Annotated in this window: 56 protein-coding genes and 1 pseudogene (2 of these 57 cut by a window edge); 35 read left to right on the top strand and 22 right to left on the bottom strand. The window is 65.8% G+C overall.

The genetic code is table 11. The annotated features are described in order from the left end of the window. The 3 genes from gshB to rsmI form a co-directional block, all read right to left on the bottom strand. Positions 1–301, bottom strand: partial view of a glutathione synthase gene (gene gshB / locus C8D95_RS01705; RefSeq protein WP_109757408.1) — the start only. Its footprint begins 638 nt before the window's first position; only the first 301 of its 939 coding nucleotides appear in the window; the start codon lies at positions 299–301; the stop codon falls past the left edge of the window. A gap of 69 nt (positions 302–370) precedes the next feature. Further along, positions 371–763 carry a YraN family protein gene (locus tag C8D95_RS01700; protein ID WP_109757407.1) on the bottom strand — a complete coding sequence of 131 codons (393 nt, stop codon included), beginning with the start codon at positions 761–763 and terminating at the stop codon, positions 371–373. A 35-nt stretch (positions 764–798) separates the two neighbouring features. Then, a complete protein-coding gene (gene rsmI / locus C8D95_RS01695) occupies positions 799–1659 on the bottom strand; it encodes a 16S rRNA (cytidine(1402)-2'-O)-methyltransferase (RefSeq protein ID WP_164721559.1) in 861 nt (286 codons plus the stop codon). A 79-nt stretch (positions 1660–1738) separates the two neighbouring features. On the opposite strand from rsmI, the gene C8D95_RS01690 reads away from it, so the two are divergent. The 3 genes from C8D95_RS01690 to murJ are packed head-to-tail and all read left to right on the top strand — an operon-like array spanning position 1739 to position 7281. Beyond that, the gene (locus C8D95_RS01690; RefSeq protein ID WP_109757405.1) at positions 1739–2914 is read left to right on the top strand and encodes a penicillin-binding protein activator; all 1176 of its coding nucleotides are present in this window, start codon (positions 1739–1741) and stop codon (positions 2912–2914) included. Next, positions 2874–5687: a [protein-PII] uridylyltransferase gene (locus C8D95_RS01685; protein ID WP_109757404.1), complete on the top strand. Its 2814-nt coding sequence runs from the start codon at positions 2874–2876 to the stop codon at positions 5685–5687. The genes C8D95_RS01690 and C8D95_RS01685 overlap by 41 nt, the downstream gene beginning before the upstream one ends. A 10-nt stretch (positions 5688–5697) precedes the next feature. Further along, complete coding sequence (gene murJ, locus C8D95_RS01680) at positions 5698–7281, top strand: murein biosynthesis integral membrane protein MurJ (protein ID WP_109757403.1); 1584 nt, start codon at positions 5698–5700, stop codon at positions 7279–7281. Here murJ and C8D95_RS01675 read toward each other — a convergent pair. Beyond that, complete coding sequence (locus C8D95_RS01675; protein WP_109757402.1) at positions 7272–7958, bottom strand: rhomboid family intramembrane serine protease; 687 nt, start codon at positions 7956–7958, stop codon at positions 7272–7274. The two genes, murJ and C8D95_RS01675, sit on opposite strands and share 10 nt — an antisense overlap. 88 nt (positions 7959–8046) lie before the next feature. On the opposite strand from C8D95_RS01675, the gene trpS reads away from it, so the two are divergent. The 3 genes from trpS (at position 8047) to trpB (ending at position 11395) form a co-directional block, all read left to right on the top strand. Next, a complete protein-coding gene (gene trpS, locus C8D95_RS01670; RefSeq protein WP_109757401.1) occupies positions 8047–9072 on the top strand; it encodes a tryptophan--tRNA ligase in 1026 nt (341 codons plus the stop codon). A gap of 239 nt (positions 9073–9311) precedes the next feature. Continuing rightward, a complete protein-coding gene (locus C8D95_RS01665) occupies positions 9312–10046 on the top strand; it encodes a VPLPA-CTERM sorting domain-containing protein (RefSeq protein WP_109757400.1) in 735 nt (244 codons plus the stop codon). Positions 10047–10165: 119 nt separating this feature from the next. Beyond that, positions 10166–11395 (top strand): tryptophan synthase subunit beta, encoded by a 1230-nt coding sequence (gene trpB, locus C8D95_RS01660; RefSeq protein WP_109757399.1) that lies wholly within the window; start codon positions 10166–10168, stop codon positions 11393–11395. 15 nt (positions 11396–11410) lie between these two features. On the opposite strand, the gene C8D95_RS01655 is transcribed toward trpB, so the two are convergent. Genes C8D95_RS01655 through C8D95_RS01630 form a run of 6 tightly spaced genes read right to left on the bottom strand, consistent with a single transcriptional unit; the run spans position 11411 to position 19467 of the window. Next, entirely contained in the window at positions 11411–12031 is a 621-nt protein-coding gene (locus C8D95_RS01655; RefSeq protein ID WP_126918481.1) for a hypothetical protein, read from the bottom strand. Positions 12032–12074: 43 nt separating this feature from the next. Then, positions 12075–12695 (bottom strand): DUF4893 domain-containing protein, encoded by a 621-nt coding sequence (locus C8D95_RS01650; protein WP_109757397.1) that lies wholly within the window; start codon positions 12693–12695, stop codon positions 12075–12077. Continuing rightward, positions 12692–14761: a hypothetical protein gene (locus C8D95_RS01645; RefSeq protein WP_109757396.1), complete on the bottom strand. Its 2070-nt coding sequence runs from the start codon at positions 14759–14761 to the stop codon at positions 12692–12694. The genes C8D95_RS01650 and C8D95_RS01645 overlap by 4 nt, the downstream gene beginning before the upstream one ends. Beyond that, a complete protein-coding gene (locus C8D95_RS01640; protein ID WP_109757395.1) occupies positions 14758–17526 on the bottom strand; it encodes a DUF4159 domain-containing protein in 2769 nt (922 codons plus the stop codon). The genes C8D95_RS01645 and C8D95_RS01640 overlap by 4 nt, the downstream gene beginning before the upstream one ends. Positions 17527–17557: 31 nt before the next feature. After that, on the bottom strand, positions 17558–18463 hold the full coding sequence (locus C8D95_RS01635) for a DUF58 domain-containing protein (RefSeq protein WP_420902652.1): 906 nt from the start codon (positions 18461–18463) through the stop codon (positions 17558–17560). Further along, complete coding sequence (locus tag C8D95_RS01630) at positions 18460–19467, bottom strand: AAA family ATPase (protein ID WP_109757394.1); 1008 nt, start codon at positions 19465–19467, stop codon at positions 18460–18462. The genes C8D95_RS01635 and C8D95_RS01630 overlap by 4 nt, the downstream gene beginning before the upstream one ends. A 60-nt stretch (positions 19468–19527) precedes the next feature. Here C8D95_RS01630 and C8D95_RS01625 point away from each other — a divergent pair, with 60 nt between their 5' ends. The 4 genes from C8D95_RS01625 (at position 19528) to C8D95_RS01610 (ending at position 22051) form a co-directional block, all read left to right on the top strand. Beyond that, positions 19528–20127 (top strand): DUF1285 domain-containing protein, encoded by a 600-nt coding sequence (locus C8D95_RS01625; RefSeq protein ID WP_109757393.1) that lies wholly within the window; start codon positions 19528–19530, stop codon positions 20125–20127. Next, positions 20124–20903, top strand: a complete 780-nt coding sequence (locus tag C8D95_RS01620) for a hydroxypyruvate isomerase family protein (protein WP_164721558.1) — start codon at positions 20124–20126, stop codon at positions 20901–20903. The genes C8D95_RS01625 and C8D95_RS01620 overlap by 4 nt, the downstream gene beginning before the upstream one ends. A 61-nt stretch (positions 20904–20964) precedes the next feature. Continuing rightward, the gene (locus tag C8D95_RS01615; RefSeq protein WP_109757391.1) at positions 20965–21342 is read left to right on the top strand and encodes a VOC family protein; all 378 of its coding nucleotides are present in this window, start codon (positions 20965–20967) and stop codon (positions 21340–21342) included. Positions 21343–21346: 4 nt separating this feature from the next. Then, on the top strand, positions 21347–22051 hold the full coding sequence (locus tag C8D95_RS01610) for a helix-turn-helix transcriptional regulator (protein WP_109757390.1): 705 nt from the start codon (positions 21347–21349) through the stop codon (positions 22049–22051). Here C8D95_RS01610 and C8D95_RS01605 read toward each other — a convergent pair whose 3' ends face one another. The 9 genes from C8D95_RS01605 to coxB form a co-directional block, all read right to left on the bottom strand. Further along, a complete protein-coding gene (locus C8D95_RS01605) occupies positions 22052–22633 on the bottom strand; it encodes a GNAT family N-acetyltransferase (protein ID WP_109757389.1) in 582 nt (193 codons plus the stop codon). It abuts the gene before it with no gap. Then, positions 22633–23895: a M16 family metallopeptidase gene (locus C8D95_RS01600; protein ID WP_109757388.1), complete on the bottom strand. Its 1263-nt coding sequence runs from the start codon at positions 23893–23895 to the stop codon at positions 22633–22635. The genes C8D95_RS01605 and C8D95_RS01600 overlap by 1 nt, the downstream gene beginning before the upstream one ends. Then, on the bottom strand, positions 23892–25283 hold the full coding sequence (thrC, locus tag C8D95_RS01595) for a threonine synthase (RefSeq protein ID WP_109757387.1): 1392 nt from the start codon (positions 25281–25283) through the stop codon (positions 23892–23894). Before thrC ends, C8D95_RS01600 begins: the two co-directional genes overlap by 4 nt. A 9-nt stretch (positions 25284–25292) precedes the next feature. Continuing rightward, positions 25293–25970 carry an SURF1 family protein gene (locus C8D95_RS01590; RefSeq protein ID WP_109757386.1) on the bottom strand — a complete coding sequence of 226 codons (678 nt, stop codon included), beginning with the start codon at positions 25968–25970 and terminating at the stop codon, positions 25293–25295. Positions 25971–26064: 94 nt separating this feature from the next. Beyond that, positions 26065–26892 carry a cytochrome c oxidase subunit 3 gene (locus C8D95_RS01585; RefSeq protein WP_109757385.1) on the bottom strand — a complete coding sequence of 276 codons (828 nt, stop codon included), beginning with the start codon at positions 26890–26892 and terminating at the stop codon, positions 26065–26067. Between the two features lie 22 nt (positions 26893–26914). After that, entirely contained in the window at positions 26915–27505 is a 591-nt protein-coding gene (locus C8D95_RS01580) for a cytochrome c oxidase assembly protein (RefSeq protein ID WP_109757384.1), read from the bottom strand. Further along, positions 27502–27687: a hypothetical protein gene (locus C8D95_RS01575; RefSeq protein WP_109757383.1), complete on the bottom strand. Its 186-nt coding sequence runs from the start codon at positions 27685–27687 to the stop codon at positions 27502–27504. The genes C8D95_RS01580 and C8D95_RS01575 overlap by 4 nt, the downstream gene beginning before the upstream one ends. Further along, a complete protein-coding gene (gene cyoE / locus C8D95_RS01570) occupies positions 27687–28610 on the bottom strand; it encodes a heme o synthase (protein WP_109757382.1) in 924 nt (307 codons plus the stop codon). Before cyoE ends, C8D95_RS01575 begins: the two co-directional genes overlap by 1 nt. Positions 28611–28613: 3 nt before the next feature. Beyond that, complete coding sequence (gene coxB / locus C8D95_RS01565) at positions 28614–29507, bottom strand: cytochrome c oxidase subunit II (RefSeq protein ID WP_109757381.1); 894 nt, start codon at positions 29505–29507, stop codon at positions 28614–28616. Positions 29508–29666: 159 nt separating this feature from the next. Between coxB and tldD the strand changes: the two genes are divergently transcribed. From tldD to C8D95_RS01540, 4 genes are all read left to right on the top strand, one after another. Continuing rightward, positions 29667–31094: a metalloprotease TldD gene (gene tldD, locus C8D95_RS01560; RefSeq protein ID WP_109757931.1), complete on the top strand. Its 1428-nt coding sequence runs from the start codon at positions 29667–29669 to the stop codon at positions 31092–31094. A gap of 14 nt (positions 31095–31108) precedes the next feature. Then, complete coding sequence (locus C8D95_RS01555; protein ID WP_126918480.1) at positions 31109–31567, top strand: hypothetical protein; 459 nt, start codon at positions 31109–31111, stop codon at positions 31565–31567. 299 nt (positions 31568–31866) lie between these two features. Continuing rightward, positions 31867–32244: a hypothetical protein gene (locus C8D95_RS01545; RefSeq protein ID WP_126918479.1), complete on the top strand. Its 378-nt coding sequence runs from the start codon at positions 31867–31869 to the stop codon at positions 32242–32244. A gap of 337 nt (positions 32245–32581) precedes the next feature. Then, entirely contained in the window at positions 32582–32797 is a 216-nt protein-coding gene (locus tag C8D95_RS01540) for a hypothetical protein (protein WP_109757377.1), read from the top strand. Between the two features lie 167 nt (positions 32798–32964). On the opposite strand, the gene C8D95_RS21650 is transcribed toward C8D95_RS01540, so the two are convergent. Next, on the bottom strand, positions 32965–33486 hold the full coding sequence (locus C8D95_RS21650) for a hypothetical protein (RefSeq protein WP_146202975.1): 522 nt from the start codon (positions 33484–33486) through the stop codon (positions 32965–32967). A gap of 157 nt (positions 33487–33643) precedes the next feature. Here C8D95_RS21650 and C8D95_RS01535 point away from each other — a divergent pair, with 157 nt between their 5' ends. The 9 genes and pseudogenes from C8D95_RS01535 to C8D95_RS01495 all read left to right on the top strand — a co-directional run bounded on the left by C8D95_RS01535 (position 33644) and on the right by C8D95_RS01495 (position 43329). Next, positions 33644–34111 carry a GNAT family N-acetyltransferase gene (locus C8D95_RS01535; protein WP_109757376.1) on the top strand — a complete coding sequence of 156 codons (468 nt, stop codon included), beginning with the start codon at positions 33644–33646 and terminating at the stop codon, positions 34109–34111. Between the two features lie 169 nt (positions 34112–34280). Continuing rightward, a pseudogene (dprA, locus tag C8D95_RS01530) lies at positions 34281–35422 on the top strand (DNA-processing protein DprA). Positions 35423–35529: 107 nt separating this feature from the next. Next, a complete protein-coding gene (gene topA, locus C8D95_RS01525) occupies positions 35530–38064 on the top strand; it encodes a type I DNA topoisomerase (protein ID WP_109757375.1) in 2535 nt (844 codons plus the stop codon). A gap of 115 nt (positions 38065–38179) precedes the next feature. Next, a complete protein-coding gene (locus C8D95_RS01520; protein WP_109757374.1) occupies positions 38180–38731 on the top strand; it encodes a L,D-transpeptidase in 552 nt (183 codons plus the stop codon). A 91-nt stretch (positions 38732–38822) separates the two neighbouring features. Further along, a complete protein-coding gene (locus C8D95_RS01515; protein ID WP_109757373.1) occupies positions 38823–39527 on the top strand; it encodes a CoA transferase subunit A in 705 nt (234 codons plus the stop codon). A 3-nt stretch (positions 39528–39530) separates the two neighbouring features. After that, positions 39531–40169, top strand: a complete 639-nt coding sequence (locus tag C8D95_RS01510; RefSeq protein ID WP_109757372.1) for a 3-oxoacid CoA-transferase subunit B — start codon at positions 39531–39533, stop codon at positions 40167–40169. Positions 40170–40287: 118 nt separating this feature from the next. After that, positions 40288–41298, top strand: a complete 1011-nt coding sequence (locus tag C8D95_RS01505; RefSeq protein WP_109757930.1) for a lysylphosphatidylglycerol synthase transmembrane domain-containing protein — start codon at positions 40288–40290, stop codon at positions 41296–41298. Further along, positions 41282–42595 (top strand): FAD-binding oxidoreductase, encoded by a 1314-nt coding sequence (locus C8D95_RS01500; protein WP_109757371.1) that lies wholly within the window; start codon positions 41282–41284, stop codon positions 42593–42595. The genes C8D95_RS01505 and C8D95_RS01500 overlap by 17 nt, the downstream gene beginning before the upstream one ends. After that, complete coding sequence (locus C8D95_RS01495) at positions 42592–43329, top strand: SDR family NAD(P)-dependent oxidoreductase (RefSeq protein WP_109757370.1); 738 nt, start codon at positions 42592–42594, stop codon at positions 43327–43329. The genes C8D95_RS01500 and C8D95_RS01495 overlap by 4 nt, the downstream gene beginning before the upstream one ends. On the opposite strand, the gene C8D95_RS01490 is transcribed toward C8D95_RS01495, so the two are convergent. Next, on the bottom strand, positions 43326–44273 hold the full coding sequence (locus tag C8D95_RS01490; RefSeq protein ID WP_109757369.1) for a lytic transglycosylase domain-containing protein: 948 nt from the start codon (positions 44271–44273) through the stop codon (positions 43326–43328). The two genes, C8D95_RS01495 and C8D95_RS01490, sit on opposite strands and share 4 nt — an antisense overlap. A 345-nt stretch (positions 44274–44618) precedes the next feature. Here C8D95_RS01490 and C8D95_RS01485 point away from each other — a divergent pair, with 345 nt between their 5' ends. The 12 genes from C8D95_RS01485 (at position 44619) to C8D95_RS01430 (ending at position 55140) form a co-directional block, all read left to right on the top strand. Beyond that, positions 44619–44810, top strand: coding sequence for a Flp family type IVb pilin (locus C8D95_RS01485; protein WP_109757929.1), 192 nt, complete (start codon positions 44619–44621; stop codon positions 44808–44810). A 208-nt stretch (positions 44811–45018) separates the two neighbouring features. Further along, the gene (locus C8D95_RS01480; protein WP_109757368.1) at positions 45019–45207 is read left to right on the top strand and encodes a Flp family type IVb pilin; all 189 of its coding nucleotides are present in this window, start codon (positions 45019–45021) and stop codon (positions 45205–45207) included. A gap of 154 nt (positions 45208–45361) precedes the next feature. After that, positions 45362–46201, top strand: a complete 840-nt coding sequence (gene cpaB, locus C8D95_RS01475) for a Flp pilus assembly protein CpaB (RefSeq protein ID WP_109757367.1) — start codon at positions 45362–45364, stop codon at positions 46199–46201. Positions 46202–46417: 216 nt separating this feature from the next. Continuing rightward, on the top strand, positions 46418–47842 hold the full coding sequence (locus tag C8D95_RS01470; RefSeq protein WP_109757366.1) for a type II and III secretion system protein family protein: 1425 nt from the start codon (positions 46418–46420) through the stop codon (positions 47840–47842). Positions 47843–47847: 5 nt separating this feature from the next. Then, complete coding sequence (locus tag C8D95_RS01465) at positions 47848–48237, top strand: hypothetical protein (RefSeq protein ID WP_109757365.1); 390 nt, start codon at positions 47848–47850, stop codon at positions 48235–48237. 220 nt (positions 48238–48457) lie between these two features. Beyond that, complete coding sequence (locus C8D95_RS01460; protein WP_109757364.1) at positions 48458–49705, top strand: CpaE/TadZ family protein; 1248 nt, start codon at positions 48458–48460, stop codon at positions 49703–49705. 20 nt (positions 49706–49725) lie between these two features. Next, positions 49726–51177, top strand: coding sequence for a TadA family conjugal transfer-associated ATPase (locus tag C8D95_RS01455; RefSeq protein ID WP_206508416.1), 1452 nt, complete (start codon positions 49726–49728; stop codon positions 51175–51177). A gap of 6 nt (positions 51178–51183) precedes the next feature. Next, positions 51184–52152 carry a type II secretion system F family protein gene (locus C8D95_RS01450; RefSeq protein WP_206508414.1) on the top strand — a complete coding sequence of 323 codons (969 nt, stop codon included), beginning with the start codon at positions 51184–51186 and terminating at the stop codon, positions 52150–52152. A 4-nt stretch (positions 52153–52156) separates the two neighbouring features. Continuing rightward, positions 52157–53158 (top strand): type II secretion system F family protein, encoded by a 1002-nt coding sequence (locus tag C8D95_RS01445; protein WP_109757363.1) that lies wholly within the window; start codon positions 52157–52159, stop codon positions 53156–53158. An 8-nt stretch (positions 53159–53166) separates the two neighbouring features. Next, positions 53167–53739 carry a tetratricopeptide repeat protein gene (locus tag C8D95_RS01440; RefSeq protein WP_241239780.1) on the top strand — a complete coding sequence of 191 codons (573 nt, stop codon included), beginning with the start codon at positions 53167–53169 and terminating at the stop codon, positions 53737–53739. A 44-nt stretch (positions 53740–53783) separates the two neighbouring features. After that, positions 53784–54641, top strand: a complete 858-nt coding sequence (locus C8D95_RS01435; protein WP_109757362.1) for a tetratricopeptide repeat protein — start codon at positions 53784–53786, stop codon at positions 54639–54641. 10 nt (positions 54642–54651) lie between these two features. Continuing rightward, positions 54652–55140 (top strand): A24 family peptidase, encoded by a 489-nt coding sequence (locus C8D95_RS01430; RefSeq protein WP_109757361.1) that lies wholly within the window; start codon positions 54652–54654, stop codon positions 55138–55140. Here C8D95_RS01430 and C8D95_RS01425 read toward each other — a convergent pair. Next, positions 55130–56693 carry the 3' portion of a hypothetical protein gene (locus C8D95_RS01425; protein WP_109757360.1) on the bottom strand. 50 nt of this gene lie beyond the right edge of the window, so only the last 1564 of its 1614 coding nucleotides appear in the window; its start codon lies beyond the right edge, outside the window; it ends in the stop codon at positions 55130–55132. The two genes, C8D95_RS01430 and C8D95_RS01425, sit on opposite strands and share 11 nt — an antisense overlap.

Here is a 56693-nt window from a genome sequence, read left to right as displayed (position 1 = left end):
GGATGTGGGTCGTCGTGATGTACCCCATGTCGAAAGGCGGGTCCTGGCGCAGCCAGACCACGTCGAACGTTGCAAGGTCGACCGTCGCGTCCTGGCCGAGAGTGAAGTGGTTTCCCTTCTCCCGACGGACCGTCAGGGGCCAGCCGCGCGCGGTCACACGGCCTTCGTTCCACGCAAGCTTGTCGGGATGGTAATAGAACAGGTCCGCCCCCCGCGACTGAGCTTCCTCGGCAAGACGGAACGTGGAATCGGCGTCGATGTTGATCGAGCCGATCGGGTCCATCTGGATGGCGACCTTCATGGCGTGTCCCCCTTGGTGCGCGGCTGTTTTCGCGCAGGACGTGACGAAGGGCAATCGGGGATTGATCGATCAGACCAGGGAGACGTTTTCGATCACGGCGATCCGGCCAGCACCATCGACAAGCGCAAGATCGACGCGAGCGCAGGCAAGGCCGCTGTCATGGTCGGCGAGCCAGGCTTCGGCCGATGCGCAGATGCGGGCGAGCTGGGTCCCAGAAAGACGCATTGCGGCTTCGTCATGCGTCTCCGCCTTCTTGACCTCGACGAAGACGATGTCGACGCCCTGCACGCAGACGAGGTCGATCTCGCCACCCGGACCCCTCCACCGTCGGGCGACAACCCGGGCCCCCAGCCCTTCGTAGTGCCGCGCGACGCCGTCTTCGGCGGCAACCCCGTCCTCATAGCTGGCGCGCCCGGTCTGGCGTCGTGCATCAAGCGCGGGGGGAAGGATTTCGGTCGACATGCGTGCACCCTGGCGCGCAAGGGCTTAACGCCCCGCTAATTCGAGTTGAACCCGAGACCCATCTGGTAGAGATCGCGCCGCGACACGCCGAAACGATCTGCCACCTCGCGCGCCGCCTCTTTCAGAGGCTTCGATGCCAGCGCTTCCTTCAGGGCGTCCGCAAGCTCCTGCTCTGACGCCTCGTTCGTTCCCTCTCCGATGCAGAGCACGATCTCGCCTCGCGGCGGGTCGGCCACGGCACCTTCCGCCAGGCTCTCGAGCGTTCCGCGCCGCGTCTCCTCGAACTTCTTAGTGATCTCGCGGCAGAGCGCGGCCGGCCGGCTGCCGCCCAGCACCTCTACCGCGGCCGCAAGGGTCGCGGCGACGCGCTTGGGGCTTTCGTAGAGGACGAGCGTCCCCGGCGCCTCCGCCAATTCCGCAAGGAATCGGCGACGGGGTCCGGCGGCGTTCGGCGGAAACCCCGCGAAGGTGAAACGATCCGACGGCAGGCCCGCGATGGTCAAGGCCGCCACCACCGCTGAAGGGCCCGGCGCCGTCGTAACGGGCAGACCTTCCGCGATGGCGGCGCGCGCAAGCACGAATCCCGGATCGGCGACCAGTGGCGTTCCCGCCTCGGAGGCGTAGGCGACAGAGCGGCCCTCCCGAAGAAAGGCCAGGAGCCTCGGTCGCGCTTCGGGACCGTTGTGATCGTGGTAGGCGACGATCCGCCGCCCGCCAAGCGGGATGCCGTGGATCTCCATCAGGTGGCGAAGGGTCCGCGTATCCTCGGCGGCAAGCACGTCGGCGTCGCGCAGGATGTCCAGCGCCCGCAGGGTGATGTCACGCGCATTGCCAAGGGGGGTCGCGACGAAGTAGAGACCCGGCGCAAGGACGGCCCGCCCGTCACCCGCACTCACCGCCTTGCCCGCGATTTACTTGGCCCTGGGTTTTGCATAGGGTCGCGCCGTCCTGTATCCGCCCGAGGAGAGAAAGCCGATGGTCGCCCTTTTGACGCTCCGCCGCAAGGTTCTGGCCGCGCTCGGCGCCTTCGCCGCGCTTGCAGTTCTGTCCGCCTGCGACGTCAACATGTCTGGTGGCGGCGGCGGTCCGATCCTCAACAACACGCGTGCCGTCCCGGTGGCGCTGCTGATTCCCAAGTCGTCGCCGAATGGCGCGGCCGTGGCGCAGTCGCTGGAAAACGCGGCCAGGCTTGCCGTTCAGGATCTGGGCGACCGCGTCGACATCGACCTCAAGGTCTATGACACGGCCGGCACGCCCGCGGGCGCGGCTGCGGCTGCCAGGCAAGCGCTGGACGACGGCGCGCAGATCTTCCTCGGCCCCCTCTTCGCCGAGGCGGCAAATGCCGCAGGTCAGGTCGCGGCGTCGAGAGGCATCAACGTCCTGAGTTTCTCGAACAACGCCACGATTGCGGGGGGCAACGTCTACATCCTCGGCACGACCTTCCAGAATACGGCGGACCGGTTGGTCAGCCATGCCGCGCGCCAGGGCAAGGGCTCGATCTTCGTCGTGCATGCGCAGGACCCGGCCGAAGTGCAGGGCGCCGACGCCATCCGCCGCGCCGCTTCGGCAAGCGGGGCGCGCATCGCGGGCGTGGCGTCCTTCCCGCTGTCGCAACAGGGCGTCATCGACACCATCCCATCCATCGCCTCCCAGTACCGCTCGTCGGGCGCGAACTCGGTCTTCCTCACGTCCGGGAACTCCGGCGCCCTGCCATTCCTTGCGGAGCTTCTGCCCGAGAACGGCATGGACGCAGCCTCGGCGCAGCTCATCGGCCTCCAGCGCCTCGACGTGCCGTCCAGCGCGCTCTCGCTGAAGGGCCTGCAGGGCGCGTGGTTCGCGACGCCTTCGCCGGCGCTCGTCCAGCAGTTCAACTCGCGCTACGCCGCCGCCTATGGCTCTCAGCCGAACCCCGTGGCCGGCCTCGCCTACGACGGCTTGGCGGCGATCGGCGCACTTCTGGCGCAGGGACGGTCGGACGCTCTCACGGGGTCGGCCCTGACGCAGGGCGCGGGATTTGCGGGCGTCTACGGTCCCTTCAGGTTCCTTGGCGACGGCACGAACGAACGGGGCCTCGCGGTCGCGCAAATCCAGAACAATCAGGTGATCGTGATTGACCCCGCCCCCAGAAGCTTTGGCGGCGCCGGCTTCTAGGCCTGCGGACGCTCCGGACCCGCACGGGTTCGACCGGATCGGCCTGACACCCGCCGCCATCTTCGATGGCGAGGCGGCGTTCGAAGCCATACGCACCGAGTCGCATGGAGGCTCGGCCAAGGAGGTGCGCGCAGCGGCAGTGTCCGTCCTGCGCGACCGGATCAGCACCGGACGCGAGGCCATCGCCGCCGCGCTTGCGGCTCATCCGCTCCAGTCCCGCCCGGCCACGCGCGCCTACTGCTACCTGACCGACGGCGTGGTCCAGACCGTGTTCCGCGCGGCCGAAGCCTGGCTGCATCCGAACCCCAACCCGACCGAGGGCGAGCGCCTCGCGCTTCTTGCGGTCGGAGGCTACGGGCGGGGCGAGATGGCGCCCTTCTCGGACGTCGATCTTCTGTTCGTGATGCCCTGGAAGGTCACGCCCTGGGCCGAGAGCCTGATCGAGAGCATGCTCTACATCTTCTGGGACCTGCACCTGAAGGTCGGGCATGCGACGCGCAGCATCAAGGACTGCGTGAGGCTCGGACGCGAGGATTTCACCATCCGCACCGCGCTTTTGGAACATCGCTACATCATAGGCGACACCAGCCTCGCCGCCGAATTCGACCGCAAGCTCCGCTCGGATCTCTTTCGGAACACCGCATCGGAATTCGTCGAGGCCAAGCTTGTCGAAAGGGCCGCACGGCACCAGAAGCAGGGCGGCCAGCGCTATATGGTCGAGCCGAACGTGAAGGAGGGAAAGGGCGGTCTGCGCGACCTCCAGACCCTGTTCTGGATCGGCAAGTACATCCACGGCGTGCAGGACGCCGCCGAACTCGTCCGGCCGGGCCTCTTCACCCACGAGGAATACCAGCGCTTCCTCGCGGCCGAGACCTTCCTGATGGCCGTGCGCTGCCACCTGCACCTCATCGCGGGCCGCGCAGTCGACCAGCTTGCCTTCGACATGCAGGTCGAGGTGGCGGACCGCATGGGCTACGAGGACAAGGGCGGGAGGCGGGCGGTCGAGCACTTCATGCAGGACTACTTCCGCCATGCGACCGAAGTGGGGGAACTGACGCGCATCTTCCTGACGGCGCTCGAAGCACAGCATGTCAGGACCGCGCCGTCCTTCACCTCGCTCTTCCGTCGCAAGCGGGCGCTGAAGCCCGGTTATGCTCTCAAGCACAACCGTCTCGCGATAGCGGACGACCGGGCCTTCCTGGCCGACAAGCTCAACCTTCTGCGTCTGTTCGAAGAAGCGTTGCGGACGGGCTACCTGATCCACCCGGACGCGATGCGCCTGGTGCGGGCGAACCTGCACCTCATCGACGACGAAATGCGCGCCTGGCCCGAAGCCAACGCGATTTTTATGGACCTGCTTCTGAAGCACGGGAACCCGGAGCGCTCGCTTCGACGCATGAACGAGCTTGGCGTTCTCGGGGCTTTCATCCCCGAATTCGCGCCCGTCGTGGCGATGATGCAATTCAACATGTACCACCACTACACGGTGGACGAGCACACCATCCAATGCATCTCGACCCTCGCCCAGATCGAGCGGGGCGAGCTCCTGGAAGAACTGCCGATCGCCAGCCGCATCCTGAAGGAAGGCGTGAACCGCAAGGTTCTCTACGTCGCGCTTTTCCTCCACGACACAGGCAAGGGACGGGACGAGGATCATTCGGTGCTCGGTGCGCAGATCGCGCGAAAAGTGGCGCCAAGGCTCGGGCTGAAGAAGGAGGAGGCCGAGCAGGTGGAATGGCTCGTGCGCTATCACCTCCTTATGTCGGACATGGCGCAGAAGCGCGACCTGTCAGAACCCCGCACGGTGCGTGACTTCGCGAAGGCGGTGAAGACGAAGAAGGGCCTCGACCTTCTGACCGTGCTGACCGTCTGCGACATCCGCGGCGTGGGTCCGGGCGTCTGGAACAATTGGAAGGCCCAGCTTCTGCGCGACCTCTACCGGCAGACCTCGACCGCCCTCGAGCACGGACTCGAGGCGGTGAACCGGGAAAGCGCGGAAGCCGAAGCCAAGAAGGCCCTGCGGGCCGCCCTTTCGACCTGGGAGGCGAAGGCCCTGCGGCACGAGACGTCGCGGCACTATGGACCCTATTGGCAAGGCCTTCCCGGCGAGACGCACGTCGTCTTCGCGCGGCTTCTCGACGGGATCGAGGATCACCAGATCCGGATCGACGTGAACCAGGACGAGGACCGCGACGCGACGCGGGTCTGCTTTGCCCTGGCCGACCATCCCGGCATCTTCTCGCGACTGGCCGGAGCGCTTGCTCTCGTCGGGGCGAACGTCGTCGATGCGCGCACCTACACCTCGTCCGACGGCTATGCGACCGCCGTATTCTGGATTCAGGACACTGACGGGCACCCCTACGAGTCCGTTCGCCTGCCGCGTCTCAGGGGCATGATCCAGAAAACGCTTCACGGCGAGGTCCTGCCGCGCAAGTCGCTGGCCGACAAGGACCGGATCAAGAAACGCGAACGCGCCTTCCGCGTGCCGACGTCCATCACCTTCGATAACGACGGATCCGAGATCTATACGATCATCGAGGTCGACACCCGCGACCGCCCCGGTCTGCTTTACGATCTCACCCGGACAATGGCCGAGGCCAACGTCTATATCGCCTCGGCCGTCATCGCGACCTATGGCGAGCAGGTCGTGGATACCTTCTACGTCAAGGACATGTTCGGCTTGAAGTATCACACCCAGTCGAAGCAGAAGTCGCTGGAAAAGCGCCTCCGCGAGGCCATCGAAGCCGGCGCCGCAAGGGCGCGTGCGGAATGAGCGAGGCGGTGTGAGCGCCATTCGTCTCGTTTCTGGCGTGATGACCGTCGGCGCATGGACCCTCGCCTCTCGGGTCCTCGGCTTCGCACGCGACATCCTGATCGCGGCATGGCTTGGCACCGGGCCGGTGGCCGAGGCGTTCCTCGTCGCCTTCGCGCTTCCGAACATGTTTCGCCGCTTCTTCGCCGAGGGCGCGTTCAACATGGCATTCGTGCCCCTCTTCTCGAAGAAGCTAGAGGCTGGCACCGATGCCGAGGGTTTCGCACGCGATGCCTTCTCGGGACTGGCGACTGTCCTCGTCGTCCTGACGATCCTCGCCACCATCTTCATGCCCTGGCTCGTTCTCGCCATGGCGTCGGGCTTCGCGGGCGACGAACGGCTGCCGATCGCCGTCACCCTTGGCCGCATCGTCTTTCCCTACATCCTCTTCATTTCTCTCGCCGCCCTCCTCTCGGGCATCCTGAATGCGTCGGGCCGGTTCGTCGCGGCCGCCGCCGCGCCCGTGCTGCTCAACATCATCCTGATCGGAAGCCTTTTGGCGGCCGAGCACGTCTTCGCGGACTTCAGCGTCATCGACGCAGCCGAGGCGGGTGCGACCCACGGCACGCTCCTCGCCTTCGGGGTCATCATCGCCGGCATCGCGCAGATGGCGATGGTCTGGATCGCCGTCCGCCGCGCCGGCTTCGATCTGAGGCCCAAGCGGCCCGTGTGGACGCCCGACCTCAAGCGTCTCGCCCTCATTGCCGGACCGGCCATGCTCGCGGGTGGCGTGGTGCAGGTGAACCTCCTCGTCGGACGGCAGGTCGCCAGCTTCTTCGACGGCGCCATCGCCTGGCTGTCCTACGCCGACCGGCTGTACCAGCTTCCGCTCGGCGTCGTCGGCATCGCCATCGGCATCGTCCTTCTTCCCGACCTGTCGCGCCGCCTCCAGGCTGGCGACACCGAGGGCGGAAGCCACGCCCTGTCGCGCGCGGCCGAGATGTCGCTGGCGCTGGCGGTCCCCGCTGCCGTCGCGTTGGTCGCAATACCCGGCGTCCTCGTCCGCGTCCTGTTCGAGCGTGGGGCTTTCGATGCGGCGGACACCCAGGCCACCGCTCTGATCTGCGCCGTCTACGGACTGGGCTTGCCCGCTTTCGTTCTCCAGAAGGTGCTGCAACCCCTCTATTTCGCCCGCGAGGACACGCGTCGGCCCTTCTACTACGCCCTCGTCGCCTTAGTCGTGAACGCCGGCGTCGCCGTGGGCCTCGTGCCGGTCATCGGCTACCTTGCAGCCGCTCTCGGCACTACGCTCGCGGGATGGGCAATGCTGCTTCTTCTCTGGCACGGGGCGCGAGACATGGGCGACGCGGCGCGCTTCGACGCGAAAGCCAAGGCGCGCTTCGGTCGCATCGTCGTTGCGGCGCTCGTGATGGGCGTGGCGCTCTGGGGACTAGACGCGGCCTTGACGCCGATGACCACCGGACGGGGGGTATCCAAGGCCGTGGGCCTCATCCTTCTCTGTGTCGGAGGTGCGCTGGTCTATGCGGCTGCGGCCGTGGGCCTTGGCGCGTTCTCACTCGCCGAACTCAAGTCCGCCTTCCGCCGTCAGCGCTGACGCAGACGCGCGAACATCCGCGCGAAGGCTCCAGGCGACAGGAAGGGCGTGACCAGAAGCCCGGTGCCGAACCCCGCCAGTTCGGCGATCCAGTCGAGCCCGACGTCGTAGATCACTCCGAAGATCAACTGGAGCCCGAGCAGGAAGCCGATCAGGGAGAAGGCGCGATACTGGTTCTCTCCCCTGGCTCCGTACCCGACCCACAGAAGGAAGGTGTAGGCGCCGATCAGACCGTAGACTGCCGGGTAACCTCCGACGAGCGGGCGGGCCTCGCCGGTCAGGGAATAGAACAGCGCGCCCACGATGGCCGAGGCGAAGAACACGACGAGGACCGCCAGGTTGCCGAAGACCTCTCCCACCAGCTTGCCGAGCGCGAGGAGGAAGACGATCACGAAGATCGCGTGCGTGAACGAGCCATGGACGAAGGGATAGGCCACAAAGCGCAGCATCTCGGGCGACGTCCAGCGCCCGGTTTCCATGAGCCAGTCCAGGAGCGGCGGAAAGACCGACCAGTCCTGGATCGCCTCCGCGCGCCAGCCGATGGCGTCCGGCCCGCCGACAAGACCGCGACCGCCCAGGAACATCAGCGCCTCAGCCGAAAAGATGGCCAGCGCCAGGGCCACCACCGCGGGCGGCAGGGCATTCATCAGAGGTTGTGAGAAATCTTCGTCCTGCATCGCCGCCTCGTCCGCCTCCGGGGCTTCCTTGACGGCCCCTCCCCCCGTGGGTAAGCCGCGCGGACGTGAAGATCCAGAGGACCGATCCATGACACAGGCGCAGTTCACCCCGCGCGTCTTCTCGGGCATCCAGCCATCGGGCGGCCTGACGCTCGGCAACTACCTCGGCGCACTCAAGCGTTTCGTCGAGATGCAGGACGCCGGAACGCACGAGTGCATCTACTGCATGGTCGACCTTCACGCGATCACCGTCTGGCAGAACCCGGACGACCTGCGCCGCCAGACCCGCGAGGCGGCGGCCGCTTTCATGGCGGCGGGCGTCGATCCGGCGCGGTCCATCCTCTTCAACCAGAGCCAGGTGCCTGCCCACGCCGAGCTTGCATGGATTTTCAACTGCGTCGCCCGCATGGGATGGATGGGTCGGATGACCCAGTGGAAGGACAAGGCCGGCAAGAACAGCGAAAACGCCTCGCTCGGCCTCTTCGCCTATCCCGCGCTGATGGCCGCAGACATCCTGGCCTACCACGCGACCCATGTTCCCGTTGGCGAGGACCAGAAGCAGCATCTCGAGCTCACGCGCGACATCGCGGCGAAGTTCAACCACGACTACGGCGTGGACTTCTTTCCGATTACCGAGCCCGTCATCGAAGGTCCTGCCACGCGCGTAATGTCCTTGCGGGACGGGACGAAAAAGATGTCCAAGTCCGACCCCTCGGACATGAGCCGCATCAACCTTTCGGACGACGCCGACACCATCGCCCAGAAGTTCCGCAAGGCCAGAACCGACCCCGAGCCCCTGCCCGCAAGCTATGCCGAGCTGAAAGACCGTCCCGAAGCGCGGAACCTCGTCGACATCTATGCCGCGCTCTCGGGCCGCACGACGGACGATGTCATGGCCGAGCACGGCGGCGCAGGCTGGGGCCAGTTCAAGCCCGCGCTCGCGGACGTGGCGGTCGAGACACTTGCTCCCATCACCGGCGAGATGACGCGACTGCTGGCGGATCCGGGCGAGATCGACCGCATCCTCGGCAACGGGGCAGCGCGTGCGCGCGAGATCGCAGCGCCCATCCTCGACCGTACGCACGAGATCGTGGGCCTGATCCGGTCGTCCTGAGCCCGCGATTAGTGGCTGGGAAGCGTGCCCGATCGACGTCGCCACGAAACCGCCTTACTTTTCGCAGCATCGTTTCGCGCCTGGATACAATGAATTCCCGCTCGCCGGGACCGTTACATATTTGCCCCAGCTCAGGGCGGAATCGGGCCGAAAGGTGCCGACATTGCCACAAAGGTCTTGTCCCATGAAAAGCAGCCAGTCTATCAAGCCCTTGATTTTTCTCAGTAGGGAGAGTGACGATGGCAAGCAATGACCTTTTGAAGACAGGCGCAGCGGCAATTGCCCTCGCCTTCATGGCGGCCTCGGCTTCGGCTGCCACGGTCAATATCGCCACTGACGAAGGCGATCTTCACGTCACACAGAACGGCTTCGATACCAACACCAGCGTGGACGGCGACGAGATCGACGGCATGACGGTCATCGCGACCTATGTCGGCGGTCTGACCGAGACGCTGACCTGGGGCACCATCTCGGGCCTTCTTGGCGGCGTTTCGGGATCGGGCCTCGATCTGACCTTCTCGACGGGCAGCTACAATCTCGTCACCTCGATGAGCCTCGCCTCCCTGGAGCTGAACGCGGCAACGGGGAACGCCGTCTTCGACATCCTGTCGGGCATCAACGACGGAACGCGCGGCGACACGCTCGGCACCAAGATCGGCTACGGCTATTCGACGACGGGCGGCGATGCCCTCGAGGGAGCCATCGGCGTAACCTACCTTGACGGTGTGATCCGCGAAGGCCTGGCGCGCGGGACCGACATCTTCACTCGCATGGTCGTCGACTACACCGGCCTGACAGGCGGCGGTCTTCTGGGAACGACGCTCTTCCGGACCGACCTCGACAACCTGGCGGTCGCCGGCGACATCGCGCCGGTCGATACGCCCGATATGTCCGAAGTCCCGCTTCCCGCGGGCATGCCCCTCCTCCTGGCCGGTCTCGGCGTCCTCGGCTTCGTTCGACGCAAGCGCGCCTGACCCCACCCGATCCTCTCACGTCGCGACGGCGGGGCCATGCCCCGCCGTTTCGCGTTCGGGGGCCCATTTACCTCGCACGCCCCGGCGGATAGACCGGGCGTCAACTGCGAGGTGACACGATGGCCAACGACCTGACCAACAGCTACAAGACCGGCCCGGACGAGAATGGTCGCTTCGGCATCTTCGGCGGACGCTTCGTGTCCGAGACGCTGATGCCGCTGATCCTCGATCTCGAGGCCGAGTACGAGCGCGCCAAGACCGACGACAGCTTCTGGGCCGAGATGGACTTCCTCTGGAAGCACTACGTCGGCCGGCCCTCGCCGCTTTATTTCGCCGAACGCCTGACCGATCACCTCGGCGGCGCCAAGGTCTACATGAAGCGCGACGAGCTGAACCACACCGGCGCGCACAAGATCAACAACGTGCTCGGCCAGATCATCCTCGCTCGTCGAATGGGCAAGACGCGGATCATCGCCGAAACCGGCGCGGGCCAGCACGGTGTCGCCACGGCGACGGTCTGCGCCAAGTTCGGCCTGAAGTGCGTCGTCTACATGGGGGCGCACGACGTCGAGCGACAGAAGCCGAACGTCTTCCGCATGAAGCTTCTGGGCGCCGAAGTGATCCCGGTGACAAGTGGACGCGGCACTCTTAAGGACGCGATGAACGACGCGCTCCGCGACTGGGTCACGAACGTCCGCGACACCTTCTACTGCATCGGCACGGTCGCCGGCCCGCACCCCTATCCGGCCATGGTCCGCGACTTCCAGTCGATCATCGGGAAAGAAGCGAAAGAGCAGATGATGGAGGCCGAGGGCCGCCTGCCCGACACCATCATCGCCGCCATTGGCGGAGGCTCGAACGCCATGGGCCTCTTCTTCCCGTTCCTCGACGACAAGGAGGTTCGGATCATCGGCGTGGAGGCCGGCGGCAAGGGCGTCAACGAGAAGATGGAGCATTGCGCCTCGCTCACCGGCGGACGTCCCGGCGTCCTTCATGGCAACCGGACCTATCTCCTCCAGGACGCGGACGGCCAGATCCTCGAGGGCTTCTCGATCTCGGCCGGTCTGGATTATCCGGGCATAGGCCCCGAGCACTCCTGGCTGCACGAGGTCGGGCGGGCGGAATACGTCGCGATCACCGATGCCGAGGCGCTTGAGGCGTTCAAGCTCTGCTGCGAGATGGAAGGCATCATTCCCGCTCTCGAGCCGTCGCACGCCCTTGCGCATGTGATGAAGATCGCGCCGGACCTGCCGCCCGATCACATCATCTGCATGAACATGTGTGGCCGGGGCGACAAGGATATCTTCACCGTCGCGCGCGCCCTTGGCTGGGACATGGGACAGCTCTGAGGTCCGCCCGGGCGGTCAGACCGCCCGGCTGCGGACCCGCGACTTGACGCGCTTCGACAGTTCGCGTGCCGAGGCCTCGATTCCGAAGAGCTTGCTTTGCAGCCGCGAGCGGATCGGAAGGGCGCGCGCCTTTTCGCGTGCGACCCAGATCTCGTCGGCGACGCGCTCCAGCATTTCGGTGTTACGCGTGGCAAGCCGGATGTTCGCCGTCTGGCCGTTCATCACCAGACGCAATTCGCGCGAGTCGCTGTCGACCTCGATCCGCTCGATCGCCGTCAGGGGGCAGACGCGGTGTCGGACGAAGACACCCTTGGTGTCGACCGACCCCAAGCGGACTTCTCCCGACGCGCGGTCGATCTGAAGCGCGTTCTTCGGGCCCCGGCGCGACAGGTGCCGCAGGAAGAAGCCTGCCGCGAACAAGGCAGCGACGACTGATAGCTCAAGGAACAGACCATCGCTTCGGGGAAGGAGGATCAGCGCAACAAGGGGAGGAAGCATCACGAGGGAGGCAAAGATCAGGAAGACGATGCTGACGAAATAGAGAGCATAGTCCGCCGGCCCCTTGCGCGGCATGGCCTCGCTGACCGAGATGCCCCACTCCGTTTCAAGACTGATCAAATCTTTACTCGCACGCATAGGATTCTCCCGCTAGCGCGCAAACGTTAAGCTTAAATTCAGTCTAAATTTTGGCGCAGCTCCGGAGCGCGTACCGGGTCGCCGCGCCGCGTGTCAGCTGGATGATGTCGAAGCGGCTTTCCAGGATCGGGTCCGGAAGAAGAATCCTGGCCCGCCTGGGACCTACCTGCTCGAAGAGACCCACCATTGCGACCGTCTGGCCGGGCTCCACGGGCTCCTGGCTGTCGGGCGGCAGTCCCGCATAGTCGGTTGCGGGTCCACCCGAGGTAAAGGCGACGCCCGTGAAGACGATCCCGCCCTCCTGCTCTTCCAGCGTTCCCGTGAAGCGCTGTGACCCCGTGACCTTCTCGATGCGCCAACCCGACTGCGTGTCCTCCATCCGGCAGGCGAAGTCAGGGTAGACGACCAGAGGCACAAGGTCGCCCATCTTCAGCCAGCGGCAGCGCCACTCGCCCTCAAGACTCTCGGGTGCTCCGGCTTCGCCTTCCAAAGCCTCGACCAGAATAGCGATGTCGCTTGGTGTCCCCGAGGCGAAGGCGCCCCGCAGTGTCGAGCCGAGAAGGGCGTCGAGATCGGCCAGCCGCGTTTCGTCCATCGGTCGGACCGGATCGGCGGAGGCCGGTAAAGCCAGGATGAGGATCGCGGCGGCGACCGCTGGCTTCACCGCCGGCCCTCCCAGAGCCACGCCCCTATGGCCAGCATCGAGGCGATCAGAAGCATCGCCCAGGCCGGAAGAAGCGGCGACACACGGATGTCGGCCGTCAGATAGGCCTCGCGCGGGGTAATACCGATCCAGCCTCGCCCGGTGGCGGCGCGACCTTCGCGCGTGCGCCGGATGTCGGGGATACCATCCGAGATGCGATGGATGCCGCCCGAGGTCGCAGCCACCGCCTCGGCCAGAACGTCGGGCGTCGCCAGCGTCTCCTCGAATTCCTTGGGCGCTGCGGGCCCCAGGGCGACGACGCTTTCCATGTCGCCTTCCTTGAGACGGTAGAGACCCATCTCGGGGCCGGTCCAATCGGCCGAAAAACGTCCCGGCGAGACCTCCTCGAGCGGCACCATCACGACGCTGCCATCAGGACCGGTGATCTCGACCTCGCCCACCGCATCGCCGAGCGTGCGGCGCGTGATGGTCATGGTCTGACCCTCGGCGGTGGCGGTCAGTGCCTCCTCCTCCAGATCCGGCTCCTTCATCATCCAGTGCGCCAGCCGCCGCAACAGTTCCAGCTGCGGCCCGCCGCCCTCGAAGCCGCGCGACCAGAGCCAGGCGTGATCCGAGGCCAGCAGCGCCACGCGACCCTCGCCGGGGCGGTCGAGCATCAAGAGGGGCCGATCCTCCGCCCCAGACATCACCACGTCACCTCGAAGGGGCGAAACATCGACAAGCCGCATCCATCGACCCCAGGGCAAGGCGTCCTCGGCCGTCTCGTCGTCGGGCGGCGTCAGTCCTTCCGTCACCGGATGCCGCTCGCCGATCTCGGTCACCTTCGGCAGGAACAGCTCGTCTCTTACCCGCCCGGTCGGCTCCGCCGGCAGGATATCGGCCAGTGGCGTCCGATAGATCGAATCCGCCGAAGCGAAGTCGGGACCGGCGGCAACAAGAAGCGCACCGCCGTCCATGACATACTGACGAACGTTGTCGAAATAGAGCGTCGGCAGGATGCCCCGCCGCTTGTAGCGGTCGAAGATGATGAGGTCGAACTCGCTGATCTTGTCGAGAAACAGCTCCCGCGTCGGGAAGGCGATCAGCGACAGCTCGTTGACCGGCACACCGTCCTGCTTTTCGGGCGGACGCAGGATGGTGAAGTGGACCAGATCGACCGAGGCGTCGGACTTCAGCAGGTTGCGCCAGGTCCGCTCGCCCGCGTGCGGCTCGCCCGAGACGAGGAGAACGCGCAGACGGTCGCGGACGCCGTTGATCTGGATGGCGGCGGCGTTGTTGCGGTTGGTCAGCTCACCCTCCTGTTCCGGAAGGACAAGCTGGATCACGTTCATGCCGCCGTGCTGAAGCGTGATTGGCAGTTCCAGGTCCTCGCCGATCGGGACCTGAAAGACCTGCGGCTCGTAGCCGTCGACCGAGATCTCGATTTCCGCCAGCCCGGGCAAATCAGGGACCGCACCCTGGTCCTCGACCCTCAGCGTCAGCGTAACGGGCTCGCCGATGATCGCGAAGGCCGGCGCGTTGCGCACGACAAGACGGCGGTCCCAATCGTTGTCCTCACCTGTCAGAAGGGTGTGCAGGGGAGCGGGCATGTCGGGCATCCGCTCGATGTCGTGGACCTGTCCGTCGGTCAACAGGATCGCCCCCGCCAGCCTGGCGCGCGGTTCATCCGCCAGCGCGGTCGAGAGCGCCTCCATCACCAGAGATCCGCGGTTGCCGTCGCTGTCACCCATGCGCACGATCTTCAGTTCTGTGTTGGGAAGCTGCGCGACTTCAGCCTCGACGCCTGCGATGGCCGACGCGATCTGCTCGGGCCGGACGTCGATGCCCTGGCTGGCGCTCTCGTCCACGACGAGAACGACGATGTCGGTCAGGGGATCACGGTCCTCGATCTGAAGCGACGGATTCGCGATGGCCAGAAGGACGGCCGCCAGCGCAAGGGCGCGAAGGCCCCATCCCTTGAGGCCGCGCCACAGCGCAAGCCCGATGAACAGCGCAGCCAGCCCGCAGGCGACCCAAAGCACGGGCCACGGCAGAAGAGGGTCGAAGATCACGCTTCCGGACGTCATTGGCCAAGCCTGTCAAGAAGGGCGGGGACGTGAACCTGGTCCGACTTATAGTTGCCGGTGAGCACATGCATCACGAGGTTCACTCCGAAACGATAGGCCATCTCGCGCTGTCTCTCGCCCGCAAAACCGCGACCCACGGGATAAAGGGGCCGACCGTTTTCATCCGACGCCCAGGCCGTGGCCCAGTCGTTCCCGCCGATCACCACGGGTGTCACGTTGTCGTTGAGGTTCCGGAACGGCATCCCCTCGGCCTGCTGCGCATCGGCGGGTGCGGCCTCGACCCAGACGTCGCGGCTTATATGGCGGCCGGGAAAGTCCTGGAGGAGATAGAAGGTCCGCGTCAGGACGTGATCCGCCGGGATCGGCTCGAGAGGCGGAATGTCCAGCGGAAGAGCGAGCTGCTGAAGCTTGCGCCCATTGGGGCTGCCGTTCGTGAACCCGGCCGTGCCCGCGTCGCGCGTGTCGAACAGGATCAGGCCCCCGGTCCTCAGATAGAGGTTCAGCTTCTCATAGGCTTCCTCCGAGGGGCGCGGCTGCTGTTCGGTGATGGGCCAGTAGAGAAACGGATACACCGAAAGCTCGTCGGTCTCGAGGTTCACCGCCACGGGTTCGCCCGGCTCGATCGACGTCCGCCGGAACAGGACCTGCGACAGCCCTTGCATCCCCGCCTGGGCCGCCTCGTCCACCGCCGCGTCGCCGGTGACGACATGCGCGAGCGTCACCTCCGAAGTGGCGGCGATCAGGCGTTCTACGTCGAGCTCCTCCTGAGCCTCGGCACGGGGAGCGGGCAGCGCCATCGCCAGCACGACCAGCGCCGCCGCCGTCGCCTGTCGCGACAGCCTGCCCGAGAGGAGGAGAGTGGCGAAGACGTCGATCATCAGGGCCAGCAGGGCCAGAGACAAGAGCGCGCCCTTCAGAGGCAGTTCCTCGGCCACGGCAAATCCTTCCACCGTCACGTCGCCCGGCCAGACCACCGGGGCCAGGCTCATATCCTCGGCCACGGCATTCAGCGCGATGCGCCGCGTCTCACCGGCATAAAGGCCTGGCGGCAACTCCGGCCCGGGCGCTTCGCCCGCCAGACGTTCGCCCGCAATGCCCGGGGTCGTCCCGGCATCGACCACTTCTCCAAAGCCCGTCACCGCCTGATCCAGGGTCCAGGTCGTCCCGACAAGATCGCCGGGTTCGAGCGCGGCGAGGCGCGTCGACACGGCCAGCCGCTCGAGCATCTGCACGAAGAGCCCCGAAAGCGGCAGCGTCGACCATTCGGCATTCGCGGTGACGTGGAACAGGACGACCTGCCCGAGATCCAGACGCTTGCGCGTCACAAGGGGTGTCCCGTCCGCGAGCGTCGCGATGGTGCGTTCCGCCAGTGTCGGGTCGGGCTGGGCCATGACCTGGCTCGACACCGTCACGTCCTCGGGGATGGGCAAGCCGAAGAACGGGCTCTCGGCCGAAAACGTCCGCAGCGCCTTGGGCTCTCCCCAACTCATCGCGCCGCCCACGGTCCGCCCGCCTGCGCGCAGCCGCACGGGCATGAGAACGTCCTCTGCCTCGCGCCCCAGGTCGGACGCCGCCAGCCGCGGACCGGCGAAGCGCACCAGAAGGCCGCCCTTGCGCGTCCACTCCTCCAGCGCTTCGGCCTCGGCGCCCGCAAGCGACACGACATCCGCCAGGACGATCACGTCGGGGTTCGCCAGCACCAGGTCCGAAATCGCCCCGTGAATCAGGTCGGCGTTCGGCTCCAGCGCCTGTTCGAGGTAGTGCGTCTGCGACAGAAGCTGGAGACCCTCGCGTTCGTCCCGCGCGGCCACGATGGCGATCTCGCGGCGGCGGAGACTGTCGTCGCCAAGCGTCACCGCTCCCGCAGACCGTGCGCCCGAGATTTCGAACCGGGTCACGCGATTGCGCAGCTCGGCTGGCAGCGACAGAAGCGCGGACGCCTCGGCCTCGCCCGCCGCGAAGGCGATGTCGACGGTGGCAAGCTGGCGCGGGATGCCGGCCGGGTCGAGCCCGTGGGCGGCGACGCTGATCTCAGCCTCGGACCCTGTCCGGTTGCGGATTGCACTCAGTCGGATCGCGCCATCTTCGAAGACGGCGGGCTTCAACGCAACGACCGGGCGCGCCGCCTCGAAGACCGAAACCGCGCCCCGATCCTGAAGGCTGTCGAGAAGTGCCGAGCGCCACGGCTGGTCCACGCCGTCGGACAGCCAGAAGGTGTCGAACCCGCCGCTCAGTTCCTCGGCCCAGGCCGTGACGGCCTCGGCCTCGGGCATCCAGGGCTTCGGCTCCAGCATCGGCAGCGTCGCGCTCCAGTCCTGCGCGGCACGGAAAGGAATCGCCGCGTCCGGGGTCAGGTCCGAGACCGCCACCACCGCGGTTTCCCGCCCGGCCTGCGTCGCCTCGACCAGAAGGGTCTCGATCCGGTCGATCCGCTGGTTCCAGTCCTGCGCCGCCGCCCAGGTGTCGTCGACGAGCACCAGAAGCGGCCCGGTTCCCCCGGCGTCGGCCTTGGGATTAAGGATCGGACCCGCAAAGCCGATGATGGCCGCCGCGATTGCGATGGTGCGCAACAAGAGAAGCCACCAGGGCGTCCGGTCGGTCTGCGTCTCGTCGTCCGTAAGCCCGAGAAGAAGCGCCACGCCGGGAAACCGCCTGCGGATCGGCGCGGGCGGCACGGCGCGAAGCAGAAGCCACAGGATCGGCAGCATGACGAGGCCCAACAGAAGCCAGGGCGCCAGGAAACCAAGGGGGCCAAGCATGAACATCAGCCGTGCTCCCGGGGGCGGTCAGCGACGGTCAATGCGCTCGCTCCAGAGCCGTGTAGAGCCAGAGAAGCGCACCGGGGGCCGGCGTGCCCGTACGATGCAGGTCGTACTGCCAGCCTGTGCGGCGAGCGAGCGTCGAAAGCTGGTCCTTCCGCTCGGCCAGACGATCGAGGTAGCGGTCGCGCAGGTCGCCCGCCTTCAGCGTTTCATGGCGCATCGTTCCGCCGACGCTTTCGAATATGGTTCGCCCATCGAAGGGAAAAGCTTCCTCCTGCGGGTCGAGGATCTGCAGGAGGACACCGTCGATGCCCCTGTCAGCAGCCGCGGCGAGGGCCATCGTCACGGGCTCCATGTCGCCCAGGAAGTCCGAGACGAAGACCGCGCGCGACCGCGACGGCGCGCCGCGCAGGTCGGGAGCGGCGTAATCCGCCTCGTCCTCGCCCCGCGCCAGCGCATCGGTCAGACGCATCAACTGCAACTGACCCGCGCGCGGCGGAAGGCCCATGTTGGTCAAGCCCACCCTCTCGCCGCCCCTGACGAGCAGCACGCAAAGCGCCAGGGAAAGACGCCGCGCCTCGTCGGCCTTGGTGGGCAGGTTGCGGGTCGAGGCGAAGTCCATCGACCGCCCCATGTCGAGCCAGAGCGACACGGACTGCGCCGCCTGCCATTCCTTCTCGCGAACGAAAAGCGCATCGTCCGACCGGGCCGAACGCCGCCAGTCGATCGCGCGTGCCTCATCGCCCGCGTGGCTGGGCCGGTATTGCCAGAACTCGTCGCCCTGCCCAACCCTGCGCCGCCCGTGCTGCCCCGGCATGACGCTCGACGCCAGGTGCTCGGCCGCCGCCAGAAGGGGAGGCAGCGGACCGGCCAGCGTCTCGGCGTCGCGGCGAAGCCGGGCCGGTGCGTCGGGGTCGGAAAGGCGGGCAGTCTCGATCACGCGGCGGCCTCGATGCGCGTCACGTCGCGCGTAACGGCGTCGATGACCTCGGCCAGCGTCAGCCCGCGCGCGCGGGCGGCGAAGGACAGCGCCATCCGGTGCGTCAGGACCGGCACCGCCATCGCGGCCACGTCGGAGGCCGAGGGTGCCAGCCGCCCTTCCAGAAGCGCACGCGCCCGGACGGTCAGCATGAGCGCCTGCGCCGCCCGGGGTCCGGGACCCCAGCCGACACTGTCGCGCACGACGGGCAACGCGCCCGGCTCCTCGGGCCGGCAGCCGCGCACCAGGTCGAGGATCAGCTCCACGACGCTCTCGCCCACGGGCATCCGCCGGACCAGGTTCTGCGCCGCGATCAGCTCGTCGGCCTCGAAGACACGCGTCGACTCCGCCTCCACGGCACCCGTGGTGGCCAGAAGAATGTCGCGCTCGGTGTCGCGGTCGGGATAGGGCACGTCGATCTGGACGAGGAACCGGTCGAGCTGCGCCTCGGGCAGCGGATAGGTGCCCTCCTGCTCGATCGGGTTCTGCGTGGCGAGAACGTGGAAGGGGCGCGGCAGAGGATGCGGCGCGCCCGCCACCGTCACCGATTTCTCCTGCATGGCCTGCAGCAGCGCCGACTGGGTCCGGGGCGAGGCGCGGTTGATCTCGTCGGCCATCAGAAGCTGGCAGAAGATCGGACCGCGAATGAACTTGAACGCCCGGCTGCCGTCGGTGCCGGTTTCAAGCACCTCGGAACCAAGTATATCGGCCGGCATCAGATCCGGAGTGAACTGCACCCGCTTTCCGTCCAGACCGAGGACCGTCGAAAGCGTGTCCACAAGTCGCGTCTTGCCCAGTCCCGGCAGGCCTACCAGAAGCCCGTGTCCGCCGCAGAGGATCGCCGACAGCACCAGGTCGACGACCCGTTCCTGACCGATGAAACGGCGCGTGATGCTGGACTTGGCGTCGGCCAGCCGGCCGCCCAAGGCTTCGATGCCGGCGACCAGATCGGCGCTCTCGGACATGGTAATCTCTCCCGTGCGTTCTATGATAGCTAGTAGACCGAAGTATCTCGCCGGGCACAAATGACAAAAGCGGATGACGCTCAAAACCCCGTGATGCCAAGCGCGGAAGGACTGGCGAAAAGCGCTCGTGCCGCTTCTTCGCGCGGTTTGCCGCCGGTCCATCTGTGGGATCCCCCCGACTGCGGCGATCTCGACATGAGGATCGCCCGCGACGGGACGTGGTTCTACATGGGTACGCCCATTGGCCGACCCGAACTCGTGCGCCTCTTCTCGACGATTCTCCGCAAGGACGACGACCGCTACGTCCTCGTCACTCCGGTCGAGAAGGTCGGCATTACCGTCGATGACGCGCCCTTCGTGGCGGTCGACTTCCGTGTCGCGGGAAAAGGGCCAGAGCAAACGCTGACCTTCGTGACGAACCTGGGCGACGAGGCCGTGGCTGGGCCTGACCACCCCATCCGCGTCGAGCGCGACCCGGAAACCGGTGAACCCTCGCCCTACATCCTGATCCGGGCCAAGCTCGAGGCGTTGATCGACCGCAAGAGCTTCTACCGCCTCGTCGAGGTCGGCGAACGCGCCGAACACGAGGGGGAACGCTGGTTCGGCGTCCGGTCCTCGGGAGTGTTCTTTCCCATCATCCCGGCAGACGAACTGCCGTGATCCTCTCGGCCAACCTGACCTGGCTCTTCACCGAAGCGCCGCTGATCGAACGTCCCCGTCTGGCTGCCGAAGCGGGCTTCGGTGCCGTCGAGATCTTGGCACCCTATGAGGTCGAGGCCGAAGCCATGCGCGCCGCGATCGAGGACGTCGGGCTCACGCTCGACCTCATCAACTCTCCCCGCGAAGAGTTGACCGGATGTGCCGCCATTCCGGGCGAGGAAGCGCGCTTTGCCCGCAGCTTCGACACCGCCGCCAGCTACGCCCGCGCCTCCGGCTGCGGCAAGCTGCACGTGCTGTCGGGCAGGACCGACGCGCCCGAGGCCCGCGCCACCCTCGTCCGCAACCTCTCCCGCGCGGTGACCGAGGCGCCCGACCTCCATCTGACGCTCGAACCGCTCTGTCCCCAGTCGATGCCCGCCTACTACCTTAACGACGTCCACCTCGCCGCCGAGATCGTCCGCGAGATCGGTGCGCCGAACCTCGGCCTTCAGTACGACAGCTTCCACGCCGCGATGATCCACGGCGATGCACGCGCCGTTTGGGACGCGGTCGGCGACATCTCGACCCACGTTCAGATCTCCAGCCCGCCCGGCCGCACGCGGCCCGACGCACAAGTGCTGGATCTTCTCGAGCATATCGTCGCCACCGGCTATTCCGGTGTCGTGGCGGCGGAATACGACCCCGAGGGTCCGACGCACGAAAGCCTTAGCTGGATGGCGCGTGCAGCAGACATCATGGGCGTTGAACTTTTGCCGGACCCCGCGTCATCATCCTGACAGAACCCTGTCAGGAGCCCTGTGCCATGAAGCGTCACCAACCAAGCAAAGGACGCTCACCATGACACAGACTGCTGACAATGCCCTCGTCTGGGGCGAAATCCCGGTCCGCAACCTCGACAGCGCGATGGCCTTCTACGGCTCTGTCTTCGGCTTCGAGATAACCAGGGACGAGACCGGCCCCAACCCGATGGCGATGTTCTCGGACGGACCCGGAGTCGTCTCGGGTCACCTCTATCCCGGTACGCCGCCCGCACCGGGGACGGGTCCGACCTTGCACCTCAACGTGCCCGACACGCTCGAGGCCGCCGCCGAACGCTGCTGGAAGGCTGGCGGCACGCTCAAGTCCGATCCGATCTCGATCCCTCCCGGCCGGTTCCAGTACGCCCTCGATCCCGACGGCAACTCCATCGGCCTCTTCGAGCGCTCGAAAGGCTGACCCGATGCGCCGAGCCGACCGTCTCTTCCGGATCGTCCAGCATCTGAGAGGCGGTCGGCTGACCACGGCGCGCGCGTTGGCCGAGAAGCTCGAGGTCAGCGAGCGCACCATCTATCGCGACATCGCCGACCTCGTGGGCTCCGGCGTTCCCGTCGAAGGCGAGGCGGGCGTGGGCTATGTCATGCGGGAAGGCTTCGACCTTCCGCCGCTGATGTTCACCCGCGAGGAAATCGTCGCCCTCGTCGCAGGCGCTCGACTGATGCAGGCCTGGGGCGGCACCGCGATGGCGCAGGCCGCCGAAGAGGCGTTGGTCAAGATCCAGTCCGTCCTCCCCGAAGACGCCCGGGCCCGCGCGCAGCAGGTTCAGGTCTATGCCTTCCAGATGCCCGTTCTCGATGACGCCACCCGCGCGCGGCTCGACGTGCTTCAGCGCGCCATCGAAGGAACGACGCGGCTCGACTGTGTCTACCGGACCGAGGACGGGACCGAGACGCGCCGCGTCCTGCGGCCGCTCGGCCTCTGGTTCTGGGGCAAGGTCTGGACGCTTGTCGCCTGGTGCGAGTTGCGCAACGATTTCCGCATGTTCCGTGCCGACCGGATCGACATCGCCCAAGCCCTCGACGGCTTCAGGGCCAGTCGCGGTCAAACGCTGCGGGATTTCTATGCCCGCCAGTGCTCCGCTGGCCACGAGCGGCCGACGACGCTCTGATCAGACGTCGACCCGTCCGCGCCGGTCGCCGCGCAGGTTCGCGTAAAGCACATGGTTGCGCCAGCGCCCGTTGATCTGAAGATAGCTTTGCGCGACGCCCTCGTACTTGTAGCCGCACCTCTCCAGCAGCCCGCGCGAGGCTGTGTTCTCGGGCAGGCAGGCGCTTTCGATCCGCGACAGGTCCATGACGGTGAAGGCATGATGGACCACCGCCGTCAGCGCCTCGCGCATGTAACCCTGCCGCGCATAGGGCTCGCCGATCCAGTAGCCGACCGTCCCGGCCTGCGCGGGGCCGCGACGAATGTTGTCCAGCGTGATCGCCCCAAGGACGCCGCCGTCCGTTCGCCGCACTAGGAACAGCGGCAGCGCCGTGCCCTGTGTGATCGAGCGATTGGCCCAGTAGACGCGGTTGATGAACCCCTTGCGGGTCAGGTGATCCGGCGACCACGACGGCTCCCAGACCTGAAGAAAGCGGGAGCTGTCCCGCCTCAGCCCCGACCACGAGCGATAATCCGAGTGCATCGGTGGCCGCAGGATCATCCGCTCGGTGTCGATCCGGACCTTGCCGCGAAGGCGCAGCATCAGGCGGCCAGGCGCTCCGTCAGGTCGCCGACATCGCGCGCCCCCTCGACGGGTCCATAAAGCGCCAGAGCGGCGCGGCGGCTGGTCGCCAACTCCTCGGCCATGCGCCGGGCCGCGGCCGTCGTGACCGCATCGATGCGCTCGACCGTCTCGGCTATGCTCGGCACCCGGTCCCAGATCGACAACTGCCGCGCCAGGCGCTCGGCACGGCTCGACGGGCTCTCAAGGCCCATAAGCAGCCCCGCCTTCAGTTGCGCCCGTGCCCGCGCGATTTCCGCTTCGCTCAGGTCGTCGGCCGAGCGGCGCAATTCTTCGACGGTCAGATCGACGAGATCGCCCAACTCCTCGCCCGACGTGCCGGCATAAATCGTCAGTAGTCCGCTGTCCGAATAGGCGCCCGTCTGCGCGAAGATGGAATAGCACAGACCGCGCTTCTCGCGCGCCTCCTGGAACAGGCGCGAGGACATGCCGCCGCCCATGGCGGTGGCGAAAATCTGCGCGGCATAGACGTCCGAATGACGGTATCCGGGACTGGCGAAGGCCATGGCCACATGCGCCTGCTCGAGCGTCTTCATCACCCGGTGCTCGCCGCCGCCGAAACGGCCCGGCTCGGTCGAGGACGCCGCGACCGGCTGCAGGTGACCGAAGCGCGCCTCGGCCAGCCGCACGATGGCGTCGTGGTCGACAGCGCCCGCACCCGCGACGATCAGGTTGCCCGGCGCATAGCGCTCGCGCACGAACCCCGACAGATCGTCCACACCGAACCCTGAGACGCGCTCGGTCGGCCCGAGGATCGGACGGCCGAGCGGCTGATCGGGAAACGCCGTCTCCTGCAACCAATCGAAGATGATGTCATCCGGCGTGTCGTTGGCCTGCCCGATCTCCTGAAGGATGACGTGCCGCTCCACCTCGATCTCGCGCGGGTCGAACTGAGGGTTCAGCACGATGTCGGACAGGACATCCAGCGCCAGCCCGGTGTCCTCGCCCAGCACCCGCGCGTAATAGGCCGTCATCTCGCGCGAGGTATAGGCGTTGATATAGCCACCCACGTCCTCGATGGCCTCGGCGATCTGAAGCGCGCTGCGCGTCGTCGTGCCCTTGAAGGCCATGTGCTCGAGGAAATGCGCGATGCCGTTCTGTTCCAGCCGCTCGTGGCGGCCGCCCGCCGCCACCCAGACCCCGATGGAGGCCGAGGCGAGGCTCGGCATGTACTCCGTCACGACGCGGACGCCATTCGGCAGGCGATGAAGCTCGACCGTCACTTTGCGCGCAACTCCCTGATGGCGGACTGGATTGCGGACAGGTCGTTGCCGACCCGCGCCATCCGTTCCGGTCGGTCATACAGATCGGCCATGCGGTTTGGAAGGGGCGGCCGAATTCCCGTGGCCGCCTCGACCGCATCGGGAAACTTCGCCGGATGCGCCGTCGCCAGAGCCACCATCGGCACGCTGAGATCGAGATGCGTGCGCGCCACGTCGATGCCCACGGCCGTGTGCGGACAGACCAGCTCGCCGCTCTCGGCCAGCGTGTTCGCGATCTCCTCGGCGGTCTCCTCCTCACCCACGCTGTCGGCGTCGAAGTGCGCCCGGATCTCTGCCAGAGCCCCCTCGGGCAACGAGAACCCGCCCGACTGCTTCAGTCCCGACATCAGCCGCGCCACGGCCGCCCCGTCGCGACCAAGCGCGTCGAACAGAAGCCGCTCGAAGTTGGACGACACCTGGATATCCATCGACGGGCTGATCGTCGGATGCACCTCGCCCGTTTCATAGCGGCCCTCGTTCACGGCGCTGCACAGGATATCGTTGCGGTTGGTGGCGATCACCAGCCGCTCGACCGGCAGACCCATCCGCTTGGCGATGAAGCCCGCGTAGATATCGCCGAAATTGCCGGTGGGAACCGAGAAACTCAGCTTCCGTGTCGCATCGCCGAGCGCCGCCCCGGCCCACCAGTAGTAGACGACCTGCGCCAGCACCCGCGCCCAGTTGATCGAGTTCACCGCCGCCAGCCGCACCTCGTCACGGAATCCGTGGTCGGCGAACATGTCCTTCAGGTGCCTCTGGCAATCGTCGAATGTTCCCTCGACCGCCAGGGCGTGGACGTTCGCCTCGTCCGGCGTCGTCATCTGGCGGCGCTGAACCTCGGACACCCGCCCATGCGGGTAAAGGATGCAGACGCCGACGTTGTCCAGACCCCGGAAGGCCTCGATGGCGGCCGAGCCGGTGTCGCCACTGGTGGCCCCCACGATCGTGATCCGCTCGCCCCGACGTGTCAGCACCGACTGGAACATCTGGCCGATGACCTGCATCGCGAAGTCCTTGAACGCCAGCGTCGGCCCGTGGAACAGCTCCATCAGCCACAGCCCCCGGTCGAGCTGCTTCAGGGGCGCGCGCGCCGCGTGGCCGAACTCGCCGTAAGCGCGCGCCACGATGTCCGACAGCTCGTCCTCGTCGAAGGTGTCGCCGACGAAGGGCCGCATCACCTCGACCGCAAGCGTCTCGTAGTCCATCGCATGCATCCGGGCGATGGTCTCGGGCGAAAGCACGGGCACCGTCTCGGGCACGTAGAGGCCGCCGTCGGGCGCAAGGCCGGTCAGCATCGTGTCCTCGAAGGACAGTGCCGGGGACTGACCCCGGGTCGAGACATAGCGCATGGGTCTTCCTCAATCCGTCCGGCGGTGGATACGCCACAGAAGGAACGCTGTCATCCCCGCCCAGACCAGGGCCAGCCCGAACCACTGGACCGCATAACCCAGATGATCGTTCGAAATGCCCGTCGTCGTCACGGGCAGCGGGGTGGCACGCGCGTCGGCTCCCGTCACGGTGCGCGCAACCACCAGCACCGGCTCGGTGCCGAGGGCGGCGGCGATCCCGTCGACGTTCCGCGCGTACCAGATGCCGGTCGCCTCTTCGGCGTCGGGCGTGAACCCGTCCGTTTCGGCCGGCCATTGCAGGTTGCCGGTGACCGTCATGGACGTGGCCGGTCGCTCGATCTCTGCCTCCGAGGTCCGTATGAAACCCTCGTCCACGAGGATGCGCCGTCCGCCGTCCGTCTCGAAGGCCGAGAGCAGGCGGAAGCCCGGTCCGGTCTCCGGCGTCGAGGTGACGACATAGACCTCATCGCCCGTGGTGCGGCCCTTGGTCCGAACCGGCAGAAAGCGGTCGGCCTCCCGGTCCGGCACCTCGGGCAAGGCCACGGCGGGCGCGTCGATGCGCCCCTCGATCTCCGCGATCAGGCCTTCCTTCCACTCCAGCCGCCGCAACTGCCAGAACCCCAGCGACATGAGGATGGCGAAGCCCACGACGCCGAAGACCAGCGGCACGAGTATCCGACGCATCATCCTGGCCTCCTCTCGGTCATCCGTTCCTCGCTATCGACGCAAAAGGCGCGGGAGTGTCCCCGCGCCTTTGCAATGCCTTGTCGCAGGGTTCGGCTTACGCTCCGCCCCAGATGTAGACGGCTGCGAAGAGGAACAGCCAGACCACGTCGACGAAGTGCCAGTACCAGGCCGCCGCCTCGAAGCCGACGTGCTTCTCCGGCGTGAAGTGACCGGCGCGCAGGCGCAGGTAGCACACGAAGAGGAAAATGGTCCCGATGATGACGTGGAAGCCGTGGAAGCCCGTCGCCATGAAGAAGGTCGCGCCGTAGATGTTGCCCGAGAACCCGAAGGCCGCGTGGCTGTACTCATAGGCCTGGAAGACCGTGAAGATCAGGCCGAGGAGAACGGCGACGATCAGGCCGGTCGCCGTGTCCTTGCGGTTGTTCTCGTGCGCCAGCGCGTGGTGCGCCCAGGTGCAGGCGGCCCCCGAACAGAGCAGGATCAGCGTGTTGATCAGCGGCAGGTGCCAGGGATCGAAGGTCTCGATCCCGACAGGCGGCCAGACGCCGTCGACGATCGGGCTCATGCCGTCCGGGTCCATCGGGTAGATCGCGTTCTTGAAGAACGCCCAGAACCAGGCCGAGAAGAACATGACCTCGGACATGATGAACATGATGAAGCCGTAGCGCAGCCCAAGGCGGACGACGGGCGTATGGTCGCCCACGTTCGACTCGTGAACCACCTCGGACCACCAGGCATACATGACGTAGAGGACGCCGACTGTGCCGACGATGAAGACGTAGGGCTGCTTGATGCTTTCCGGTGTCCTTTCGCCGAAGGCCAGGACGAAACCGAGCAGCATCGTGAAACCGCTGAGCGCGCCCGCGAAGGGCCAGATCGAGGGCGGCAGGATGTGATAGTCGTGGTTCTTTTCATGCGCCATGTCGGTCGTTTCCTCGGGCGTTCTAGTTGAGGTCGGTCGTGCCGTCGTCCGTCACCAGCGCTGCCTGCTCGGGCACATAGCCTTCGGGCAGGTCGGTCTCGTGAAAGGTGTAGGACAGCGTGATGGTTCGGACATGCCGTGCATCGGGATCGTCGACGATCTCGGGCTCGACGAAGAAGCTGACGGGCATCTGCACGCGCTCGCCGGGCATCAGGATCTGCTCCTCGAAGCAGAAGCACGCGATCTTCGAGAAATAGGCCCCCGCCGAGAACGGCGCGACGTTGTAGCTGGCCGTGCCTGCAATCGGACGGTCGGTCGGGTTGTATGCCTCGTAGAAGGCCAGGCCCTCCTCGCCGATCTTCAGCGTCATCTGGCGCTGCGCGGGCTTGAACTCCCACGGAAAGCCGCGATCCTGCGAGGCGTCGAAGCGGACGGTGATGTCCTGATCTAGCGCGGTCTCGGGTGCCGCCTCGGCGACATCGGTGGCGCCGCCCCAGCCGGTGACCTGGCAGAACAGCCGATAGGCCGGGACAGACGCCCAGGCCAGCGATCCCATCAGGACCACGACGCCGGCGAGGCGCAGCACGGTCTTCCGATTGCGATCCACGCTCATTGCGTCGGAGCCTCCATCTCGGGACGGACCTGATGATCGAAACCCTGCATCGGGTCGCCGCGCGTGACCTTGACGACGGTCAGCCCGAAGACCAGCGCCACCAGCGCCACGAGAGTCAGGCCGACGCCCAGGTTCCGGCTGAAGCGCCGTCGGTGAAGCTCGTGTGTCGCTTTCAGCGCCATCACATGATCCCCCGCAGCGCCGCATCGGCGAGAAGCGCGCCGAAGTGCAGGAAAAGGTAGGCCAGCGAAAGCTTGAAGAAACGCTTCTCGGTGCCGTAGCTGTCCGCCTCGGCCGCGGGCTCACCGCGCCCCGCAATGTCGAGAGCGCCTTTGACGAACATCACGTTCAGCAGCACGGCGGCCGCCAGCGTGACCGGCCCGCCGACCGAACTGAACGCGAGGCCAAAGGCCACGGGCGCAAGAAGCACCGTGTAGACAAGGACGTATTTCCGCGTCACGCGGCGCCCATGCGTCACGGTCAGCATCGGCACGCCGGCGTCGTCGTAGTCGGACCGCATGAACAGCGCCAGCGCCCAGAAGTGCGGCGGCGTCCACATGAAGATCAGCGCGAACATCAGCACGCTCTCGACCGACACGCCCCCCGTCGCGGCCGCCCAGCCGATCATCGGAGGGAAGGCCCCGGCGGCGCCGCCGATGACGATGTTCTGCGGCGTCGAGCGCTTGAGCCACATGGTGTAGACGACGGCGTAGAAGAAGATCGTGAACGCCAGAAGGCCCGCGGCGACCAGGTTCGTCGCCAGCGCCAGCATGACCACCGACAGGCCCGACAGGGCCACGCCGATCGCCAGCGCCTCGCCCGGCTCGACCCGTCCGCTCGGGATCGGACGCCGTCGCGTGCGCCGCATGACCCCGTCGATGTCGGCGTCGTACCACATGTTCAGCGCGCCCGAGGCCCCGGCGCCAAGCGCGATGAACAGGATCGCCGCGAAGGCCTCTACCGGGTGCAGCGACACCGGCGCGACCAGAAGCCCGACCAGCGCAGTGAAGACCACGAGCGACATCACCCGTGGCTTCAGTAGCGCGACATAGTCCCCGAAGGTCGGTTCGTACTCGCGTGTGGCGTTGATCGAGGCGTCTGTCATGGCTTACTGGTTCGCCGCCACCTGAAGCGCGCCCGGATCGACGTAGTCGCCCACTTCCTTCACGGCCGCGAGCCAGGCGTCATAGTCAGCCTGCGACACGGCCTTCACCGTGATCGGCATGTAGGCGTGGCTCAGGCCGCAAAGCTCCGAGCACTGGCCGAAGTAGATGCCTTCCATCCCCTCCGAGACCTCGAACCACAGTTGCGCCAGTCGACCCGGCACGCCGTCCTGCTTCACGCCGAAGGCCGGCATCGCCCAGGAGTGGATGACGTCGTCCGCCGTCACCTGCACGACCACCACCTTGCCGGTCGGAACGACGAGCGCGGTGTCGGTCGCCAGCAGGAACTGCTGGTCCGTGTACCCTGCGGCGGCAAGCTGCTCGGACACTTCGGGGGTCAGGTAGTTGCCCGCGTCGGAGCCAATCATGAACATGTCATAGCCGATGCCCTCGTCGGGATATTCGTGCGTCCAGTACCACTGGTGGCCCGTCGCCTTCACCAGCACCTCGGCCTCCGGGATCTCCTGCTGATTGAACAGCGCCGGCAGCGAGAAGGCCCCGATGAAGACCAGGATGACGATCGGGATCACCGTCCAGGCGACCTCGACCGGAGTGTTGTGGGTGAAGGTCGACGGCGTCGCGTTCCGCCGGCTGTTGTAGCGCAGGATGACGATCGCCAGCAGCGCCACCACGAACAGCGTGATCGCCGTGATGATGATCAGGACCATCCCGTCCAGCCAATGCAGGTCGCGTGCGATCCCGGTCGCGGCGGGCTGGAACCCAATGGCGCCATACTCGGGCTGACCGATGATCCGAAGGGGCTGGGCCGCGTCCTGCGCAGCCGCGGCGCCGCCCGCGAACGTCGCGGCGAGGCCAATGAGAAGGGTCTTGAGACGCATGTGTCTTTCAATCCTGTTCGCGATGGCGTTCGGGCCGGACGGACGTGGTCCCCGGCCCTGTTGTTCTCTGGCGGGACAGAAACCATATTAGGCCCTCAGGAACAAGGCGTGTGATTGCGGCATTCAGCCGCTTTGCCGCCGCCGCAGACGGAGAAGACCTTGGCCGAGACCTCATCCTTCCGCCCCTTCGAGACGCTCCTCGACGAGGCCCGAGCCCTGTCACTTCTGCGCGAGGCGGTCGCCGGCGCGGACGACGGCGAGCTCTTCCTCGAACGCAAGCGGTCCGAGGTCCTGTCCTTCGACGACGGCCGCGTGCGCAACGCCAGCTACAACGCCTCCGAGGGCTTCGGCCTCCGTGCAGTGCGGGGCGAGACGGCAGGTTACGCCCACTCCACCGAGATCAGCGAAAGCGCGCTGCGGCGCGCCGTCGAGACCGCGCGCCTCGCCGTCGGCGATGGCGGCGGGACGCTCGCCGAAGCGCCGCGTGCGACCAATCTCCGCCTCTACGGCGATGCCGACCCGATGGCCGACGCGGGCTTCCCGGTGAAGATCGACACCCTGCGCGAGATCGACGCCTTCGCCCGCGCGCTCGATTCGCGCGTGGTGCAGGTCTCGGCCTCGCTCGGCGCCTCGATCCAGGAGGTCGTGATCCTCCGGCCCGAGGGTCACGCCGTCTCGGACACCCGCCCCATGACGCGGCTCAACGTCAGCGTTATCGTGGAAGAGAACGGCCGCCGCGAATCCGGCTCGTCCGGCTCGGGCGGGCGCTATGGCCTGACAGCCCTCATCGACCCGGCGCACTGGCAGGGTGCCGCGCGCGAGGCGCTGCGGATCGCGCTCGTCAACCTCGAAGCCGTCCCCGCCCCCGCCGGCGTCATGGACGTGGCGCTCGGCCCCGGCTGGCCCGGCATCCTCCTGCATGAAGCCATCGGCCACGGTCTTGAGGGCGACTTCAACCGCAAGAAATCCTCGGCCTTCGCCGGCCTTCTCGGCCAGCAGATCGCCTCGAAAGGCGTCACCGTCCTCGACGACGGCACCATCCCCGACCGCCGCGGCTCGATCACTGTCGACGACGAGGGCACGCCCGGCGCGAAGAACGTGCTGATCGAGGACGGAGTCCTCGTCGGCTACATGCAGGACCGCCAGAACGCGCGCCTCATGGGCGTCGCCCCCACAGGCAACGGCCGCCGCGAAAGCTTCGCCCACACGCCCATGCCCCGCATGACCAACACCTACATGCTGGCTGGCGAGGCAAACCCCGAGGACATCGTGGCCGATGTGAAGGACGGTATCTACGCCGTGGGCTTCGGCGGCGGGCAGGTCGACATCACCAACGGCAAGTTCGTCTTCTCCTGCACCGAGGCCTACCGCGTGAAGGACGGCAAGGTCGGCGCTCCCGTGAAGGGCGCAACCCTGATCGGCGACGGGGCGACCGCGCTGAGGAAGATCCGAGCCGTCGGCAACGACCTCAAGCTCGACCCCGGCGTCGGCAACTGCGGCAAGGCTGGTCAATGGGTGCCCGTGGGCGTCGGCCAGCCGACGCTTTTGATCGGCGGGCTGACGGTCGGAGGTTCGGCGGCGGGATGAAAACGGGAGTCTTCTTGGGTCCGGCATTCCCCAGACATGGCGATCGTCTCCTGGCGTCCGCCGTCACGGGTCTGGGAGTCCCGGCGCTGGCATGGCTGGCCCTCCAGGTGTTCCCGCAAGGCTGCGACCTCCGGGGAGATCCCGAGGTCTACCGCTGGACCTGTCTCCTTCCGGGCCTTCTCATCATGGTTCCCTTGGTCGTCGCCGTTATCCTGCCGCTCGTGATGATCCTGAACCGCAGGCTGGCCCGCCCGTTTCCCGACGGGTGGCTTCCCGCAAGCGTCGCCTTTGGTGTCCTGACGCAACTCGTCCTCACGCTCGGCTTCGCCCTGACTCTCGGCCCGGCCTATCGCGGGGCCTTCCTGTCCGAGGTGCTGACCATCCCGCAGCCCTTCGTCGCGGGTTTTCTGTCCGCGGCGGTATACTCGTTCGCGCTTCACCTGCGCAGACGTTCGTCTCCAGTCATCGACTAGACCCGCCCGCTCTTGACCTGCACCTCACACAGGCGAAACCTGTCCCGATGCTGGCCATCCCTTCCCGTCGACCTCGCGCCCTTTGCCGCCCTCAGAGAGGCCGGCTGGGAAGCAGCGCGCGACGGCCATGTCCCCGCCGCACTCATCCCTGACAGCAAGACCTTGGTCCGCGTGCCAGACCTCTTCATCCGGGCGAACGCCACGCGTGTCCGCTGATCTTGCGCCTTGTTTGCAAGACGTCGCAGGAAAGGGACGCCGAGCCCTTTTCGCGCCTGTCGGCTCCGTCAGCATGGCAGCCCTTGTGGCTCCCGGGCAGCGCTGCGCCTGCGGCGAATGTCGGCTTTGAGCCCATTTTAACAAATGATGCGCCATGCAAGAATGGCGGTTACTATGACCGCAAAACCCATGAGGTCACAATGATGGATGAGAATGCTAAGCAGTATATAGAAATGGAGTTCGTAAATTATTCTTGGGAAAAAGTATTGGAGATCATTGTCGATCAACAGGCCTCTCCCGTCGGTCACAGATTTTTTGAGGGAGACCTGGTGATGCTAGCCAAGACGGATAATCATGGCGGCATCGAAATTGACCTTACCTTCGAGCTTTTGGCGCAGCGAACCACGATTTCGGATCTCATCGATTTTCTCTCTTCACGGCATAGTATCAAATACAATTGATGCTGTTCCGTATTCGCGCATTGGTAGAAAAAATCGGCGTCTAGGGCGATCTTTAATTCAGGGCTTGGGAGGTTTGGGAATTCAAGCAACCGATGACCGCTTCGTCGCTGAGCGAACCCTTCATGGTCTCAGGAGCTTCGCCCATGCAGCGAACGTCGGCTTCGAGCCCCTCTTTGACCGACGCTGCACCACTCACGAACGACCGCTTGCCTGGCCGGCACAATCACCCAGATCATTTTCCAAGTTTTTGGCGATCTTATTTGCGCCTGTTGACTTTGTGTTCCAAAATTGTACTAGGTTCAGAGCTTTCAGATTGACTGCAGGGTTTCTCCGCAAAATGAGCATCTTCGGTTTATATGATGAGGTGGAGCTTTCTACTGACTTCGAGGAAGCTTGCTCCGGTCAGCGTGGCAGAATTATTCACACATTTGATCGCACAGATATGGTCGTGGTTGTAGAATTCTGGAATTCGGAAAAAATTCTTGACGTCCCTATTAACTATCTTCGTATAATCAAGAAGGCGTCCAAGGACGAGGGTGACTTAGATGGTTGAAAGCTCTGGCAGCAAGTAAGGCCCAAGGGCAATGATGTGACCAGCGAAAATTAAACGGAAGACCGCTGAAGGTCAGCTCTGTCCGCATAGCAGACCTTGTGGCCTCTCAGCAACGCCGCACCCGCAGCGAAGGGCGGCTTTGAGGCCAAAAGTGTCTGAAGCTCTGTTCAAGCCCCGTCCTTCGGGAGAAGTAATCTATCGTTAAATGAAATCCAAGCTTTCTTGCCGTAGGAGCAGACAAATATGTGAAGTATCCAACTGTGTGCAACTAACCTTAGTTCGATTGATCTGGCACCCCATTTGTTTTCCTTGAAGGATATCGCTTCGATCTTTTCGGGTCCGATATGGAGACCAATAGGGTCAACTTTTATGCCCTCTTCACTGATTTCAAGTCTCTCGAATCTCAGTGCTGATGAGAGGGAAGCCCAGACAGCCCAAGGGCTTAAGAGCATTGCCAGAGACGTTTTCAGATCGCTCGGCTCTCCCAGCGCAAACACTTTGAGCGCAGCAAGCACGAACCAGAGCGCGGTGACAAGGCCAAATACTGCCAGAACCACCCTAACTCTCTGCCGATATTGGTAGGTCCCTGAGTATGCTTGCAGGAAATCTCTTGGGTTGATGACAGCCTTCGGTGTAGGAGCCACTTTTTGCTCTTTCAGCGGATGGAAGATCGATCTTTGCCAGCCCATTGCGGCTAAACTGTGAAAGGGAGCTTTGTCCGCAGAGGGGACCTTGGCGCGAGCACGCCCCACACTCCCGAAGTGGCATACGATATTCGGACGCCTCCTCTTCTCTCCTCCACGCTCTACCGCTTGACCCCGCAAACGCGTCGTCCAAACTCTCCACATGCTGGCCATCCGCCCCGCCCTTCCCGTCGACCTCGCGCCCCTCGCCGCTCTCTGGGAGGCCGGCTGGCACGAGGCGCACGACGGCCATGTCCCGGAGGCGCTTGCCCGGCTGCGCACGACGACGAGCTTTCGCAAGCGCATCGCGGCGCTGAAGGACGATCTCCGCACAGCCGGACCCAAGGGTGACCCGCGCGGCTTCTGCGCCATCCGGGGCGACGAGATCTACCAACTCTACGTCTCGCCCGATGCGCGCGGCACCGGGCTTGCCCGCCGCCTTCTTGCGGACGGCGAGACCCGGCTGGCGGAAAACGGCGTGACGCGCGCCTTCCTCCTCTGCGCCCCGGGCAACCTGGGCGGCGTCCGCTTCTATGAGCGTGCCGGGTGGGAGAGCATGGGCACAAGCCCCGAGACCGTCGACGGCGTCACCTTCGATCTCGTGCGATTCGAGAAGACGCTCACCTCCTGAGACCGGCACTGGAGCTCCAGAGAGGCACCGACGCAATACCGACGCGATACCGATCCTGCCTCGGCCTCGTTCGACCTCCCCAGAAATGGCGAGGGCGGAAAAATTCAACATTAATACGCTGTTAACCGACTCGCACCATAACGATCCTCAGCAAGACGGCGGAGACAGGATGGCCAAGGATTTATCCCCTTCCACCCACCCTCTCACCCCACCCCTCACTGAGGAAGTGTGGCTAGACTGGCTCCGTCTCTTGCGATCACGCCGCGTCGGCGTGACCACCTTCTTCCGCCTCATGGACGAACACGGCAGCGCCGCCCGGGCGCTCGAGGTCCTGCCCTCGGTCGCCGCCACGGCGGGAGTGCCCGACTACCGCCCCTGCGATATGAAGGCGGTCCGCGCCGAATGGCAGGCCGCCCTCCAGGCCGGCGCCACGCCGATCGCCTTCGGCAGCGACGCCTATCCCGCCCTCCTCGGCGAAATCCCCGATCCGCCGCCGATCCTGTGGTGCATCGGGGATCCCTCCCTTCTCCAGCGTCCCATGATCGCCCTCGTCGGCGCGCGCAACGCCTCGTCCGTCGGCACCCGCATGGCGCGCAGGCTCGCCACTGACCTCGGCGCGGCCGGACACGTCGTCGTTTCGGGCCTCGCCCGCGGGATCGACACCGCCGCCCACCTCGCCGCGCTTGACACCGGGACCGTCGCCGTCATGGCGGGCGGCGTCGACGTCGTCTACCCGGCCGAGAACGCCGTTCTGGGGCAGGAAATCCAGGACAAGGGCCTCAGGATCAGCGAAAGCCCGATGTCCCTCGTCGCCCAGGCCCGCCACTTTCCGCGCCGCAACCGCATCGTCTCGGGCCTCGCCCGCGCGGTCATCGTGGTCGAAGCGGCAGCCAAGTCCGGCAGCCTCATCACCGCCGCACCGCGCTCGACCAGGGCCGCGACGTCTTCGCGGTCCCCGGCCACCCCTTCGACCCCCGCGCCTCGGGCTGCAACATGCTGATCCGCGACGGGGCGACGCTGGTGCGCTCGGCGAAGGACGTGCTCGACGCGCTCGAAATCGCCTCCGACACTGGCTTCGAGACCTCCGAAACGCTAGCCGTCCCTTCACCTCGACCTGCCACCGTGACGCGCGAAACGCTCGACCTCCACCAGCGAATCCTCGACCGCCTCGGCCCCAGTCCGGTCGCCGAGGACCAGCTCATCCGCGACCTCAAGGCCCCCGCCCGAAGCGTCTCGCCCGAGATCGTGACGCTCGAACTCGAAGGTCGCGTCCGCCGCGAGCCCGGCGGTCTCCTCGTCCGCGTCTCGTAGAGACGCGCGCGGCAGGGCCCCTGCGGCACCGGGCGGGGCGGATTGACATTCCGGGCCCCGAACCCACATGTTCCGCCGCCAATGCCCCCGGCCCCGAAAGGACCTTCATGCCCGTTGTCGTCGTCGAGTCCCCCGCCAAGGCGAAGACCATCAACAAGTACCTCGGCAAGGACTACACGGTGCTGGCGAGCTATGGTCACGTCCGCGACCTGCCCGCGAAGGACGGTTCGGTCGATCCCGACCAGGGTTTCGAGATGACCTGGGAGGTCGCCGCCGACTCGAAGAAGCACATCAAGGCCATCGCCGACGCGCTGAAGGACGACCCCTCCCTGATCCTCGCCACCGACCCCGACCGCGAGGGCGAGGCGATCTCGTGGCACCTGGAAGAGACGCTGAGGAACCGCAAGGCGCTGAAGAAGGACACGCCCGTCAGCCGAGTCGTGTTCAACGCCATCACCAAGACCGCCGTCACCGAGGCGATGAAGAACCCGCGCCAGGTCGACAAGGATCTCGTCGACGCCTACCTCGCGCGCCGGGCGCTCGACTATCTCGTCGGCTTCAACCTCTCGCCCGTTCTCTGGCGCAAGCTTCCGGGCGCACGCTCGGCGGGACGCGTGCAGTCGGTCTGCCTCCGGATCATCGTCGAGCGCGAGATGGAGATCGAGGCCTTCCAGGCCCGCGAATACTGGAGCGTCACCGCCCTTCTCGCGACGCCCCGGGGACAGGAGTTCGAGGCGCGCCTGACCGTCCTCGGCGGCAAGAAGCTCGACCGTTTCGACATCGCCAACGCAACCGCTGCGGAAATGGCCGTGCAGGCCATCACGTCGCGCGACCTGACGGTCAAGTCGGTCGAGGCCAAGCCCGCCAGCCGCAACCCCTCCGCCCCCTTCATGACCTCGACGCTTCAGCAGGAGGCAAGCCGCAAGTTCGGCTTCGGCGCGCGCCAGACGATGAACGCAGCGCAGCGGCTCTATGAAGCAGGCCATATCACCTACATGCGGACCGACGGCATCGACATGGCGCCCGAGGCGGTCATGGCGGCGCGCGACGCGATCAAGGCGCGCTATGGCGCAGCCTATGTCCCCGACAGCCCGCGCATGTACAAGAACAAGGCCAAGAACGCGCAGGAAGCGCACGAGTGTATCCGCCCGACCGAGATGACGGCGGATGCCGCCGCGCTCAAGTTGACCGACGGCGACCAGCGCAAGCTCTACGACCTGATCTGGAAGCGGACGCTCTCCAGCCAGATGGAAGCCGCGCGGCTCGAGCGGACAACGGTCGACATCGCCAGCGCCGACCAGCAGGTCGAGCTGCGGGCGACGGGCCAGGTCGTCCTCTTCGACGGCTTCCTCAAGATCTACGAGGAAGGCCGTGACGAACCGGAGGACGGCGACGACAAGGTCCTGCCCCAGATCATGCAGGGCGAGACGGCCGCAAAGAAATCCATCACGCCCGAGCAGCATTTCACCCAGCCGCCGCCACGCTACACCGAGGCGACGCTCGTGAAGAAGATGGAGGAGATCGGCATCGGCCGTCCCTCGACCTACGCCTCGATCGTCACCACCATCCAGGAGCGGGGCTATGTCCGGAAGGACAAGAACCGCCTCATCCCCGAGGACAAGGGGCGGCTCGTGACGGCCTTCCTGTCGAACTACTTCCGCAAGTACGTCGGCTACGAATTCACCGCCAACCTCGAAGAGGAACTCGACGACATCACCGCCGGCAGCCGACAATGGACCGAGGTGCTGGCCCGCTTCTGGCGCGACTTCAAGGCGGCGGTCGAAGAGACGGCCGAGCTTCGGATCACCGACGTCCTCGAGAAGATCAACGAGGTGCTGGAACCCCACCTCTTCCCGCCCACCGCCGACGGCAGCGACCCGCGCCTCTGTCCGAATTGCGGACAGGGCCGCCTGTCGATGCGCACCGCACGTTCGGGCGGGGCCTTCATCGGATGCTCGAACTACCCCGAGTGCCGCTACACCCGACCCTTCGGCCCTCCGGGCATGGACGACGGCGACGAGATCGGGCCGGACGGCAAGCTCCTCGGCATGGACGGCGACGACGAGATCCGCGTGATGAAGGGCCGCTTCGGCCCCTACGTCCAGCGCGGGAAGGTCACCGACGAGCAGCCGAAACCGCCGCGCGCAAGCCTGCCCAAGGGTTGGGACGCGGCCGGCATCGACCTCGAGAAGGCGCTGATGCTCCTGTCGCTCCCGCGCGAGGTCGGCCCCCACCCCGAAGACGGCGAGATGATCGAGGCCGGGATCGGGCGCTATGGACCCTACGTCAAGCACGGCAAGCTCTACGCGAACCTCCCCGAGGTCGACGAGGTCTTCTCCATCGGGATGAACCGCGCGGTCGAGGAACTGGCGAAGAAAGTCGCCTCGCGCGGCGGTCGCGGCGCGGCAGTGCCCCCCTTGGCAGAACTGGGCGAACACCCCGAAAAGGGCGGCATCGTTCAGGTGATGAGCGGGCGGTATGGGCCCTATGTAAAATGGGGCAAGGTCAACGCCACGCTTCCCAAGGAAACCGATCCGCAAGCGGTCGACATGGACCTCGCCGTGAAGCTGATCGCCGAGCGTGAGGACAAGGGCGGCGGCAAGAAGAAGGCCGCACCGCGGAAGAAGAAAGCGGCGGGTTGAGGCCTGCGGGCCTCACATATCTGGAATGACGAATATGTTACTGGTGCGCGCGGAGGGGGTCTGAAAGGGTCCGGCCACGACCGAAACCCGCAGCAAGACCAAGAAGGCAGTTCGTATGTCCAAGACCCCTTTCCTCTCCCGCCGCAGCTTTGTCGCGTCCACCGCCGCGGCCCTCTCCGCACCCTCGATCCTCCGCGCGCAGGAGACGATCCACAACATCTCCAGCTTCCGCCGACAGGACTGGCGCGATCACTTCGAGACCCTTGGCGTCGCCACCGTCGTGGCCGACACGAGTTCACGCGCCCTGCACTTCTGGAACGCCGACGATACCGACTATCGCGTTTTTCCGACCTCGGTTCCGAGAACCGACGAGCTGACTAAGCGCGGCTATACCCAGGTCGTTCGCAAGAAGATCGGGCCAAGCTGGACACCGACGCCTTCGCAGATAGAACGCGATCCGGAATTGAAACCGATTGCCGCTGGCCCCGACAACCCGCTCGGCACCCACGCCATGTACCTCGACTGGCCGGCCTACATCATCCACGGCACCCACGACACGCGCAAGATCGGCCGCCGCTCGTCGGATGGTTGCATCGGTCTCTACAACCCGTCGATCGAGGAGCTTTTCGCGCTCTGTCCGGTCGGGACGCAAGTCCGCCTGATCTGACCTTTCCCAACCCCGCTTGCCGCGGTGCGGCGATTGACTTCACCCCGGGCGGACGGCAAACCTGCCCGGGACACGGCGGGGAGATAGCTGCATGAAGAAAGTGTTCGCCAACGCGACCGAGGCGCTCGACGGCCTCCTGCACGACGGGATGCTGATCGCCGCCGGAGGGTTCGGCCTCTGCGGTATCCCCGAGCTTCTGATCGAGGCGATCCGCGAGAGCGGCGTCAAGAATATCTCGGTCGCCTCGAACAACGCGGGCGTCGACGACTTCGGACTCGGCCGCCTGCTCGAGACCCGGCAGATCTCGAAGATGATCTCGTCCTACGTCGGCGAGAACGCGGAATTCATGCGCCAGTACCTCTCGGGCGAACTCGAGCTGGAGTTCAACCCGCAGGGCACGCTGGCCGAGCGGATGCGGGCGGGCGGATGCGGCATCCCCGGCTTCTATACCAAGACCGGCGTCGGCACCGTCATCGCCGAGGGCAAGGACCACAAGGACTTCGACGGCCAGACCTACATCCTCGAGCGCGGCATCGTCGCCGACCTCGCCATCGTGAAGGCTTGGAAGGCCGACACCACCGGCAACGCGATCTTTCGCAAGACGGCCCGCAACTTCAATCCGCCGGCCGCGATGTGCGGCCGCGTCTGCGTGATGGAGGTCGAGGAGATCGTCGAGCCCGGCGCGCTCGACCCCGACGCCATCCACCTGCCCGGCATCTACGTCCATCGCCTGATCCAGGGCGACCACGAGAAACGGATCGAACAGCGCACCCTGCGCAAGCGTGAGGAGGCCTGAGACATGGCGGACGAACTGAAGGGCTGGGACCGCAACCAGATGGCCGAACGGGCCGCGCAGGAACTCGAGGACGGCATGTATGTCAACCTCGGCATCGGCATTCCGACGCTGGTGGCGAACTACGTCGGCGACAAGGACATCACGCTCCAGTCCGAGAACGGGATGCTGGGCATGGGTCCCTTCCCCTATGAAGGCGACGAGGATCCCGACCTCATCAACGCCGGCAAGCAGACCATCACCGAGGTGCCGCGCACGGCCTACTTCGACAGCGCGACCAGCTTCGGCATGATCCGGGGCGGCAAGATCGCGGCCGCCATCCTGGGCGCCATGGAGGTGTCCGAGAAGGGCGACCTGGCGAACTGGATGATCCCCGGCAAGCTCGTGAAGGGCATGGGGGGTGCGATGGACCTCGTTGCGGGCGTGGGCCGCGTGATCGTCGTGATGGACCACACGAACAAGCACGGTGAATCGAAGGTGCTGAAGGAATGCACCCTGCCGCTGACCGGCAAGGGCGTGGTCGACATGATCATCACCAACCTCGGCGTCCTCGAGGTCGGTCGGAAGGGCCTGCACATCGTCGAATGCGCTCCCGGCATAAGCCACGACGAGATCCGCGCGGCAACCGAAGCGACGGTCGTCTGAGACATCCCGACGCTGTCGCGAAGCGATCCACAAAATCGCTTTGCGCACTTATATTGTTGCGGCGGAACTTCATATTGTCGCCTCAATCCATGATTATCGGCAGTCGATGGCCATGACGATGACGCCAAGACTTTCCCCTCGGGCGACAAGCGCCGCGGCAGGCCCGCGGCGCTGGCGCGATCTGGCCATTCTCGCGGCGCTTCTGGTGTTCGTGGTCCTCGGCTTCGCGGGCCTCGCCTCGGCCACCGGCTGGACCGAGACTTGGGCTGCCCTCGGTGCCCTGTCCCCGGCCGCGATGGCGGCTCTGCTGACCCTCTCGCTCGTCAACTACCTGGCTCGCGGACTGCGCTGGCATCTCTTCGCCGGTCAGCTTGGCCTGCCGACAACGATAGGGCAGGACCTGCGGCATTTCATCGGCGGCTTCGCCATGTCGGTCACGCCGGGGCGCCTCGGCGAACTGGTGCGGATGCGCTGGATCGGGCGCGAGACCGGGTGGCGCTTCGACCGCACGGCCCCCCTCGCCCTCGTCGACCGGGCGGCAGACCTCGCCGCAATGGCCGCGCTGATCGCTCTATCGGTCGCCTTCTCGGCCACCGGCCTCGCAGGGGCCGTGCCGGTGGCCATCCTGGCCTTTGCGGCCGCCTTCGTCGCAACGCGACCGTCGCTTCTCCGTGCCATCGCAGGCACCGGACACCGCGCGACGGGCCGTCGTCTTCCGCGCCTCTTCGCCCGCCTCCGCCGCGCCGCCTTGTCACTCGACGCCTTCTCGCGTCCCTCGGCCCTTCTGATCGCCGGCCTGCTCGGCACCGGCGGCTGGCTGGCCGAAGGCTATGCCTTCCACCTTCTGCTCGGGTGGATGGGGGCCGAGGTGCCCTTCTGGCGGGCGGTCGGCATCTTCGTCTTCGCCACGCTCGCCGGCGGGCTCACTGGGGCACCGGGCGGACTTGGCGGAGCAGAGGCGGCGATGGTCGCCCTTCTCGCCCTCGACGGCGTGCCGGTCGAGACCGCATTGCCCGCGACGCTGGTGATCCGCGTGACGACGCTCTGGTTCGCGCTTGGCCTCGGTCTGCTGGTTTTCCCCTATGCCGAGCGTCTTTCGAAAAGGACCGCCGATGCGCTGGAAATCTAGCGACTACGCCGGCTGGGGCCGCGTCCTTCGCGCGTCGGGCGAGGTTGCGCGACCCGAACGCGCGGCGGCTGTCGCACAAGCGACCGCCGACACCCCGAGCCCCGCGATCGGGATGCGGCGCAGCTATGGCGACGCCTGCCTCAACGACGGCGGACGTGTCATCGACATGACCCGTCTCGACCGCGTCCTCGACTTCGACGCGACCACCGGCGAGATCCACGTCGAGGCGGGCGCAATGATCGGCGAATTGCTTGCGACCTTCTCGCCGCGCGGCTGGCTGCCGCCCGTCATGCCGGGAACCGGCTTCGCCACCGTGGGCGGCGGCATCTGCATGGACGTCCACGGCAAGAACCACCACGGTGCGGGAAGCCTAGGCCAGCATGTGACCGAGATCACGCTGATGACCGGCGACGGCCCGCGGACGATCACCCCAAAAGACGATGCGCCGCTCTTCAAGGCGACAGTCGGCGGACTGGGTCAGACCGGCCCGATCCTTTCGGCCCGCTTCCGGCTCCTCAAGGCCAAGGGCGACGTGATGGTCGTGACCGAGAGACGCGTGCAGGACTGGGACGAGTTCCTTCACCTTCTCGACGCCTCGGACGCCACCTATTCCGTGGGTTGGATCGACGCCACCGCGCGAGGCCTCTCGCTCGGACGCGGCATCCTCGAGGAGGCGGAGACCGGCGGCGGTCTCGTCCGCCCAGCCAAACGCGGCCGCAAGGTCCCGATGGACGCGCCCGGCCTTACGCTGTCCCCGCCCGTCGTCCGCGCCTTCAACGCGGCCTATTGGCGGCGCGTGCCGGCCTCGGGTCGGACCCTCGTCAAACCGGTCGACGACTTCTTCTTTCCACTCGACAAGATCCACGACTGGAACCGGCTCTACGGCAAGCGGGGCTTTCACCAGTTCCAGTGCGTCGTGCCGCTGGCCGAGGCCGACCGCCTGCGCGGTATCCTTGAGAAGGTCGCGAATTCGGGGCTGGCCTCACCGCTGGCGGTGCTCAAACGCACCGGCCCCGGACGCGCGGGGTTTCTGTCCTTCCCGATGGAGGGCTATACGCTCGCCGTCGACTTCCCGAATCGCACGGGCGCCGAACGCCTGATCCGCGACCTGATCCGCATGGCCGCCGAAGCGGGCGGGCGGATCTACTTCGCCAAGGACTCGGTGGCGTCTCCCGAAGCGGTGCGAGGCATGTACTCCGAGCAGGGCCAGTGGCTGGACGAGGTCGAGCGGATCGATCCCGGTGCCGCCTTTGCGACCGACCTGGTACGGCGCCTGAAGCTGAGGGAACGGACATGAGCACCACCTGGATTGTCCTCGGCGCGACCTCGACCATCGCGCGGCACTTCGCGCGCCTCGTCGCGGCGAAGGGCGACGGCCTGATCCTGGCTGGCCGCGACATGGAGGAACTTCGCCGTTCGGCCGCCGACGGCCTCGCCCGCGGCGCGCCTCTGGCCGAGGCGATGGCCTTCGACGCGCGCGACCCGGCATCCTTCGATCCCCTGCTCGACCGTCTGCGCGCCATCGGCGGCAGCATCAGCGTCGCCGTCTTCGTCGGCTCCATGCCATCGCAGGAGGACATCGACGCCGATCCTTCTCTTGTCGATGGAACCGTCACCGACAGCTTCACCGGCCCGGCGCGGTTCCTGACTGCCGTCGCCCCGATCCTCGAGGAGCGCGGCATGGGCACCGTCGTGGGCGTGGGTTCGGTCGCGGGCGACCGGGGGCGGCTCGGCAACTACGTCTACGGCGCCTCGAAGGCGGGCTTCCATGCCTATCTTTCGGGCCTCCGCAATCGTCTGGGACGGTCGGGCGTCCATGTCGTAACCGTCAAGCCCGGCACCGTGGATACGGCAATGACCTGGGGCATGGACAAGCTGCCCTTCCTCGCCCCGCCCGAGAAGGTGGCGGCCGACATCCTCCGCGCCGTCGAGCGCAGGACGGACGTCCTTTATACACCATTCATATGGTGGCCGGTGATGACGGTGATCCGCGCCATCCCCGAGCGCATCTTCAAGAAGATGAAGATCTAACCGTCGTTCGCCAGCCGAGGCCCCACGAAGACGCAGCCGTCGCTGACGAGGTCCGGCGTGGTGGAGCAGAGCGTCCGCGCAAGGTTCCAGGCCGCCAGCACCTTCGGCACATAGCCCCGGGTCTCGGCGTAGGGCGGGACGCCGTCATAGGCCATCACCGCGCCCTCGCCCGCGTTGTAGCCGGCCAGGGCCATGACGGGATCACGGTTGAACTCGTTCATCAGCCAGTCGAGGTAGGCAACTCCGCCCTTGATGTTCTGACGGGGGTCAAGGCTGTCCTTGACGCCGAACCGCTCCGCCGTCGCCGGCATGAGCTGCATGATCCCCTGCGCGCCCGCATGGCTCTTGGCCTTGACCTTGCCGCCGCTCTCGACGGCGATGACGGCCAGCACGAGCGCGGGAGAGACCTGGGTGCCGACGGTCGACATCAGGATGTCCGACCCGTGCTCGTCAATGATGCCCTGAAGCATCTGAAGCCGGGGCGTGCCGATCTTCAGCGCCTCTTTCTGGATCGTCGCCATCGCGGCGCTGAACCGTGCCGCACTGTCGGTGCCGCGGTCGGGCGACACCAGCGCCCAGTACCAGTCCCAGTCAGTCGGCGCTTCGGGCACGACACCCTCGGGCAACTGAAGCGCCGCCTTGGGCCGGGGATCGCCCGGTCGGCGCGGCGACTGCCCGGGCGTGATGCGATATATCTCGGCGTCGGGATCGACCTGCACCGTGATGCGCTTGCCGACGCCGGCCGTCGGCAGTCCGACGCGCCGAAAGGTGAAGTCCTTGCGCACATCGGGCGCTGGCACGGCTTCAGGCGCGGCCACAGCCTCTACACCTGCGTCCGCCTGGGCCGTTTCGACTGTCGTGTCCGCTGCGTCCTGCGCGCCGGCGGGGCTCTGCGCGACGAGCAGACACGCGATCGCCGCTGTCCTGCCGATTCCCGTAAGCATTGTCCCGTAAGCCTTTCTCAATTCTTTTGTCGTGAATCTCGCAGAATCTGGCAGGTCAGACCAGCGCGTTCTGGATGCATTGTTCGCGGCGTCGGGATAGTGCACCACTCCGCACCGGAATTGGAGGCGTCGCAGAGTCGGTTAGAACATATATTATCGTTTATATTCATCAGCTTATCATATTTTTCAGGAATTCTTCATACGGCTGGAAAATTGTACGAACGACGCCAAACTCTCGCCACGTTTACACGGCCATATAGGGCCATCCCGAGACGGACGGACCGTTTGTGAGAGGGCGGTTCGGGATCGTGGAGGGCCAACTGAGCGTGCTCAATGGAGGGACATATGAAACTGTTCAACGCTTTTCTGAATGATGAATCCGGCGCCGTCACGGTTGACTGGGTTGTGCTGACCGCTGCCATCGTCGGCCTCGGCATCGCTGTTCTGACCTCGGTCGGTGGTGGTACCACGAGCCTGGCCAACAAGGTCTCGTCGCACATGGCGACCCAGAGCGTCACCACCGCTTACGGCGGCTGACGCTATCCTGTCGGTTCCGCACCCGGAACCGGCCGCGGGTACAGAGAAGGGGCTGCGCGGCGCGTGGCCCTTTTTCTTTACCTGAATTGGAAACGGTCTGGCGACACCACGAGGGACCGTGATGCCGCCGCAGTAAGGCCATAATGTCCTGTGACACTTTCCACGGGACGACGATTGCCTCGACGGGCAAAGATCTACGGAGTTGTACATGCGTGCCTACATTCAAAACTTCTGTCGCGACGAAGACGGTGCCGTCACCGTCGACTGGGTCGTGCTGACGGCGGCGATCGTCGGTATGGGCGTCATCGTGGTGACAACCGTGGCTCGGGGAGCGCTCGACCACTCTTCGGGCCTCAACAGCCACCTCGCGAACGCTGACGTGACCACGTCTTATTGACCTCGCGAAGATTGCACGCGGTCACGTCGACATTGCACGACTTGACCGCGTTCAATCCACGCTTTCGCCACAATCCTGCGCCATTCCCTGACGAAATGATGAGGGTGCGGCACGGAACGGTCGCCATCACCCGAGCCACCTGAGAGGGACCGATATGCGTTTTGTGTTTGGACTCGTCTTGCTGATCGGCATTGGTCTGGCAGGCGCCGCCGTCTATATGGCGAAGGACTTCATCGGCCAGCAGCAGGCCCAGCTCGCCGAAGCCGAAGCGGCCAAGTTGGCAATCGTGCCGACGAAGGACGTCTTCGTGGTCAACAAACAGCTTCGCTACGGTCAGCGCCTCACCAAGGAGGACGTCACGACCGTCCGCTGGCCCGAGGCAGGTATTCCCGAAGGCGCCTTCGCGTCCGAGGAAGAACTCTTTCCCGCAGGCACTGACTCCCTGCGTTCGGTCCTTCGTACGATGGAGCCGGGCGAGGCTGTCATGTCCATGAAGGTGACCGAGCCCGGACAGATGGCCGGCGTGGCCTCGCGCCTCGCGAAGGGAATGCGCGCTTTCGCGATCAACACCGACGTGACCTCGGGCGTCTCCGGCTTCCTGCGTCCCGGCGACCGCGTCGACGTCTACTGGACCGGCTCCGTCGGTAACGGTCAGGTGGTCACGAAGCTCATCCAGACGAACGTCCTCATCATCGCCATCGACCAGTCGGCGGACGAGGACCGCAACAGCCCCATCGTCGCCAGGACTGTGACGGTCGAACTCACCCCGCAGCACGTCGCTGCGCTCGCCCAGGCCCAATCGGCCGGACGTCTGTCCCTGTCTCTTCTGGGCGTCGAGGACACGACGACCGCGGAAGCGGTCGAGGTCGACCTGAGGGACGTCCTCGGGATCGAGGAGCAGAAAGTGGTCGAGACGGTCGAGGAAGAGAAATGCTTCGTCCGCCGCCGGAACGGCGAAGAGATCATCTCGGTCCCGATCCCCTGCACCAACTGAGACCATCGCGCAGTCGCGAAGACCCCTCAAGCGCGCCACCACATCCGGTGGCGCGCTTTGTTTTTGACGCTACCATTACCGTTGTGTTGCGCCTCGCCCACATCAGCATGGTCATCCAAACCTCTGATTGTTGAAAAATTTCCAACATTGCCTCATCGTCCGCGATATAAGGGCGCAGACCCGGAAAACTGAGGCGTGATCGGAAAGGCAGGTCACATGACTTTTGATAGATTCTTGAAGGCGACGCTATTGAGCATCGCCGTAACGGCCGCGACGGCATCCCCAGGCGGGGCGCAGTCATTGACCATCATGGAAGGGGAGACGACAACGGCACTCCAGGTTCCGCTGAACCGGGCAGTCGTGGTCGAAGCTGAAAATCCCTTTGCTGAACTTTCTATCGCTAACCCGGGCATCGCGGACATCTCGACATTGTCCGACCGCACGATCTACGTCCTCGGCAAGGCGCCGGGACGCACGACGCTGACGCTTCTCGGCCCCGACGGCCGGCTCATCACGAACGTCGAGGTCCAGGTGACCCCCGACATCGCCGAGTTCAAGGAGCGTCTGCGGCAAATCCTTCCCGGCGAAGGCATCGAGGTCCGCACCGCGAACGACGGCATCGTCCTGTCGGGCGTGGTCTCCTCGATCGAAAAGCTCGACCGGGCACTCGACCTGGCCAGCCGCTATGCGCCTGATCGGGTCTCGAACCTCATGGTCGTGGGCGGCACTCACCAGGTGATGCTCAAGGTGCGCTTCGCAGAAGTGCAGCGTACCGTGCTGAAGAGCCTCTCGTCGGGCCTCTCGATCGTCGAGGCTGGCTCCGACGCGGCGATTTCGGCCGCGGGCGGCTCTGGTTCGCTTGTTCCGGGCTCCAGCATCGGTGCGCCGGGCTCGACCATCCTGAACCTGAACAGCGCCGTCGCTGGACAGGCCGCAGTCGGCTTCGACATCGGCAGCGTGGCCTTTGCCGTGCTTCTGCAAGCGCTCGAGGAAAAAGACCTCGTCCGCACTCTCGCCGAACCGAACCTGGTCGCGCTCAGCGGTCAGCAGGCCAGCTTCCTCGCCGGTGGCGAGTATCCGATCCCCGTCGTCGACGACGACGGCGGCGTTACCATCGAGTACAAGCCCTTCGGCATCCAGCTTACCTTCACGCCCCGAGTGATCGACGGATCCCGGATCAACCTCGAACTGAACGCGGCGGTTTCGGCCATCGACGGTCAGACCACGATCACCAACGCGGGCTTCGCGATCAACGGCTTCAGCCGCCGCGAGACCGAGACGACGGTCGAGATGATGGACGGGCAGAGCTTCGCGATCGCGGGTCTTCTGCAGGATGACTTCAACGACTCCGTCAACCAGGTGCCGTGGTTGGGCGACGTGCCGATCCTGGGCGCGCTCTTCCGCAGCACGAACTACCAGCGCAGCCAGTCGGAACTGGTCGTGATCATCACGCCGCACCTCGTATCGCCGACGTCTGGCGAAGCGCTGGCGCTGCCGACCGATCGCGTCCGCCCGCCCACGGAAAGCGAGCTGTTCCTCTTCGGACAGACCGCGCGTCCCGCAGGCGCACCCCGGAGCGGTGCTGCGGCCGAAGTGGCCAAGCAGGACTTCGCCGGCTCCTATGGCTATGTGATGGAGTGAGACCGATGACCATGAACATCAAAACCCTTCTGGTCGGCGCGGCCGCGCTCGCACTGACCGCCTGTGGCGAAGCCACCCCGTCCTGGAACGCCGAAGCAGGCGCCTTCATCGACGAGGGCGGGTTCGGGAACCCCACGATGCACAACATGATGGCGCAGAAATGCGCTGGTCAGGCGAAGGGATACATCGTCCCCGATCCGGTCGTGGCCCTGCATCCCTCCAGCACCGCGGCGAACCCGGTCTATGCCCGTGGCTCGATCCGCTGCTCAGGACAACTGAACGGCAAGTACGCTCAGGTGATCTGGCAGGAATACATCCGCAGCGCGGTTCCCCCCTCGACACTCGACGGTGGCGGCCTGCAGGCGATCGAAAGCGCGGCCGGCGGCGGCGCCTGATCCCAGCCACAGTATTGTTTCGAAGGGCGGCCAACGGCCGCCCTTCTTCTTTGGGATCGTTGTTCGAAATCGAATAATTACGATCTTTTAGCCTCAATGTCGCCAACTTTGCCGGGCACCTGTTGCGGGTCGGGCGACATACGTCGAGTCGCGTCTCGTCCGTTCAGAATGCCGTGTGTCCCGCGCAAACCGGGGCACCCATACGGAAGGACGTGAGGGTATGACGAGCAACGTGGCCTTGCAGGATGAACCCGAACCGATCGTGGCCTGCACGATCAGCCGGGATGTCCAGAATTTCGATCTGCTGATCGAGGACATGGAAAGCCTCTGCGGCGAGAATTGGGGCGACCTGTCGGTCGACGACGCCGGCCTCTTCTTCGACCAGCCCGAATCCGACACCCTCGAATTCGTCGTGATCGCCATCGACCAGGAGGACGAAGGCGACGCCGATCGCCTGGTCGACCTCGTCAAGCGCGCCTCGCAGCAGAAGATCAAGGTCCTGATCGTCGCGGAAGAGGTCAGCCCGATCCTCCTGCACCGCCTCCTCAAGATCGGGGCACAGGAATTTATCCCCTACCCCCTGCCCGACGGCGCGCTCAACGACGCCATCGAGCGGATGCGCGAACGCGCCAGCCAGGCCGAGATGGTCGCGGCGAACCTGCGCACAAACCTCAAGGCCACAGGCGACCGCGACGGCGTCGTGATCCCGGTCCACGGCCTGGCCGGCGGCACGGGCGCCACGACCTTCGCTGTCAACCTCGCGTGGGAGCTTGCCAACATCGACGAGGGCGACGAGGCGATGCGCGTCTGCCTGATCGATCTCGACCTCCAGTTCGGCTCGGTTTCGACCTACCTCGACCTGCCCCGCCGCGAGGCCGTCTTCGAGCTTCTCCAGGACACCTCGTCCATGGACAGCGAAAGCTTCATGCAGGCGCTTCTGACCTACGAGGAAAAACTCCAGGTCATGACCGCGCCAAGCGAGCTCATCCCGCTCGACATCATCGGCCAAAAAGATGTCCAGAAGATCATCGAGATCGCCAAGTCGAACTTCGACTACGTTGTCATCGACATGCCGAAGACCGTCGTGATGTGGACCGAGACGGTCCTCACGGCGGCGCACGTCTACTTCGCGATGGTCGAGCTCGACATGCGGTCGGCCCAGAACACCCTGCGCGTCATCCGGGCGCTCAAGGGCGAGGATCTGCCCTACCAGAAGCTGCGCTACGTCCTGAACCGCGCGCCCGGCTTCACCGACCTCAACGGCAAGAGCCGCGTCAAGCGGATGGCCGAGAGCCTCGACATCAAGATCGAGGTCCTGATGCCCGACGGCAGCAAGCAGGTCGCGCAGTCGAACGATCACGGCGTGCCGCTCTCGGAAGTCGCCGCCAAGAACCCCCTTCGGAAAGAGATCCAGAAGCTGGCTCTCTCGATCCACGAAACGAACATCGCGGCCGCCGAAGGCGCCTGAGCTGAACAAGGAGCACTCCGTTGTTTTCCAAGTACAAGAAGGGCGACCAACCGCCCGGGAAGCCTGATCTCCAGCCGATCCAGGGCGGCCAGTCCCAGCTCACGTCCCGGCCCGTCTCGGTTCCGGCCCAGACGGGGAGCCGCCGTCAGGTCAGCCGCGTGCCGGGTCAGCCGGCGCCGGTCGACAAGGAAAAAAAGCGCAAGGAGCGTCTAGGCGAGATCAAGCTCGAGCTTCACAAGCGGCTTCTCGACAACCTGAACCTCGGTGCGCTCGAGACCGCTTCGGAAAGTGACCTCCGGTCCGAGATCGTCGCCATTTCGGGCGAAGCCTTGGACGAGATGGGCGTCGTCCTGAACCGCGAAGAGCGGCAGACGCTGAACCAGGACCTCTACGACGAGGTGACGGGCCTCGGCCCGCTCGAGCCGCTTCTGAAAGACGACTCGATCAACGATATTCTCGTGAACGGCCCGCAGCAGGTCTTCGTCGAACGCGCCGGCAAGCTCGAGTTGACCGACACGTCCTTCAAGGATGAACGCCACCTTCTGCGGATCATCGACAAGATCGTGTCCGCAGTGGGCCGGCGGGTCGACGAATCGAACCCCTATGTCGACGCCCGTCTCGCTGACGGCTCGCGTTTCAACGCGATGGTGCCTCCGATCGCGGTCGACGGCTCGCTGGTCTCGATCCGTAAGTTCAAGAAGGAAAAGCTTGCGGTCGACGACCTCGTCAACTTCGGCGCCTTCACCGAGGAAATGGCGGCCTACCTTCAGGCCGCAGTCGCCACCCGCCTCAACATCATCGTCTCGGGCGGTACAGGTTCGGGCAAGACGACCACGCTGAACGCGCTGTCGTCCTTCATCGACAACGCCGAGCGCATCCTGACGATCGAGGATACGGCGGAACTTCAGCTCCAGCAGACCCACGTCGGCCGGATGGAAAGCCGCCCCCCCAACGTCGAGGGCAAGGGCGCCGTCACGCAGCGCGACTGTCTGCGAAACGCCCTCCGGATGCGTCCAGACCGCATCATCGTCGGCGAGACGCGCGGCGAGGAAGTCATCGACATGCTCCAGGCCATGAACACGGGCCACGACGGGTCGATGACGACGATCCACGCCAACTCCGCCCGGGATGGCGTCAGTCGTCTCGAGAACATGATCGCGATGGCCGGCATCGAGATGCCCATCAAGGCGGTCCGCAGCCAGATCGCTTCGGCTGTGAACCTGATCGTGCAGGCGTCGCGCCTTCAGGACGGTTCGCGCCGGATGGTTTCGATCACCGAGGTGACGGGCATGGAAGGCGAGGTGATCTCGATGCAGGAGGTCTTCCGCTACCAGCGCGTCGGTCTCACTCCCGACAACAAGATCATCGGCCACTTCACGGCGACCGGCGTGCGCAGCCACTTCTCGGAACGCTTCCGGATGTGGGGCTACGACCTTCCGGCGCAGATCTTCGAACCCTTCGCCGCGGAGTAGCCTCAAATGGTCATCAGCGCAGAACCACTCATCTACGGCCTGATCTTCCTCGCGGTTCTCGCGCTGGTGCAGGGCATCTACCTGTCGGTCTTCGGCAAGTCGATCAGCCTCAACAGCCGCGTCAACCGCCGCCTCGAGATGCTCGAGAAGGGCGCCGGCCGCGAGCAGGTGCTGGAACAACTCCGCAAGGAAATGTCCCAGCACATGAAGTCGAAGTCGATCCCGCTCTATGCGATCCTCGCCGACAAGGCCCAGAAGGCGAACATCGCCTTCACGCCGGGCCAACTCATCATGGTGATGGGTGTGCTGACCGTCGTCGCCTTCTTCCTGCTGACCTTCGGCACGGCGGCCTCGCTGCCGATCCGGCTGGTCCTGTCGCTGATGATGGGCGTGGGCGCAGTCTACATCTGGGTTAACCGCACCGCCAAGAAGCGCCTGGGAATGCTGGCAGAACAGCTTCCCGACGCGGTCGAACTCATGGTGCGCTCGCTGCGCGTCGGCCACCCCTTCACCTCGGCTCTACAGATCGTCGCGAAAGAGGTGCCGGACCCGCTCGGCACGGAAATGGGCGTCATCTCGGACGAGGCCGCCTATGGCCGCGACGTGGGCGACGCGCTCAAGTCCATGGCGGAACGGATGGACATGCAGGACCTGCGCTTCCTCGCCGTCGCCGTGACGATCCAGCAGACCTCGGGCGGCAACCTGGCCGAGATCCTCGACGGTCTCGCCAAGGTCGTGCGCTCGCGCTTCCGCCTCTTCCGCCGGGTCAAGGCGATCACCGCCGAAGCGAAGTGGTCGGGCATGTTCCTGTCGCTGTTCCCGATCCTGGCGCTCGTGATGATCAACGTCATCCAGCCCAACTATTATGACGACGTGAAAGAGACGGCGTACTTCATCCCCGCCTGCCTCGTCGTCGCCGCCTTCCTCACCGTGAACATCTTCGTGATGCGCATGCTCGTGAACATCAAGGTCTAGGCCAATGGAATACGTCACCACCCTTTTCGCCCAGGCGAACACCTTCCTTCACGACCAGTTCGGTGAGCTTGCGCCGCTTCTGGTCATCGGCGTCCTCGGTCTTTTCCTGGTCGTGCTGACGCTGCCCGCCCTTCTCAAGAAGGAAAAGGACCCCTTCGAGCAGATCCGTCGCGCCACCCGCGCCAGCGCCGGCGAGGCCGACGGCAAGGCCCGTCTCCGCCGCGGTCGCGGCAAGGGCGTCGACAAGCTCGAGAAATACTCGAGCTTCCTCGAACCCCAGGACGCCAAGGCCTATTCCGAAACGCGCCTGAAGCTGATGCAGGCCGGCTACCGCGGGAAAGACGCAGTGCGGACCTACCACTTCCTCCAGTTCGCGCTCGGGATCGGATGTCTTGTCCTCGGCAGCCTCTACGCGATCTACAACAGCGTCACCGGCGAGCCTTCGACCCAGTCGCTGATCATGTCCGTCCTCATCCCCGGTATCGTCGGCTATGTCATGCCCAAGTACTGGGTCACCAAGCGCCAGCAGTCGCGCCAGGAAGAAATCACCAACGGCTTCCCCGACTCCCTCGACATGATGCTCGTCTGCGTCGAGGCCGGACAGTCGCTCGATCAGTCGATCATCCGCGTGTCCAAGGAAATCCGCGCGGGCTTTCCCGCCCTCGCCGACGAATTCGAAATGGTCGCCCAGGAGATGAAGGCGGGCAAGGACAAGCAGCTCGTCCTGCGCGACATGTCCGAGAGGACCGGCGTCGCCGACGTCGCCAGCTTCGTCACCGTGCTGATCCAGTCCGCCACCTTCGGTACCTCGATCGCCGAGGCGCTCCGCGTCTATGCGTCCGAGATGCGCGACAAACGGATCATGCGCGCCGAAGAGAAGGCAAACACCTTGCCGACCAAGATGACCCTTGCCACAATGCTCCTGACAGTGCCGCCGCTTCTGATCATCCTGATCGGGCCGTCGGTCTATGGCATTGCAGAGACGCTGTCGAAAGCTGGCTTCTAAAGGGGCGTATGCAACGCAGAAACGCGATTGGGGCGATTGCCGCCCTGACCATGCTGGCCGCCTGCGACACCGCAGGCGGCCTTCGCCAATCCGAGGGCAGCCCTTTCGCGCCCAGTGGCCGGCCGGCGGACGAGGACTCGGTCGATGGTCTCATCGTCGGACACAGGCTGATGGCCTCGGGCGAATACGAGCTGGCGCTGAAGGCCTATTACCGCGCCGCCTCCGAGCAGGGCGTGAACGCCGACGTGCTCTCGGCCATCGGTTCGGCCAACCTCCAGCTCGGGCGCCTCAACCAGGCCGAACAGATCCTGCGCCGCGCGACCGAGCTGGACGAGACCTTCCCGCCCGCATGGAACAACCTGGGCGTCGTCCTGATGGAGCAGGGCTCCTATGGCGAGGCGAGCCGGGTCTTCCGCCTGGCCTTCGCTCTCGACAGTGGCCAGAGTGCCGAAATCCGCGAAAACCTTCGCTTGGCCCTCGCAAAGCTTGAAAATCCCGCATATGCTCCGCCTGATGAGTTTCGCCTGGTGCGCCGGGGGCCGGGATATTACCGGATCCTCGAAACACCCGAGAACCCCTAGACGGGCAAGCCAGGGCGGATGCGAGCAGCAAGGGACGAAGTGCTATGCGGAACGCTGGTCTGATCGGTCTCTGTGTCGTCGGTATCATGGGCCTGACGGCCTGCGGCGAGCGCGGAATCACGGATGAGGAAGTCGAACAGGCGATCAAGGACGTCAACGTCATCGACGAGACGAACCTGACAGACGTCATGCTCACCGTTGCCGACCCTAACGAAGCCGTCGTCTACTTCGAGCGGACGATCGCACAAAACCCCGGCCGGATCGACCTTCACCGCGGACTGGCGCAGTCGCTCGTCCGCGCCAAGAAGCCGACCGCCGCCGCCACGGCGTGGGAAAAGGTGCTGACCATGCCCGGCGCCAACAGCGAGGACCGCGTCGAATACGCCGACGCCCTGATCCGCGCGAACGAGTGGAAGAAGGCCGAGGCCGAACTCGACAAGATCCCGCCCACCCACGAGACCTACAAGCGCTATCGCCTCGAGGCGATGATCGCGGACTCGAACAAGGAGTGGGAGAAGGCGGACAGCTTCTACGAGATCGCCGTCGGCCTCACGACCACGCCCTCGGGCACCCTGAACAACTGGGGCTACTCCAAGCTCAGCCGCGGCGATTACGTGGGCGCCGAACGGCTGTTCGGCGAGGCTCTGACCTATGACGCCGGCATGTTCACAGCGAAGAACAACCTTGTCCTCGCGCGGGCGGCACAGCGCAACTACGACATGCCGGTCGTGCAGATGTCCCAGATCGAGCGGGCGCAGCTTCTCTATACGGCGGCGCTTTCGGCGATCAAGCAGGGCGACCTGAACACCGGCAAAGCGCTTCTGGATGATGCCATCGATACGCATCCGCAGCACTTCGACGCCGCGATCCGCAGCCGCGAAGCGCTCGAGAAGCAGGGCTGACGATCCCGGAATGTCGATAGACTGGACGACGGCCGCCTGGTTCCTGCCTTTCGTCGCGCCCATCACCGTCTGGGTGGCGTGGAGCGACATGGCCTCGATGAAGATTCCGAACAAGGCCGTCCTGGCCCTGCTCGCGGTCTTCGTTGTCGTGGGCCTCGTCGCCCTTCCCTTCGGTGAATACCTCTGGCGCTACGCCCACTTCGGCGTGGTGCTTGCCATCGGCTTCGTCCTCAGCGCCATCGGCGGCGTGGGAGCCGGCGACGCCAAATACGCCGCCGCGATGGCGCCCTTCATCGCGCGCCCCGATTTCATGCCGTTCATGTTCCTCTTGGCAGCGACCGTGATCGCGGCCTTCATCCTGCACCGCCTCGCCCGCGCCTCGGCCATCCGGCAGAGGTTCGAGACCTGGGAAAGCTGGACGCGGCGCGAGTTTCCGATGGGTTTCGCGCTGGCGCCCGCGCTGCTGTTCTACCTGCTGATCGGCTTCTTCACCGGCTGACGCGGTAAAGCGCCATGAGATCGTCGTCGCGGACAAGCTCCAGCCGGTCCTCCACGGCTTTCAGATCCTCGACCATGATGCCCCGCACCCGCTGCACGAAACTGCACTTCGGCACCATCACGAAGTCCGCATGATCGAGCCCGGTCAGCCCGCCGTAGTACCACGGTGCGCCGCCGCCGAGCGGGGCGAGGTCCCCGAACAGCCAGAACGCCGACAGGATGTCCGCGACGAAGACCTGCCCGCCCTCGGGCACGCCCGCCTCCGCCATCGCCTGTCCCAGGGTCTCGAAATAGGCTCGTGAGCCCGCCATCCATTCGCAGGCCGGAAAGGTCGCACCCTTCAGTTCGGCCAGCGGCGGACGATCGACGACCTCGCTGTAGCGCGCCCACTGCGGCATCGAGCGGTCGAGGTCGACGTTCGCGGTCATCATGTAGCCGCGGTCGGTCCGGATGAAGAGGTCACCCTGAGCCGGGTCCGGCAACATGCGCACGAAACGTGCCGGGTCAAAGGCCAGATGCTCGAAATTCACCCGGAAGGCATTGTAAAGAGAAGGGAATTCAAGCGTCACCGCAATGATCGCCAGGACCGTCATGCCCTGCCGCAAACTGCCGCCGGGCACTCTCGCCTCGTCGGTCGCGGGTCTCAGCGCCAAGAGAAGGACGGGCATCAGGTAAAGCCACTGGGGCACGTTTCCGAAGTTCTGGTAGGTGACGTAGATCGAGCCGGCGACCAGCCACAGCAGCCCCAGCGCCAAAAGCCCGTGGCCCGCCCGCCGGACCAGAAAGACCGCGGCGATCCCCGTCAGCGTGGCCCCCATATAGACCGGCCCCGTCAGGACGACCTGGAACGGCACGCCCACGAATGGCCGCACCTCGGAGGCCGCCACCGCCCTAAGGTCACCCAGATACGCCAGCCAGAAGCCGATCCCGTGAGCGGCCGTCACCGCGACCGCCACGGCAAGCCCCGTCAGCGCGGCCCACAGCACCGCGCGCCCCTGCCCCCGAGCGACCAGCGCCAATCCCGCGGCGGGGGCGACGGCGACGAAGTAGGTCACCTTGATGAGCAGGAGCACCGCACAGAGAAGCCCGATCAGCGCCCCGTCCAGCGCCTGACGCTCTCGCCGCGCGGGGAGGAACGCCAGCACCACGGCGACGAAGGACAGCGCCCAGCCCCACCTGTTGTAATGCATCGAGATCGTGGCACCCGACGTCGCCGTCCCATAGCTCAGCGCCACCACGAGCCCCAGCGTGACGAGGCCGAAATAGAACGCCAGACCGCGCGTCAGCCGCAGCGCCGCATAGGTCGCCAGGGGCCAGAGGGAAAGCGCCACGAGAAGCTGGCCGAGGATGATCGACGTCCCGACGCTGTAGCCCGCCTTCAGGAGCCACGCGAAGGGCAGAACCGAGAAGACACCAAGCGGGGTTGGAAAATCCAGGTGCGGCACTTGCCCCTCCCGCATCCGGAAGAGGATGTCGAGAAGGTGATAGGTGTCCCCCTCGTGCGCGTCGAGATAAAGCCCGCCCTTCAAGAAAGGCAGGCCGCCCAGCGCCATC

It is taken from the genome of Silicimonas algicola, from assembly GCF_003148765.1.
Classification (GTDB): Bacteria; Pseudomonadota; Alphaproteobacteria; order Rhodobacterales; family Rhodobacteraceae; genus Silicimonas; species Silicimonas algicola.
Note: the sequence above shows the minus strand (reverse complement) of the source record. Positions and strands in the feature narration are given on the sequence as shown.

Coding starts and splice junctions, on each gene's coding strand:
- C8D95_RS01690 (WP_109757405.1), top strand. CDS start 1,739: ATGGTCGCCCTTTTGACGCTCCGCCGCAAGGTTCTGGCCGCGCTCGGC.
- C8D95_RS01515 (WP_109757373.1), top strand. CDS start 38,823: ATGAAGAAAGTGTTCGCCAACGCGACCGAGGCGCTCGACGGCCTCCTG.
- C8D95_RS01655 (WP_126918481.1), bottom strand. CDS start 12,031: ATGCGTGCGAGTAAAGATTTGATCAGTCTTGAAACGGAGTGGGGCATC.
- C8D95_RS01520 (WP_109757374.1), top strand. CDS start 38,180: ATGTCCAAGACCCCTTTCCTCTCCCGCCGCAGCTTTGTCGCGTCCACC.
- C8D95_RS01535 (WP_109757376.1), top strand. CDS start 33,644: ATGCTGGCCATCCGCCCCGCCCTTCCCGTCGACCTCGCGCCCCTCGCC.
- C8D95_RS01450 (WP_206508414.1), top strand. CDS start 51,184: ATGGTCATCAGCGCAGAACCACTCATCTACGGCCTGATCTTCCTCGCG.
- C8D95_RS01490 (WP_109757369.1), bottom strand. CDS start 44,273: ATGCTTACGGGAATCGGCAGGACAGCGGCGATCGCGTGTCTGCTCGTC.
- cpaB (WP_109757367.1), top strand. CDS start 45,362: ATGCGTTTTGTGTTTGGACTCGTCTTGCTGATCGGCATTGGTCTGGCA.
- C8D95_RS01430 (WP_109757361.1), top strand. CDS start 54,652: ATGTCGATAGACTGGACGACGGCCGCCTGGTTCCTGCCTTTCGTCGCG.
- C8D95_RS01605 (WP_109757389.1), bottom strand. CDS start 22,633: ATGCTGCGCCTTCGCGGCAAGGTCCGGATCGACACCGAGCGGATGATC.
- topA (WP_109757375.1), top strand. CDS start 35,530: ATGCCCGTTGTCGTCGTCGAGTCCCCCGCCAAGGCGAAGACCATCAAC.
- C8D95_RS01625 (WP_109757393.1), top strand. CDS start 19,528: ATGACAAAAGCGGATGACGCTCAAAACCCCGTGATGCCAAGCGCGGAA.
- C8D95_RS01585 (WP_109757385.1), bottom strand. CDS start 26,892: ATGGCGCATGAAAAGAACCACGACTATCACATCCTGCCGCCCTCGATC.
- C8D95_RS01700 (WP_109757407.1), bottom strand. CDS start 763: ATGTCGACCGAAATCCTTCCCCCCGCGCTTGATGCACGACGCCAGACC.
- thrC (WP_109757387.1), bottom strand. CDS start 25,283: ATGCGCTATGTCTCGACCCGGGGTCAGTCCCCGGCACTGTCCTTCGAG.
- trpS (WP_109757401.1), top strand. CDS start 8,047: ATGACACAGGCGCAGTTCACCCCGCGCGTCTTCTCGGGCATCCAGCCA.
- C8D95_RS01505 (WP_109757930.1), top strand. CDS start 40,288: ATGACGCCAAGACTTTCCCCTCGGGCGACAAGCGCCGCGGCAGGCCCG.
- C8D95_RS01460 (WP_109757364.1), top strand. CDS start 48,458: ATGACGAGCAACGTGGCCTTGCAGGATGAACCCGAACCGATCGTGGCC.
- C8D95_RS01470 (WP_109757366.1), top strand. CDS start 46,418: ATGACTTTTGATAGATTCTTGAAGGCGACGCTATTGAGCATCGCCGTA.
- C8D95_RS21650 (WP_146202975.1), bottom strand. CDS start 33,486: ATGGGCTGGCAAAGATCGATCTTCCATCCGCTGAAAGAGCAAAAAGTG.
- C8D95_RS01665 (WP_109757400.1), top strand. CDS start 9,312: ATGGCAAGCAATGACCTTTTGAAGACAGGCGCAGCGGCAATTGCCCTC.
- C8D95_RS01575 (WP_109757383.1), bottom strand. CDS start 27,687: ATGGCGCTGAAAGCGACACACGAGCTTCACCGACGGCGCTTCAGCCGG.
- C8D95_RS01440 (WP_241239780.1), top strand. CDS start 53,167: ATGCAACGCAGAAACGCGATTGGGGCGATTGCCGCCCTGACCATGCTG.
- C8D95_RS01590 (WP_109757386.1), bottom strand. CDS start 25,970: ATGATGCGTCGGATACTCGTGCCGCTGGTCTTCGGCGTCGTGGGCTTC.
- C8D95_RS01675 (WP_109757402.1), bottom strand. CDS start 7,958: ATGCAGGACGAAGATTTCTCACAACCTCTGATGAATGCCCTGCCGCCC.
- C8D95_RS01495 (WP_109757370.1), top strand. CDS start 42,592: ATGAGCACCACCTGGATTGTCCTCGGCGCGACCTCGACCATCGCGCGG.
- coxB (WP_109757381.1), bottom strand. CDS start 29,507: ATGCGTCTCAAGACCCTTCTCATTGGCCTCGCCGCGACGTTCGCGGGC.
- C8D95_RS01510 (WP_109757372.1), top strand. CDS start 39,531: ATGGCGGACGAACTGAAGGGCTGGGACCGCAACCAGATGGCCGAACGG.
- trpB (WP_109757399.1), top strand. CDS start 10,166: ATGGCCAACGACCTGACCAACAGCTACAAGACCGGCCCGGACGAGAAT.
- C8D95_RS01435 (WP_109757362.1), top strand. CDS start 53,784: ATGCGGAACGCTGGTCTGATCGGTCTCTGTGTCGTCGGTATCATGGGC.
- C8D95_RS01465 (WP_109757365.1), top strand. CDS start 47,848: ATGACCATGAACATCAAAACCCTTCTGGTCGGCGCGGCCGCGCTCGCA.
- C8D95_RS01480 (WP_109757368.1), top strand. CDS start 45,019: ATGCGTGCCTACATTCAAAACTTCTGTCGCGACGAAGACGGTGCCGTC.
- C8D95_RS01630 (WP_109757394.1), bottom strand. CDS start 19,467: ATGTCCGAGAGCGCCGATCTGGTCGCCGGCATCGAAGCCTTGGGCGGC.
- cyoE (WP_109757382.1), bottom strand. CDS start 28,610: ATGACAGACGCCTCGATCAACGCCACACGCGAGTACGAACCGACCTTC.
- C8D95_RS01445 (WP_109757363.1), top strand. CDS start 52,157: ATGGAATACGTCACCACCCTTTTCGCCCAGGCGAACACCTTCCTTCAC.
- C8D95_RS01580 (WP_109757384.1), bottom strand. CDS start 27,505: ATGAGCGTGGATCGCAATCGGAAGACCGTGCTGCGCCTCGCCGGCGTC.
- C8D95_RS01615 (WP_109757391.1), top strand. CDS start 20,965: ATGACACAGACTGCTGACAATGCCCTCGTCTGGGGCGAAATCCCGGTC.
- C8D95_RS01645 (WP_109757396.1), bottom strand. CDS start 14,761: ATGACGTCCGGAAGCGTGATCTTCGACCCTCTTCTGCCGTGGCCCGTG.
- C8D95_RS01640 (WP_109757395.1), bottom strand. CDS start 17,526: ATGTTCATGCTTGGCCCCCTTGGTTTCCTGGCGCCCTGGCTTCTGTTG.
- C8D95_RS01610 (WP_109757390.1), top strand. CDS start 21,347: ATGCGCCGAGCCGACCGTCTCTTCCGGATCGTCCAGCATCTGAGAGGC.
- C8D95_RS01500 (WP_109757371.1), top strand. CDS start 41,282: ATGCGCTGGAAATCTAGCGACTACGCCGGCTGGGGCCGCGTCCTTCGC.
- C8D95_RS01485 (WP_109757929.1), top strand. CDS start 44,619: ATGAAACTGTTCAACGCTTTTCTGAATGATGAATCCGGCGCCGTCACG.
- C8D95_RS01540 (WP_109757377.1), top strand. CDS start 32,582: ATGAGCATCTTCGGTTTATATGATGAGGTGGAGCTTTCTACTGACTTC.